Below are 53,236 nucleotides of genomic sequence, written 5' to 3'. Positions count from 1 at the left end.
GGTAAAAGAATATCATTAATTAGCTTGAGAGGAAGATGCAATGAGAGCATTTTCCTCTTTTTTTTAGGCTGTTTTCGTAAAGTTTGTTGCTTTTAATTGCAAACTTAATTTAACCTACCGAGTTGATTGTAGCGGAGGGCACTTGATCCTTGAAAATGCTACCGCATTTCCTTCGTGCGGTGCCAGGTCAGGGAAGCTTATTCAATGTCCTGCGGGAAGTGAGGGAAGTGGGAGACCCCGCAGGCGAAGCCGAGGAGGCTCTCATTCCTCCCCGCTGACAGCTTGAGTGCCCGTAGCGGAAATTAACGGGCAGAATTTATAAGTAAAAACAACAATTTATGAGAAAAGAGCCTTTTTTTTACAAAGGCTGTGTGATGTTAAATATCAGTAGGAGGACGCGAGATCCTTGAAAATACATTCGCATTTCCTTCGTACGGTATTAACTCGGGGAAGCTTAGTTAAGGTACTGCGGGAAAAGGAGACCCACGCTGGCGCGTAAAAGCCGAGGAGCGAGGGGGCCTCCGGAAAGCTTAGTGTCTGCAGCGGAAAAGTTTAACAGAGCCTTAGCAAAAAATATTATTAATTGAAAGCGTTTTCTTTTATTTTGTCAGAAAAGCTTTATTTGGCTATCAGAAGCGGTAAGTGGGAATAAATTTATATATTAGTATAATATTGTGTCTTTTAAAGGTGAACAAATGTCTTTTGTGGAGAGAAAACCCTCTTGATAATTTTCTGGATAGGAGTAAAATAAAGATTAAATTTTCAGAGATTAGGAGATGTCAGGATGAAAGTCGTAAAGTTTGGAGGATCCTCTTTAGCATCCGGAAAGCAAATCGAGAAGGTGTTGAACATAGTAAAGGCTGATCCAGAGCGTAAGGTGATCGTAGTATCGGCTCCAGGAAAGCGATTTTCTGAGGATCACAAGGTTACAGATCTATTAATCGCTTGTGCAGAAAAACGGCTGCAGGGGGAAGAAGCGGGAGAACTGGCCGGAAGCGTGCTGGAAAGGTACGGGCTGATTGCGGACGAATTGGGACTGGACCCTGACATTAAAGACATTATTCAAAGGGATCTTTTCGATAGGCTCGATAGTGAAAAAAGGAATCCTGATGTTTTCATGGATCTTGTGAAAGCCAGTGGCGAGGATAATAACGCGAAGCTTGTAGCGGCGTATTTTCAGCAGCAGGGAGTGGAGGCCAGATATGTGAATCCTAAGGAGGCCGGCCTGCTCGTAAGTCCGGAGCCTGGGAATGCGCAAGTGCTTCCGGAAGCATATGAAAATCTTTATAGATTAAGGGAAAAGGATGGCATTCTTATTTTTCCAGGATTCTTTGGCTACAGCCGGGATGGGGAAGTGTTTACTTTTTCAAGAAGCGGATCGGATGTGACGGGATCCATTTTGGCTGGTGCCACAAAGGCGGACCTGTACGAAAACTTTACGGATGTGGATGCGGTTTATTCCGTTAATCCATTTATTGTCGAGCATCCAAAGGAAATCAAAGAGCTGACATACCGGGAAATGCGGGAGCTTTCCTATGCCGGCTTTACAGTATTGCATGATGAAGCACTTATACCGGCGTTCCGTGCGGGCATTCCGGTGCAGATCAAAAATACAAACAATCCAGCAGCTCCAGGTACGAGAATCGTTAACGAGCGGGATAATACGAACGGACCTGTCATTGGAATTGCCAGTGATCAGGGTTTCTGCAGTATTTACGTCGAAAAATATATGATGAACCGGGAAGTTGGATTCGGGCGCAAGCTGCTGACAATCTTGGAAGAGTATGGCCTCAGCTACGAACATACACCATCTGGAATTGATGACATCTCGATTATCCTCCGGGAAAACCAATTCAAGAACGGTATGGAAGAAGAAATCCTCAGACGGATTGAAACGGAGCTGGATGCTGATGAAGTGAAGGTGCAGCATAGCCTTTCCCTTATTATGGTAGTAGGGGAAGGAATGCGACAGAACATTGGGACGATGGCCCGTGCCTCCAAAGCGCTGGCTAAAGCGAAAGTAAATATGGAAATGATAAACCAGGGATCTTCTGAAGTGAGCATGATGTTCGGAGTGAAGGCGGAGGATGAAAAAAGAGCCGTTCGGGCGCTTTATGATGAGTTTTTTGCTGCGGTGGCGCTGGCTTGAGCGTGGACTTAGCAATCTGTGTAGAAATAATTTATTTTTAATAAAAATTGCTCTGTTTGCCAGTTTTGATGGAGGCGACATATTAATATTAAGGAAAGTTTAGATTGTTTCAAAGCCGCGAATAAAATGGAAAAATTTTTAATAAAACTTTGGGAGTTGCAAATAAGCAGAGCAGTGCCTTTGCCAGATAGAGTTTTTGGCTTAATCAGCCTTCAAATAAGGCTTTTTATTCAAGAATTTAGAGCTTTCTGCAGAAAATCTGATTAAATGCAGCAAAATTTTATTTAAAAGGCAAAATCCGCTCATTTTGGAAAAGTCACCCAGTATGCCGATGGTATAAGTTCATGCGCTGAAAAAATAGATTTTAATCAAACGTTTGATTGAAAAGAAAAGCTTGAGTAGATTTTATGCCACATTAAAGAATGAAAAGTTCCGCGATATCCACAATAGGAAGGAAACTTTCTTATTATGGAGGAGTAAAGTGATGAAGAAATTGATGTTAATAGGGTTATTGCTGCTGCTGCCGCCAAACATGCTGGCATCACCAATCAGTGCTGCTCAAAAGCCTTGCATTAGCCAATCAGAAGTAAAATTTGAGAATGAGTTCCGGAGACTGTGGATTGATCATGTTTTATGGACAAGCAATTATATTACCAGTGCAACAACAGCGGGGGCTGAGGATCAGAAACAGGTGCTTGCACGGCTGCTGAAGAACCAAGAGGATATCGGGAACTCCATAAAGCCTTATTATGGAGAAGCTGCAGGGAATAGGCTGACAGAGCTGCTCAAGGAGCATATCACTATTGCCGGTGATATGGTAGAAGCTGCAAAAAGCGGGAAAGGAGCGAAGGTGAATCAGCTGAACAAGGATTGGCATCGAAATGCGGATGATATCGTGGCGTTTCTCAGCAGTGCCAATCCTCATTTGAAAAATAATGATCTGAAAAAACTGTTTTATATGCATCTGGAATTGGTAACAGACGATTTATCAGCGAGTTTGGTAAAGGATTGGGATGCAAGAATTGTTTCGATTGATGAAGGATTGACTCATATCATCATCATGGCGGATGCCATTTCAGAAGCGATTGTAAAGCAGTTTCCAAATCAATTTAAAAGCTGATTAAATAGGAGCTCCAGCACTATGCTTGGGCTTCTCTAATTTTTCCTTTGACAAAGCGGGCTGTCCCATTATAAGCTTATGAGCGTGCCAAAAAACAAAATGTAAATTTTTCACATATAGAAGGAGGGGTATCCGCTATGTCAGGAGAACAGAAAAAAAGATGATCATCTTAATGATCAATATGTTTATTGCCATCGGAAGCTTTGGGATCATTATTCCGATTTTGCCTGCTTATTTGGAATCCATTAATCAGGGGGGAACGGCAGCTGGCCTGATGATTGCCATTTTTGCGGGTGCCCAGCTGATATTTTCTCCAATTGCGGGAAAATGGGCTGATCAGTACGGCCGCAGAAAGATGATTATATACGGATTAGCTGGATTAACATTATCCATGCTGGTCTTTTATGCAGTAGATTCGATTTGGCTGCTTTATTTTTCGCGCGTAATCGGAGGAATTGGAGCAGCACTGCTGATTCCGGCTATTTTTGCATATATCGCTGATATTACAACCATGGAACAGCGTGCAAAAGGAAATGGCCTTGTCTCGGCTGCGATGTCACTCGGAATTGTAGTTGGGCCAGGAATTGGCGGATTTTTGGCAGACTTCGGCCTGAAAATGCCATTTCTGATTTCGGCGCTGGTTTCCCTCGTTGCTGTTATTTTTTCAGTTGCGCTGCTCGAGGAAAGCAGTACATTGCAGCAGGCTTCCGCAGAAGAAATGCCTGAAGACGACCCAATGGTCAAAAAGCTGGCAATGTCCGTTAAGAAGCCTTATTTTATACCGCTCGTTATTACTTTGGTAATGAGCTTCGGACTGATGGCGTATGAATCGGTTCTTGGGCTTTATCTTGATAACCAGTTCGGCGCCACACCGCAGGCAATCGCCATTATGGTAACGTCAACTGGTATCATAAGTGTTATTGTCCAGCTATTTGTCGTGGATCGGGTTGTCAGGAAATTTGGAGAAGGAAAGGTACTGAATATCTTTTTGGCAGTCGCTGCTACAGGCTTCCTTGTTTCCTTGTTTGCAGGAAGCTATGCCCTTTTCTTCGTCATTTCACTGATCATATTCCTGGCAACATCCATCCTGCGTCCAGTCTTAACGACGCTCATTTCAAAAATGGCCGGCAATGAACAGGGCTTTGCAATGGGGATGAACAATGCATATATGAGCATCGGAAACGTGCTTGGCCCTACGATTGCAGGCGTACTTTATGATGTGCAGATTACGTATCCGTTTGTTTTAGGTTTAGCTTTATTGTTAGTTACATTATTTATTACGGTTGCCTGGCAGAAGCGTTCGCCTAAAACCAAAGCGGCTGTATAGAGTTATAAAAGCTTGTAGACTTTTTGTCTTCAAGCTTTTTGTGTATCAATAGCCTGCTGTTTCTGAAGAATTTTCTAATATATATTAATCTGTAAATGGAAATCCCTGTAATCGTCCAGTTTAGAAGTTTCGTGATAAGAAGTCCTTTATCAAATTCTTCCGCACTGTATTCTTATATCTGCCAAAATATAGGGGGCAAAGGTAATGAGGTTGAGGGCATTATACAGGCTCTGAGGTTGTTTTGAATATGGCTGTACTGCTGTTTTTGAGCGTAAAGGCAAAGGCTATTGCAGGTGAGTATTTTCAAGTCGCTACAATAAATCCTCCAGCAGATAAGGAGGAAACGGAAAGAAAACAGATTAGTTTAATTTGTGGCAATTTTGTGAAATAAATTCCGTTTGGTTGACACTTTTCAAATGACGTAGTATTCTGAAAATAACAAAAATATTGAGCGAATGACGGCTGCGGGAGAGAGCATCGATGAAGCCACCGAAGGAGCAAGCTTTAAAAAGACCCTTGAAGCAAATCTCTCAGGTAGAAGAACCGCAGCAGGACGCATCTCTGGAGAGCGCGCATGTATATTGCGACACCAAAGGGGTTAAACTCTCAGGTAAAAGGACAGAGAAGGGGTGGGAAGATGCTGCCCTTTTCTGTCCTTTTTAAATGGATGGCAGCTTCCAGAAATGCGGATGGAGGAACTCAATATGAATACAAATATCAATGCAAATCGGGCGACATTACTGATATCCTGTCCGGAAAGGCCGGGCATCATTTCGACGGTATCCAATTTCTTGTTGGAGCATAAAGCAAATATTGTCCATTTTGACCAGCATACAACCGATCCGCTCGCAGGCATTTTTTTCATGCGGATTGAGTTTGATATGAATGATTTTGATGAATCATTCCTGAAGCTGAAAAAGGACTTGCCAGAGATGGCAAAGGAATACTCAATGGAGTGGAAGCTGAGCGGCAAAGGCGAGCGCAAGCGGATGGCCATCTTTGTTTCGAAAATGGATCATTGCCTGCTCGAGCTGCTTTGGCGCTGGAAGTCGAAGGAGCTTGATGTGGACATTCCTTTGGTGATCAGCAATCACCCTGATTTGAAGGAAGCGGTAGAGGGATTCGGAATTCCTTATTATCATATTCCGATTACGCCTGATACAAAATCCGAAGCCGAGCAAAAGGCACAAGAGCTGCTGGATGGGAAAGTGGATTTTATTGTACTGGCGAGATATATGCAAATCCTTTCGCCAAGCTTTATTACCAAATATCAAAATAGGATTATCAATATCCATCATAGCTTCCTGCCTGCCTTCGTGGGAGCCAATCCATATGCAAGGGCGTTTAACCGCGGAGTTAAGCTGATTGGGGCAACAGCCCATTATGTCACGAATGATCTGGACGAAGGTCCGATCATTGAGCAGGATGTATTGCGCGTCAACCATCGCCATACGGCACAGGACTTAAAAATTGCCGGCCGCCACGTTGAAAGGCGAGTTCTGGCTCAAGCGGTTGCCTGGCATGTGGAAGACCGGGTCATCGTGCATGGGAATAAGACGATAGTATTTTAATTTATTGGCACCACCCGGCTATTGTCGAAAAATATTAGATTAAGCATCCAGAGTTTTAGAAACATCTTGAGAGAAGGTGAGCAAATATGAAAAAGAAAAAGCTATCATTAGTTGAGATGATTAAAGAAAATAAAGAAGAGCTTTTGAAAGATCGCCGTCAGCTTGAGAAGATTGAAAAAAAGATTGACGATAAATATGCAAAAGCACAGTAAGGAGAGCACCCGGCCTGGGACTGGAACAGGCTGGGTGCTTTTTTATTGGAGAACGTTATTTGTGCGGGAAATGAACAGCTGGGGTTCGTAAATAGTGCCTGCAGGGAGAGGAAAGAGGAGCTGAAGGGAACGAATAGAAGGCCCAATAGCGCCAGCGGGAAGAAGGGGCAGAAAAATGAAACAAAAGGGCACCGAACATGCCCGTAAAATGGAAAAAGAAGAGCAGGGAATCGAAAGAGTATCTAAAGTGCCCGAAAAGGAGCTAAAAATGGCTCTTTTTTAAAAAAATCTGCCCATTTTAAGTGTTTTTTACTCAAATACATAGTTTAGGATGTTGTTTTGTATAGGGAAAGGACTCATTTTCCATGCATATCGTCAACTTGGGCCATTTTATCATCAACTTCGTAAATATATCGTCAAGCTGGCCATTTTATCATCAACTTTTCCGATATATCGTCAACTCTCCTCACTAACTTGTTTATGGAGCATTTAAAAAGCGCCCAGAGGGTTTCCTGGGCGCCTGTAAAAGTTATTTTTGTTTAAAGTATTCCACGAAGGCGTGGTAAATTTCCGTGCCCTGATAGAAAAACAGGCTGGAAGCTGTTAATGAAAACAGGCCGATCATTAAGAAACGCATCCACATCATTTGCTTTTCCTCCTTTAATTGTTGTTATTGGACAATTAAGGAGTATGGATCACGTAGTTCGCCTCGTAGAAGATCGGGGTGAAGAAGATCTTTTTTCTGCGGGCGATGATATGAAGGGCGCTGTATAGAAGCAGGATTATCGCCAGACTGACGAAAGTAAGGGAATTTGGACCCTGAGTGAAAACATATTTTTTAGGATCATCTTTTAAAAGAAAGCTCTCCGCCAGGTCAGATACTGTTATGGCTTTGCTTTCGTCCATAGGGATTCCATTAACATGGACCCCGGGGTATTGTGTGATGAGGAAGGATAAAAATACAGATAGCAGCAATAACGGCATGAATCTTGATTTCATACTCCTCATCCTTTCTTTAAAGATTGTATTTATCATAACCACTATTTTAAGATTAGTAAACTAAAAGATTATGACAATATTCGTTAATATTCTATGAATTTTTTGTAAAAAAAAGCGGGGCAAATGGCCCAAATAAATACAGGTATTTTGGAAGGCAAATAAAAGGAACCGTAAAGTTCAAAAACCAGTTTCTTACAAAAGACCTATTAACTTAGCAGAGGTACAGCTGACTTCCTTTACATATCTTCATATTGTATTAAAAAAACCCTCTTATAATCCAACATGAATTCAGAATGATTAATAGAGGTGAAGGAAATGAGAAATGAGAGGTCAATTGATGAGTTAATCAGGAAATTCAATGAGGAAAGTTTGAAAAAGGACATTGATCGCCGAAGCTTTCTTTCAGGGGCAAGTAAAATTGCCGGGTTTTCGCTTGCGCTTGCTGTAGCACAGTCGCTCGGAGTAGGGAATCTGAAGGTTGATGCGGCCCCTAAGTTCGAGAAATATCCGTTCACACTTGGTGTTGCATCAGGAGATCCTCTTTCTGACAGTGTGGTTTTATGGACAAGGCTTGCGCCAGAACCGCTTAATGGCGGAGGAATGCCAGACCATGCCGTTCCTGTCAACTGGGAGCTTGCTGAAGATGCGCATTTCCGTAAAATCGTGAAGCGCGGAACAGAGATTGCCGTACCTGATTTGGCCCATTCCGTACATGTTGAAGCAGATGGATTAAAGCCAAACACTATCTATTATTATCGTTTTAAAACTGGCAATGAGGTTAGCCCAATCGGCAAAACGAAAACATTGCCGGCCGCTGGGACGGATGTTGCAAGCCTGTCATTTGCATTTGCTTCCTGTCAGCAATATGAGCACGGCTACTTTACTGCCTATCAGCATATGGCGAAGGAAAATCTGGATTTAGTTTTCCACCTGGGCGATTACATATATGAATATGGGCCAAATGAATACATTTCTCCGACTGGAAATGTGCGCGACCATAGCGGCCCTGAAATTATCACATTGGAGGATTATCGGAATCGGTATGGGCAGTACAAATCTGATATTCATCTGAAAGAAGCACATGCGGCATTCCCATGGATTGTTACATGGGATGACCATGAGGTTGAAAATAACTATGCATCTGAAATCCCGGAAAAAGGGCAATCTGTTGAAGAGTTTATCAAGCGCCGTGCAGCGGCTTATCAAGCCTATTATGAACATATGCCGCTCCGTCTATCATCCATGCCGCACGGAGAAGGAATGCAGCTATACAGGGAATTCAGCTATGGCAAGCTTGCGTCTTTCCTTGTACTGGATTCCCGCCAGTATCGCGATGACCAGGCAAATGGGGATGGCAGCAAACCACATACACCTGAGTCACTCGATCCGAACCGTACCCTTCTTGGTAAAGAGCAAGAGCAATGGGTTGAACAGAACCTTGCCAGCTCCAATTCGCATTGGAACGTCCTGGCTCAGCAGGTCTTTTTTTCAGAGAGGAATTTTGGGACAAGCACTAACCCTAGATTCAGCATGGATGCCTGGGATGGCTACCCGGCTGCCCGCCAGCGCCTAACCGATTTTGCAGCGGAAAATGGCATGGACAATCTGATTGTGCTGACAGGGGATGTTCATGCGAGCTGGGCTTCAAATATTCTTACCGATTACAAAGATCAGCAATCAAAACTGATTGGCGCAGAGTTTGTTGGCACTTCAATTACTTCGGGCGGAAATGGTTCGGATGTCAGAGCGGATACAGAGAAGACACTTGCTGAGAATCCGCATATTAAATTTTTCAATAACTATAGGGGTTATGTCCGCTGCCAGGTAACACCAGACCAGTGGCGTGCAGATTTCCGGGTGCTTCCTTTTGTAACAGAGCATGGAGCAGATATATCAACAAGAGCATCCTTTGTTTTTGAAAAAGACCAGCAGGGCTTAAAGCAAATATCTACTTCAGCTGTACCTCAGGGTGTCCAAATGTCTGCTGAGGTGGAAGAAGACCGCCACCGCGCCCATGCCCGTGCACACGAGAAGCAGCTTGAGAAAAAGCGCAAAAAGGTTTTAAATTAAGGCGGTGAGTAGATGATATCCAATATTGGCATTCCGGGTTTAATTCTGGTTCTAGTTATCGCATTAATAATATTTGGGCCATCAAAGCTCCCTGAAATCGGCCGTGCATTTGGGCGGACGTTAACAGAATTTAAGAGTGCAGCAAAGGATCTAGTGGGAGAAGAAGAAAAAAGCGACGAGAAAAAGCCGGTTTTAGCAGCTGTGAAAAAAGAGAAATAGAGAAGAGTATGAGCAGGCGAAGAGTATTCGCCTGCTATTTGTTTATCCTAAGAACGGATAAATAAGGTGCTATGCAATCATTGTGAATTATTTCACATAATGTTCATCTTTAGATACTCCCCAGCATCGAAAAGTATTATATATTAATACTGTACTTATATTGTTTATGCTAATTTCAAATGCCAAAAAGGAGGCAATGACATCATGAGAAAACTATTCCAGCTTCTTTTAATCATCGGACTTATAATGACGCCTTTTTTTACAAGTGCTCATGTGAAATGGTTCACAAGCGTAGTTCCTCAAAAGGAAACGATTGAAAATATATTATCGCCATTATTTATGGTGCTGGCTTTTACCGCTGCAATGGTGTTGGCGCTGCTGACATTAGTGATTCCGAAAACAGCTGAATTGGCGAAGATCAAGAGGCTTGATGAGTGGCTTTCTCGGTTCCGTAAATATAGCAGATACATTCTGAAGTACGGGACAGCTGCAGCTTTAATATTACAGGTGGCAAATGGAGCACTGTTTGCGCCAGAATTCCACCTAAGCAGCACATTGGCCATGATTCTAACCTGGGCTGCTATTGGATTCCTGGTAATCCCTCATCACATCTCTACAAAGATTGCGGCAGTCATATTATTGGGGTTATTTGGTTATGTAACTCTTCATAATGGCATATTCCATATGCTTGACTATGGCTATTATGTAGCGATTATTGGGGTATTGCTGATCGGCGGCACGAAGCTTGAAAAAGTTGGTTTTCCGTTTCTCTATTTAGGTACGGGTTTATCCCTATGCTGGGTAGCTGTTGAAAAATGGGTATATCCAAGTATGTCTCTCGATATCGTAGCCAATCATGGAGTTCCGACATTTGGGTTTGCGCCGGCTGCGTTTGTGGTGATGGCTGCATTCATTGAGTTTGTTGTCGGCTATTTGCTTGTAGTTGGGATTCTGAATCGTGTTGTTGGTTTTGCAGTGACAGTCATTTTTATTACAACAACGATGCTGTTTGGGATGACTGAAGTAATTGGCCATTTTATGATTCATGTGGTGCTGATCATTTTCATTATTGAAGGGGTATCATTCTACAATCCGCCGATTAAGCTGCATAAAACAAAGACAGATCAATTTATATTTGTATTCCTTAACTTTATCTTTGTGCTTGGAGCGTTCATTTTAATTTATTATCGATTTGCATAACGATTGACAGATTTGACTAAGTATAATAAGATTAAATTAATAGTTGAATAGTTTCTCCTAAAGGGGAGTAGCTTTTACAGCAGAGTCGTCATTTCGGAGTTAAGAGCTCCCGGCTTTGTTGGCAACCTTACCGTTGTTAGCAAGACCTTTGCCTGTTTCGGGTAAAGGTCTTTTTGTTTTATTAAAACCTTTACCGCTTGCTGGTAGAGGTTTTTTTATTGCCTCTGAATAAACATAACCGCAAGGAAACAGTGCGAAGCTATCCATACTTAAAGATTAAAGGAAAGGAGACGTGAGAATGAAAAGGCAGAAGCTGTCGTTTACAGAGCTTGTTAAAAAGAACAAAGAAGAGCTCCTTAGAGACCGGGATGAGCTTAGGAAGATTGAAAAACGCCTGGATGAAAAACACGTAAAAGCTAATTAAGGGAGGGTAATTAGATGGAATTATCACTTTTGCTTGAGTACGGATGGGTATTATTGCTGCTGATCGCATTGGAAGGGCTGCTGGCAGCTGACAATGCGCTTGTTTTAGCAATTATGGTGAAGCATCTTCCGGAAAAGCAGAGGAAGAAGGCTTTGTTTTATGGTTTGGCTGGAGCGTTTATTTTCCGCTTTGGATCCTTGTTTGCAATCTCGTTTTTAGTAGACGTTTGGCAGGTGCAGGCAATTGGAGCGCTCTACCTTCTTTTCATCGCAGCTAATCATATTTTGAGAAAAGTAATTGTAAAAAAAGGTGAGGAAGAAGCAAAAATTACGAAAGAAAAGAAAAAATCAGGCTTTTGGATGACCGTTTTAAAAGTCGAGCTTGCTGATATTGCGTTTGCCGTTGATTCGATCCTGGCGGCCGTAGCACTGGCTGTGGCGCTTCCGGATTCAGGGCTCGGGCATATAGGCGGACTTGATGGCGGAAAGTTCCTGGTGATTTTTGCAGGCGGAATGATCGGATTAATCATCATGCGCTTTGCGGCTAACTTCTTCGTGGATCTGCTGCATAAAAGACCAGGGCTTGAGATTGCGGCTTTCGGGATTGTCGGCTGGGTTGGCGTTAAATTGGCAGTCTATACAATGTCCCATCCGGCATTGGCTATTCTGCCTGAAGGATTTGCCAAGTCGCCTGAATGGAAAATCACCTTCTATGCGGTCTTAATTCTGATTGCGCTGGCTGGATGGTTTCTCTCCAAAGAAAAGCAGGATGTTCCGGCTGAGGAGAAAGCTAGCTAGTATAAAAGCAAGGCGGAAGATTCTCTGCCTTGCTTTTGATATTTTGGGTGTTGATGAATCTTTCGGTAAGGGGCTGCTATTGATAATGGGACGTTTTTTCCATCTGGATAGGGTAAAGAGGAATTCATATGATGGACAATAATATGCCGAATAAAAGCTCTGCCATTAAGCCGGCAGAGCTTCTTTTTTCAATCAAACGTTTGATTGATTAGTGCCAATACCAGTCTGGTCAAGCCATTCAGAACGAAGAATTCCCATTTCGATCAAGTTCCAATATTCCCCTGCTACTTTATTCGTTTGCCTAAGCAGCCCTTCTTTTTGGAAACCTGCTTTTTCGTAGATTCTGAATGCTCCCCTATTAAAATCAAACACTCCAAGACTCACTCTATTTAACTTTAGATCTTTGAAGGCCAGGAAGAGTATTTGCTGAATCATTTGGGAGGCATAGCCTTTTCCGCGTGCAGCAGGGCTGACAAACACCTTTCCTACTCGTGCAGTTTCGTTCACGCGGTCAATTCTGCCAAGGGAAATGTGTCCGATCACATCGCCAGTTTCAGCTTCGATTACTTTAAAAATGTATTCAGAGCTGTTTTCTTGATTGGCCGAGCTGATATATGTTTCCAGCTGGCTGTGATCAAGCGGATATTTGAAATGGGCACCGCTCCATTGAACCAATAGTTCTGGCGTGGTTATCCAGCTAATGAGGAGCTTAAAATCTTCTTTTGTAAAGGGTTCTAATTTAATCATCAGTTTTCCTTTCATTTTCCAAATGTGGATATTAATCCTTGATATTATAAATATATATTAAATTAAATAAGTTTTACATAAGGAATAAAAAATCACAGATTCCCATTCAGTCAAACGTTTGATTGAATGAGTAAGGCCGTTGGCGGACAAGGGGTAATGGAAATGTGAAAAGGAGAGTCATGAATGAAAAAGAGAATCATTTGGATAGCCGGCAGTGTGATTATTTTATTATCGGCAGCATTGCTGGGTGCAGGGAATTATTTTTATAATGTGGCAATAAACCGAAGCCATGAACCGGTTGAGTTATACAGCGGGGAAGCACATACTGCCAGCGCTGCATTTGAGGAGGAGCAGCAGGCGAAGCTGGAGGACGTCCTGAAGTGGACGGAGGAGCAGACCTTTGAACAGCTTGAGATTACCTCTGCAGATGGCCTTAAGCTTAAGGCGCTCTTTTTGAAAAATCCGGATTCCGATGGAAAAGCAGTGATTCTGGCTCATGGCTATAAGGGGAATAGCAGGCAGATGCCCGGTATTACTAAGTTTTATTATGAACTGGGATATGATGTACTGAAACCTGATGCCAGAGGGCACGGGGAAAGCGATGGCGATTATATCGGATATGGCTGGCATGAGCGGAAAGATTACCTCCAATGGATTGATTTATTGAAGAAGGAAAAAGGGGGAACCAGCATTTTCCTTCATGGATTTTCAATGGGGGCGGCAACTGTATTGATGGCTAGTGGTGAAGACCTTCCAAGTGAAGTGAAGGGGATTATTGCGGACAGCGGCTATACAACAGTTTATGAAGAGCTGGCCCATCAGCTGAAGCATATGTACCATTTGCCATCTTTCCCTTTGATGCAGATCACAAGCGTGTTTACAAAAATCAGAGCGGGATACTCGTTTAGAGAAGCATCGGCCATTGAGCAGGTGAGGAAAAATAAGCTTCCGCTGTTCATCATCCATGGGGATCGTGACGATCTGGTGCCGACGGATATGGCGTATGAGATTTACGGGAAAGCCGGCGGGAAGAAAGAGCTGTGGATCGTGCCGGGAGCAGGGCATACAGATGGGTATACGGTGGCAGAGCAGGAATACCAGGAGAAGCTGAAAGAATTTCTGGAAGCTGCTCTTGCCCAATAGAAAAAATGGCAGTGGAGGCACTGCATTTTATTATTGCTTTTTCTTTTTCCACGGCCTTAAAACAGAGATTGCAAAGATAAACAGGGTAACGGCTATTTGAAAATAGACAGCGTACTGGCGATTAGTATGATTATCAATAAAAACAGGATTCGTTAACGCCTTGCTGCCTTCTGCCTCAAGCAAAGCCATATTTTCCATCATCAATTCATCGACGATATTAATGCCAACGACAGTTTGGATTATAAAAAGAATCCATTTGACAGTAACCCATCTGTGCTTGAAAAATCCCCAATTGGTAAAGAATCCATAGATGATGCCAACTAATAAAGTACCTACAGCGCCAGTTCGTACAATGTAGTCGCTGATGGTTACCACATTTTTATATAGCTCCAGGGTTTGGCCATAAGCGGCCATTTCCATGGTGAAATGTAAGACAAGTGAACTCATGATGCCGCCGAAAAATAATGAAACGAGGACAATATGAAGAATTTTTAGCCATCTAGTGGCTTTTGTGCCTAGTTTTTTCAACCGTTTCCCTCCTTTTTAAACACTTTATTAGTGTAGCAGGGAGAAAAGATTGTCCATATCAGCCTCCGCCGTAATTTAGGATAGGGCGCGAGTCTTATTTTTAGCTAAAGGGACATGAAATTTTCAGAATTCTTCAGTTCCCAATTTAATACAATGTGCTAGTATTAGTGGCGGAATTTAGTTGAGAATGATGGGGGCGAAAATATGCTAATGAACATAGGCGTACCAGGCTTGATTCTAATTGTGATTTTGGTGCTTATTGGCGGCGGAGTGTTTTTATTGAATAGGCTTTTTAAAAAGTAAGCATTAAAAAAAGCTCGCCGATAATCAGCGAGCTTTATTGCCCCTTATGCACTACGTTGCAGGCACTGAGCAGGTTGCCGTCAGGATCTTTAAAGCCAAATCCGCCAAGGCCATGCTCCTGATTAATGTTGAGCGGCCCAACTTCAACGTTTTTTTTCTGAAGCCATTCGTGAAATTCTTTTAAAGATGGTGTGTAAAAGTCAATAACGCTGTGCTCCACGCCATCATTGGAATTAACGAAGGAAAGAGATTTCTGTTCGTCTGTTTCAACAAGGAAGATCGTTGGAACACCCTTCGCTTGAAAACTGAGCATTGCATTCTTCTCTCCTTTAAATTCCGCCTTCACTCCAAGAACATCTGCATAAAATGCAACTGATCGATTCAAATCGGTTACCGGAATCTCGACTGTGGCAATATGAAAAATAAATGTGGACATGCTAGACCTCCTTTGTAATCAGCTTTCCTTAATGAATTGGCGGAAAAGGCTAAAATCCCTCCATTTTTCATGAAAATAGACGATTTTACACTATATTGCAGAGACAATCCTGACGATACTGGCATAAAATATATCATTAAATTGAGGTATCGGTTAGGAGGTGTAAGAATGGACGAAAATCGGCTTTTTTTTGCCAGGCTAAAAGGTTCTGAAGAAGTGCCGCCAGTCCGTACAGATGCTTTTGGGATGGCAAAATTTAAAGTGAGCCAGGATGAAAAGAAAATGGGCTACCGGCTTGAAGTCAATAATCTTAAAAACTTTACACAAGCCCATATTCATTTAGGAAGAAGGGGTATGAACGGCCCGGTAGTTGCTTTTCTCTTTGGCTTAATTGATCCTGACATAAGTGTTAAAAAGGGAGTAGTTGAAGGAGTTATTACAGCTAAAGATCTTGTAGGCCCATTAGAAGGAAAACCTCTATCTGTTCTGATTGACCTAATGAGGGATGGAAAGACCTATGTTAACGCCCATACAGCCCAATTTCCAGACGGGGAAATCCGGGGGCAAATCGAGCCTTATTGGGACTAATATAGGTTAAACAGGTTGGTTGATTCCCTTAAAAGTGAGCATATTAATGTTAAGAACACTTGAAAGGGGAAATTATATTGAAAAAACAAAATCAGCATAATGAAAAGCCTAAAAATACTCTAACTGAAGAGCAGCAGCTCATCAATGAGTTTGCTAAGCATGAGAGCGGCCAGCCGATTCCTCAGCCAAAGGACTATGATGAGATCGAGTATTAGGAGGTTTTAAAGCAGGGGAGATCAGCCTCTGCTTTTGTTTTTCTAAGCCGCAGGTCTTAGTGAAATTTAATGCTGAAGCATCTTAAGGTTTCCTTGGGCTTTATCTAAACTGAAGTTAAGAAAAGTGTATATGGGGAAATTGTATGAATATAAAAATAGAAGCGGGCTTGCATGTGCTATTGGTTCTAATAGCAGCTTATATCTTGTATTATTGTATGCCGACCATGCTTCCGGTTTATAAAGGTATTTTTATTTATGGCATGGCTGGTGTTTTGCTGATGGACCTCTACTTAATTTCTGCCGGCAAGTTGTCACTGATGAAATTCTGCAGGACAGCACTAATGTATTTACTCGCCTTGCTGCTGATTGTTTTTATAACTTTCTATTTAACTAAGGTGCTTGTTCTGACGGATGCATATGGCCTTGAAAGTGTGCTGCGCGAATATAACAGTGCAGGGAAAATCCTCTTTTTTACCATTTGCTTTCTTCAGCCGATTTTGCTTCCTCTTCCTGAAGCGATTACCATTCCTGCCGGAAGTGCGGTTTTTGGGCCAGCCTCTGCTGCTTTAATTGGATTTGCAGGAACTATTTCAGGAATTACAGCCATGTTTTGGTTTGCGAGAATCAGCGGAATAAAGGTTATATCCAGGTTTATTAAAGAACATCATCTCGAAACATATCAGAAATATGTGGGAAAAAATGAAACCCTGCTCCTGCTGATGCTGTTCGTTATCCCGGTACTTCCAGATGAAATTATTTGTGTCGGAGCTGGAATTGGGGGAGTATCTTTTAGAAAGTTCCTAAGTATTGCAGCGATTTCAAAATTGGCCACTTCTTTGCTTCTAGCCTATTCTGTCTACCTGGCAAAGCTGCTTTCGCTATCTGGTTCACAGGTTATTCTTGTATGCTCTCTGCTGATCGGAGCAGGGCTCTTTATTTCTTTTATCATAAAAAGAAGGGGGAATAAATCAGCGGAAATGTAAAAAGGAGGCCATTTTGGCTTCCTTAGCCGCTTATTCATTGTCATGAAAAATACGTTTATCCAGGTACCCATGGTAGAACCATTCCTGTAACGATGATTAGGGCAGAAACCAATGGCTGCCGATGCAAGTCCGTCTTGTCAGGCAACGATCATCTCCTCTAAAAGCCAGATGGCAAAAAAGGCAAAGCCAATATCGGAAAATGTGGCAAGAGCATTTCTTTTTTCCATGTTCGGTTTTGCCGCCAGCCATTCGGAAGATCATTATGTCACCGAGAACATAGGCTGCAAGCGTCAGAATAAAGCTAATGATCAGTGTTTCGGTAAATCCAATATCAAAAAATCCGGTTAAGACAATTCCCAAAACCGCTGTGATCATTACAAATTTAATGACAATTGCTTTTACATGTTCCATGTTGAAATCCCTCCCCATCGTTGTCTATGAAACTCTGCCCTGAAATCGATAGAATAATCGGGGGTTTTCAGATAATTGGTTATAATTTGCTAGATGGAAGCAAAAATACCAGATGCTTTGGCAACCAGCTGATTCTGGTCATTGTAAATCAGGCAATCCGTATGGTTCAGGGTACGGCCTCTTTTCACCAGGTGGGCATCTGCCATCAGGCATTTGCCGGCTGCTCCCTTTAAAAAGCTGACTTTTAAATCAGCGGTGACAACTGTCTGTATTTGGTTTTCATCGGGCTTAAAAATATTCCCCATAGCCACATCCGCCAGTGTGGAAATAATCCCGCCATGGACAAGGCCAGCGCTGTTGATGAACAGCGGCTGGATGGGTAAAGTAACTTTCAAATTAGTTTCACTGACTCTATCATATTCAAATTTTAAAAATTCATCGAAGGGCTGTTTAATTAGCATTATGGACACTCCAATTCGGTTAAGATATGATGTTTTATTCACGATTTTTTCGTGAAATCCCTGCTTTTTGATGGAAGTTCTGGTTGATCTGGATCCCGGGGGAACTATATATCAGCGAAAATTCTGATATAACCGCAAATTTTTAATTTTATCCGCTAAAAATTGAATATAACCGCGAATTCTTAAATTTATCCGCGAAACGCCAGCCGGTTTCCTTAAATCAAAAAAAGTGATATTATTTTCAATAAATTCTAAATATTATTAGAGAGGCAGGCTGGAAAGATGGCAAAGGTAGAGAATATAAGCTTTGCAGAGAATTTCCCAATTTCTTTTGCAGGGCTGGAGAAAGAAGCAGAGAAGGTAATGGGGGCTGGAGGATTTGGATATGTCCAATCAGGTGCAGGCGGGGAAGAAACGCTGAGAAAAAATACAGAATCCTTCGCAAAGTATTCGATTGTACCCAGAATGCTGAGGGACGTTTCTGTTCCTGATACGAGTGTAACTCTTTTCGGAAAGACATATCCTTATCCGGTTTTTTTGGCGCCAATCGGAATGCAGCGCCTTGAACATAAGGAGGGAGAAATTGCTTCTGCCAGAGCGGCGGCTACTTATGGAATTCCTTTTATCCAAAGTACAGTATCCAGCTATTCTATAGAAGAAGTCGCTGCAGCGACCGGCAACAGCTCAAAGTGGTTCCAGCTTTATTGGTCCAATCATGAAGAGGCTGCTTTCAATATGGTGAGCCGTGCGGAGGAAGCAGGATATGAAGCGATCGTTTTAACGGTTGATACAGTCATGATGGGGTGGAGGGAAGCGGATCTCAGGAATAATTTTTCCCCTTTAAAGCTCGGCTATGGAAAAGCAAACTATGAATCTGACCCGGTATTCATGAGCTCTCTAAAAGATGGGGACGTGGTTCAAGGGATTCTTGATAATATTCACCACCCGACATTAAGCTGGGAGCATGTTGCGAGATTAAAAGAAAGAACGAATTTGCCGATTCTATTAAAAGGCATCCTCCATCCGGAGGATGCAAAGCTTGCTGTTGAAAAGGGGATAGATGGCATCATTGTTTCCAATCATGGCGGCAGGCAGCTGGATGGCGTGACGGCGGCGATTGATGCCCTTGGACCAATTTCAAAAGAAGTCAATGGACGGATACCCGTGTTATTTGACAGTGGGATTCGCCGAGGCTCTGATGTGGTTAAGGCGCTGGCTCTGGGAGCGGATGCCATTTGCCTGGGAAGGCCATATGTGTATGGCTTGGCCATTGGGGGGCAGGCTGGCGTGGAAAAAGTACTTGCCAATTTTATAGAAGAAACAAAAGTCTCCCTTTCCTTGGCTGGGGTTTGCAGCTTGAAGTATATAGACGGTTTGCAGCTATTGAGATAGTGTAAGAGAAGAAGCTCCCAAGGGTATTTTGCAGACAGAAGAATCCATCTTTAATAATAGTCTATAAAGGTACGGCCAAAGCGAAAATGGCAGACTTAAGCCGAAAAGCATGGCTGAACTTATCAAAGGCGAATCCGTTCAAAGTATTGTCAGAAATTAAAGGGCCTCACATCGGCTGCATTGATAAAAGCATCTAAGCAAAAAGAATGATGACAGTGCCAGGATAATTTGATAAGCTTGAAATAGCTTATCAAATTGAATATCTATGAACTACTAGGGGTGCCCCGAATGTGCGGGCTGAGAGGAGAGCGCGGTAAAGCTTTCCGACTCTTATGGACCTGATCTGGTTAGTGCCAGCGGAGGGAAGTAGGCTTTGGCGGTATGTCGAATCATTAATACTTGAAACCAAGCCAGGTCCTTTCGCGGATCTGGCTTTTTTGATACATACTTTTCTCCATGATAAGCAATCAGGCTGCCCTTTAGGAAGGAGGCTAATATGAACAAAACCCGTTTATTGACCACCATGGCTTTATTTGTAGCGATTGGAACGCTTGGCTCTCATTTACTTTGGTTTCCTGCAGGTATCGCAAAAGCATATCCAGTCCAGCATGCGGTAAATGTTTTGGCTGCAGTTACGCTTGGACCGCTGCCAGCCGTGGGAGTGGCATTTATGATCGGCCTTCTGAGGAATCTGCTTGGATTTGGTACGCTGCTTGCGTTTCCAGGCGGAATGATTGGTGCGTTTTTGGCAGGCGTGCTTTATTTAAAATTTGGCCGGAAAATCTGGGCTGCAGTTGGTGAAGTGGTGGGAACAGGCATAATTGGAGCGCTGTTTGCAGTCCCGTATGCAAAGATTTTGATGGGAAGCGCAGCTGGTGCGTTTTTCTTTGTTCCGCCCTTTCTTGTCAGCAGTTTTACCGGTGCGGCTATTGGGTGGATCATTCTCGCCAAAGTGAAGGAGAGGAATTTGGTGCAGAATATGTGAGCTTCTGATAGTGTGGCCGCTGTTGTTCCAGAAAAAGTGGATCTGGAATGAAGCAGCTGCTCCGGGTCTAGTGAGAAAAAGCGGCATCAAAGGAAGCAGCATTTTTGGCCAGATCTAAAAAAGGCAGTGCAAAAGCGGGCGAATACCCCCGCAGCAAGCGAAAGAATCAGTATCAAAGTGTTATAAACGACAGGAAAACTGCTAGGGGCGCTACGGCTGAGATAAGGATTTTTCCTTTGTCCCTTGGAACCTGATCTGGGTAATGCCAGCGCAGGGAAGCGGTGAGGACTTCTATTTTATCCTCATGCTTTTCCCCGGCAGCTTCTGAATTATAAGGAGGCTATTTTTTATGACTTTTACAGAAATTCTTCGCAAGGAAAATGATGATTTATTCCAGTTGATTTTTCAGCATCCATTTGTACAGGGCATTGGGAGAGGGGATGTGCCGAAAGAGGCGCTTGCCCATTATATTAAAGCGGATTACGAGTACCTGAATGCGTTCATGCACATTTATGGTATTGCAATCTCGAAGTCGACCGAGCGGAAAGATATTGCTTATTTTAACCAGCAAATTGAATTTGTGCTGAATTCTGAAATTCACCCTCACCATAATTTTTGCCAGCAGATTGGCGTGGATTATGAAGTATTGCAGGGCTACCCGCTTCCTCCAACAGCTGATCATTATGTGAAGCATATGATGTATCATGCCCATACTGGCGGGATGGGTGAAATCCTTTCTGCGCTATTGCCATGTCCTTGGACTTATTGGGAAATTGGGCTGGAGCTGATGAAGCAATACGAGCCTGATGAGGACCATCCGTTTTATCCATGGATTTCTTTCTATGCAAATTTAAGGGTAGAGGCCGTTACGATGAATATGAGAAACCGGTTGGATGAGCTTGCGCAAAAGGCTTCTCCTGAAGAAAGGCAGCGAATGAAGGACGCTTTCCGCAAAAGCTGCCAGCTGGAACTTGGATTCTGGGAGATGGCGTATACTTGTGAGGAATGGCCAGCAGGGAACGCAATTGTCACCCCATAATACATGGAAAACGCCTGTTTCTGCTTTACGGCAGGGCAGGCGTTTTTTTCAAAAATCCCATCTATAGTGTGCGGTAATGGGTGTTTTAAAGGAAGACAATTTCACTTCGGCAGCAAAAGGTGCAGAGTTGTGGATAACGTATGGAATGCCATCTTTTGTCCGTTTGTCCGATATAATCGCCACATGGTCAAATTTAGGTGAAAGGAAAATAACGATATCTCCTGGCTGCCATTCCTGGAGGTTTTCGATCTCTCCTGGAATAAGCTCAGTTGTTAAAGATTTAGCGTAACGGCTGAAATATACATCTTGATTAGGGACACGCCTGAAATCGATGTTTGGATCAGGGTTTCCCTGTACTCGGGGGTATAGATCTGTATTCTCTGCGATATCCTTGTCTATCAGATCCTTGATAGTGACTCCTGCCCCCTTGAATCCCCGCCAAATCAAATCTGTACATACGCCTTCACCATTAGGAGGATATCCCCCGGCGTAATAGGTGCTTTTATAAGGCGTTCGCTGTTCTACTTCTTTTCTCGCTGCCTGAACTACATCAATAGGATCTGAAATCCCGTTTTGATTGCGGTCAGCCTGTGAAAAATCTGCAGGAACTTCAACTTTTTTTCCAAAGGGTTTTTCGATATGCAGGCCGAGTGAATCCAGTATGATTCCATTTCGAAATAAAAATAAGAATAACAGCAGGACTCCCAGTATGGCAGCGAAAAGTCTTTTTAGCATGATGTTTCTCCTTTTGCGTTTTAAGGATTAGACGCTCTCTTTTCCAAAAAGTTACATGTTCTATGTTATGATAAAGCCAAAGAACCCATTAGAGAGGCGATATCATGGCACACCGATTAGGAATATCCGGAAGCGTTATTTTGTCTGACAGCGAAAAGTTTTCACAGCTGTTTAAAGACAACCTGCAGCATATTGAGATTGGTGAATTTGCTGATAAGGACTCATTTCGTTCCTTTTTTAATTCGCTGCAGAAAACAGGTATGAGCTTTGGGCTGCATTCGCCGCTTTTGCGGGGGCACAGCAAATATGACCTTATCGAAAAAGTGAATATTGATCCGAAAGAGGCATGGAGCCAATTTGAATCTGAAGTTGCGGAAATGTCCCGGCATGGCGCTGAGTACATCTTGGTACACTTTCCTTATTTTAAAAAAGAGACAACAGAAGATCCGGCAGAGATGATTGAAGCGGGGCTTCAAAAGCTGAGTGCCCTTCAGAAAAAATACGGAATTCAGATTGTGTGCGAACCGAAGTTGGGGCTTCAGCGTTCTCCCGCGGGGATTAACTACCTGGACCATTTTTCCCTGGAGACCTGGACGAAGTATGGCCTCAAAATATGTATTGATATCGGTGATTATATGATGGCTGCAGGGGATAAGGCCCTTTCATATATTAGAAAATGGGCGGAATTTGTTCGTGTGGTCCACCTGCATAATGTTGAATACCATGGTGAAAAGTACATTTGGGTGCCCGTTCATCCTTCTCATGAACATGATGGCCAGCATTTTAAAATAAAGGAAATACTGCAATTTTTAACGAAGGAGTGCCAGGATGTAATTTTCGTACTGGAGCATACTCCGCATACAAATCCTGAAGTGAAAGTGGTGGATGAAGGGATTGAATGGGTGAGAAAGATCATTGGAAAAGGGCCTGTCCGTTAAGGAAGCAGGCCTTTCTTTATAAAGGATATTCTTTGCTCTTATAACAGATGGCGGAATGGGAAGTTGAGCATAAATCTGAAAAGTTGCGCATAAATGGGAGAGATTGAGACATAAATTGAAAAAGTCAGGCGCAAATCATTGAAAGTGGGGCATAAATTTTGAAATGGGACAGACATCGCCGTCGTTAAAAGGAATTTGAAACAGACGAGTAGAGATAGATATGTTTGGAAAATGCCAGAACCTGCAAGCACTCGGATAAATTTCTATGGTGTATATAGGAATAACCTCCTTTTCATGTTATATTATATGTGAAGTTATTCACAAACAATATAAAAGGGGGAGTGATTAACTAATGCTGGCATCAAAATTGAAAACGGCTTTGCATACATCCGTTATTTTCACTTTTGGATTTTGGCTGCTTTTACTTTTTACAGAAGGGGAAATGTTTTCTTTCGTACTGGTCATCATTTTCCTCTATTGTCTGTTTGGGAATCTGATTTATGGGATCCCGGTTTCGCTGCTGTCCGAGTATCTCACAAAGAGGATGGTCAAATGGCGGTTTGCCGCGGCAGCTTTTATACATACAATTTTAGGGGCTTTGAGCTATTTTGCAGTAAAAGATTTTGTTTTTTTTGTTCTTCTGTCGGCAGTGCTTTTCTTTTTGGTGGATGAATGGCGGAAATGGGATCGGGAAATGCCAGCTGGTAAAATAGCTGCATGGAATGCCGCGGGGTTTTTATTGGCTGTTCTGCTGCCAATAGGTCTTGTTTGGATGCTTCAAAAAGCCGAATTAGAACCAAGGACGAATGATCTTTACTTAATTCCTAAAGGATATGTTGGCCAGGTGACAATTCTGCATGAGTACGAGAATGCGCCTGAGCCGGAGACAGAGGGAAAGTATGATGTTATTCGGGTGAATGACAGAGGGTATGCCGTTACCGCTTTGCCGCAAAGTGAAGGCTATATAGAAAACCTATACTATCATGTTGATGAAAATGGAGATCACGAAGAAATTCCTGAAGGCTGTATTTCCCTTGGAGGGGCTGGTGCAGTTCAAGCTGAAGGAAACGAATATTCTTATACTCATTTCTCGGTTGCCTGCAATGAACATGGTGATATGATTGAGCTTGGAGACAGGCCATTTATAGAGGATATCCTTTATGAAGAAGGTGTGTTTGATATGGAGGAGAATAAGTAGTTCCGAAAATCAATCAAACGTTTGACTGAACAAAAAAAGCTGGATATTCCAGCTTTTTTTGTTATTTTACAGTTAATTGGCTAAGCTGATGCTCATGAATCTGATCTTTGGTTACGTGGACTTTAATATTGTAAGAACCTGATTTCGAAAAGGATTTGCTTGCTTGATATTCACCTGAGCTGCTTTCTGAAGCATCTATATACTCGGACTCCTCCTGGTCATCCTGCCAAATTTCAAAACTGACATTTGCCTCGGTTAAAGGCTGGCCTTCCTGCAGGATTGTAGCGGTCAATTCAGCTTCTTCATTCTCTTTGAGGACTCCGCCTGTTTCCAGATTTATTGAAACATGGCTATGTGGATGTTCTTCTTCCTGAAAGACAGCTGTATTTTCAGGTGTACCGGCAATGACTTGCTTTGTCGGCATCTGGTGCATATTTCTTGCAGTTACGTGAGCTACTACAAAGTATTGTCCATCTTCAGAAAAGCTCTTTTTGGCGGAATAGATGCCATCGCCCTGATGTTCAGCACTTAGCATCTCCCGGTCATTTTGCCCGGATTGCCATACTTCAAAAACAACATCATTTGCATCGGTTACTTTTTCGTCCCCCTGTGTGACAAGTGCCTTCAGGTTTACTTCCTCATGCGAATGGATCGTTTCAGGCGTCTGAATCGTAACCTCCAGCGGAAGTTTGTTTTCGTTCTTCCCGCTTTCTTTTTCCATGGAACAGGCAGCGAGAAGGAGAATACTAAATAATATAACGGTATACTTTTTCATCTTTACTCCTCTTTCTATGCATTTTCCTTATAAAGTATGGACAATGGAGGCTGTTTTTATAACTAAATGTATTATGGTGCCCAGAGCTGAAAAAAATATGCAAAAAAACAGCCTGGAAATTCCAGGCTGTTAAATTTAATTTCTTTCCGGTTGCTTTCCTGCATTAAAGCACCCTATGATAAAATATCCTGATTAATTTAACATGGATCCAACATGTTTTGTTGGATACTATTCATCCATAGGCAATGTGTTATGAAGATTTGGGGGTGCAGGCTTTAGCATTGGTTTGCCGCCTTCCGGTTTAGGATTGCTTACATATTTATATTCTCCCTGGCCATCGAGGGCAGGGCCTTGTGCCCATCTGCCTGTGCTGCTTTCTTCACCTGCTGATAGGTTGTAGAGTGTGTAAGAGATATCTGTGCGTTCTTTTTCACGAGGGAATGTGCTAGGTACGAGCAGGCCTTCCTTTTCCTCCAGCTCGGCAATAGCTGCAGCCCATTGGTTTTGATGGTAAGCGTCACGTGCGATCAGAACCGAAAGCAGATCCTTGACACCTTTATCATCTGTCATTTCATACAGCCTTGATGCCTGAAGCCGGCCTTGTGACTCTGCATTCAGGTTCGAACGGAAATCAGCCAGCAAGTTTCCGCTTGCAGTAATATAGGTTCCCATCCAAGGGTTGCCTGCACTATCTGCCGGACGTGCACCCAATCCGGAGACAATGGCATGCTGAGGGTTCATTCCTCCCATAATGGCTCCAACGACTGGATCCTTTGCTGCTTCTTCCTGCTGGTTTACAGGGGCATCGTCGAGCAGCCTGGCAACCATTGTTGCCAGCATTTCCACATGCCCAATTTCCTCAGTTCCAATATCCAATAGAAGATCACGATACTTTTCATTTCCCCGAGCTGCCCATCCCTGGAACATGTACTGCATCGCAACAGTCATTTCACCATATTGGCCGCCAATCAATTCCTGCAGCTTCTTGGCAAATACGGGATCCGGGCGTTCGGGCTTAGCTTCAAATTGCAGTTCTTTTACATGAAAAAACATCCTGGTTCCTCCTATTCTCTTTGACTGTTAAACCTACACTGTATCTATTGCCCTGAAAGTATAGGAAGAAACCTGAAATCTATAAATTAGTATATTAATATTTTGTTTCAAAAAGAAAATGACGTGCGAGATTCACACGTCATCATATAGAAGATTTTATTTTTTCAACAGCAAATAGATAAAATAAGGGGCCCCAATCAGTGCGACCATGATGCCTGCAGGGAGGCCGTCAGGGTCGACAAGGTTGCGGCCGACCGTGTCGGCAAATAGCAAGAGCCAGCCGCCAATAAGAATGGCGATTGGAATAAACAGCTGATTTCGCGGCCCGACAAGCGCTTTGGCCATATGTGGCGCGATCAGGCCAATAAAAGCAATACCGCCAGTTACCGATACGGCTGACGCTGCCAGTGCAACAGCCGTAAGCAGAAGGATAATCCGTTCCTTTTCAATCGATACGCCAATTCCGATGGCGACAGGTTCACTTAGACTTAAGAGATTCAACCGGTTTGCTTTATATAAAGTAAATGGAATAAGGAGGAGAAGCCATGGAAGAATCGCCCAAATGAATGGCCAATCCGTCCCCCAGACATTCCCTGAAAGCCATTTTGCAATGAAATCAACCTTTTCTCTTTCAGCGGAAGAGATCAGGACAATCATGGCACCGGATAGAGCCATGGAAAACCCAACCCCGACAAGGACCATTTTTACAGGCTGAAGCCCTTCGCGTTTGCTGTAGGAAAAAGCATAAATTAAGATGGCTGTAAGTAAAGCACCGAAAAACGCACATAGCGGCAGCATATAGATGAAAGAGCCTGCTTCAATAGGGAAGAACAGAAAGAAAACAGCGATAGCAACCCCAGCTCCAGAGTTGATGCCTATGATTCCCGGATCTGCCAGGTCATTCCGGGTAATCCCCTGTAAAATGGCACCGGACAATGCAAGTGCCATGCCGGCTAATACCGTGATAAACACACGCGGCAGCCGAATGGAGAATAAGACGAATTCTTCTTTAAAAGTCCCCTGTCCCATAAGGGTCGGAATCAGGCGATCATATGAAAGGGAGGCATAGCCTAACCCCATTCCAATAATAATTGTAATCATAATAAGTGCCAGTAAAATTCCTAATAACATTCTTTGTTTTTTGATTAGCTCTGGCTGGATCATGAGAACGCCTTACCTCCTTTATGTACGATAAATAGGAAGAAGGGCAGCCCCATTATCGCAATGATAGCCGCTACAGGAGTCTCATATGGAGCATTGATTGTTCTGCCCAGTGTATCGGCCAGGAGCATGAAAGAAGCACCTGTTAGGGCTGACATAGGAAGAATAAAGCGATAATCAGTTCCGACAATAGCCCGCACAATATGAGGCACCATCAGCCCGATAAATGCCATATTGCCGACCAGTGCAACCGATGCACCTGCCAGAAGGGTAACGAGAATGAATAGAATGGTTTTAATTTGAGTTGTATTTTGGCCTAAGCCTACAGCTACCTCCTCATTTAAACTTAGGATAGTGAGCTGTTTTGACAGAAAGAGAGAAACAAGGATTCCGATTGAGATAACCGGTACAATCACTTGAAGCTGGCTCCAGGACGTGCCAACGATGCCTCCGGCTGTCCACATGCTGATGTCTTTTGAGATCTTAAAGTAAATGCCGATTCCTTCGGCAATGGCATAAAGGAAGGCGGAAACAGCCGCACCGGCCAATACAATCCGTATAGGGGAAAAGCCGCCTTTTTTCATAGCACCAATGCCGAAAACCATTAAGGCTCCGACGGAAGCACCGATAAAACAGGCAAATAATATCCCTAAATAATTTGCTGAAGGAATAAGAACGAGAGTTAAGGCAAGGGCAGCATTTGCCCCAGCCGTTAACCCAAGCAGGCCCGGATCAGCAAGTGGATTTCTCGTCATTCCCTGCATAATGGCCCCGGAAATACTAAGAGCTGCTCCAACGAAAATGGCTGCAATTTCCCGGGGCAGGCGTATTTCACGAATAATAGAAATTTTTTCTCCAGAGGCATTTGAACTAATCGCCAGCCAAACATCTCTGACAGTCACATCTGCGGCTCCAAAAACACAAGCAGCCACAAACATGCCGGCAAAAATAATGAATCCTGCAGCCAGTTTATATATAAATGGGGTGAAGCGCTGAGTATCTTTTGTCATTGTACTCTCATCTTTCTTCATAGAATAGGAAAGAGGAATTCCTAATTATAAGAATCCCTCCCTCAGTATTAGTTTCCTAAAAATGATTCCTTAAAAAATTCCAGCTGTGCATCAAGTGTGATTGGGTCACTGAAGGATGCACCATTGCCTTCCATTTCAAAGACGCGATTATTTTTTACGGCAGGGATATTTTTGTACGTTTCGGTTTCCTGGAACGAATGATCAGCATCAGAGTATTTGCTGAGGACAATATAATCTCCTGCATACTCTGGAAGCACTTCAGTCGAAATGGCATAATAGCCATCTTTCAACGCCATTTCCTTTACTTTTTCCGGCATCTTTAAATCCATTGCCTGGTACAGGATTTCAGTTCCGCGTGCCCAGTTATCGCCAAATACATAAAGCTGTTTATCAAAGATTTCGAATACAGATACGGTTGCATCTTCGCCTATTTTGGCACGGATTTCTTCACCTGCTGCTTGAGCTCGCTGTTCGAAGTCTTCCACCCATTTTTTTGCTTCCTCTTCTTTATTCAGAAGCTTGCCGATTTCCACATGCTGTGACAGATAATCTAATTTTCCCCATGTATAAGTTACAGTAGGGGCAATTTCCTTAAGCTTATCGTAATTTTTAACAGTAGATAAAGCAATGATTAAGTCTGGCTCCAATTCAATGATCTTTTCCAGGTTGTCTTCGGATACTTCTTCAGCATCTTTCAGCTCTTCTTCAAAACGAGGGTTATTTTTTGACCATGTATCCACTCCGACAATATTTACGCCTAACTGCATAACATTTCCTGTAAAGCCGGAAAGGAGGACAACTCGCTTAGGATCAGAAGGGACTTCAACCGGTCCGTTTTCAGATTCATAAGTAAAGGTGCCTGATTTTTTGTCTTCTTTTGGTTCTGCATCACTGGATTCTTTCTGCTCTGTATTGCCGCAGGCACTAATAAGCAGAAGCAGCAAGATCATAAACGGGATCAGTAGTTTCTTCATGTTGATTTTCTCCTTTTAGTAGATTATAAGTAATGCACAATGGCTTGTTCGTACGCGGGTCGCGTCCAATGACAGCATCAATATTGAACACTTTTCTCAGGACGTCATGTGTGATGACTTCTTCATAGCTTCCTGATTTGATAATTTCACCGTCTTTTAATGCAACAATATGGTCTGCGAAACGGGCTGCCTGATTTAAATCATGAAGGACCATCACAATGGTTCGTTCTTGTTCCTGGTTCAGTTTTTGAAGAAGTTCGAGAACCTCAAGCTGGTGTGCCATATCCAAATAGGTGGTTGGCTCATCAAGGAAAATAATATCAGTTTCCTGTGCCAGGGCCATTGCAATCCACACTCTTTGGCGCTGTCCGCCGGAGAGCGCATCCACTGGCCTGTACTTGAAATCGGCGGTGCCAGTTACTTCAAGCGCCCAGTCAATAACTTCATAGTCTTTTTTAGTTAGTCTTCCAAAGCCTTTTTGATAGGGAAAGCGGCCGTAAGAGACCAGTTCGCCAACCGTTAAACCGCTTGCACTTTCGGGTGTTTGCGGGAGAATCGCCATTTTCTTGGCAAGGACCTTCGTATTTTCCTTTGAGATGTTCTCGCCATCCAAAATCACAGTGCCCGATTGGTGAGCGATGATACGGGTAATGGCTTTTAAAAGGGTCGATTTTCCGCAGCCATTCGGACCGATAATGGTAGTGATCTTCTTATCAGGGATCTGGACACTAAGGTCTTTTACAATCAACCGTTCACTATACCCAATGTTCAAGCCATCTGTATAAAGACGGACCATTATGTAACCTCCGTTTTTTTAGAATTATATTTTCAATGATAATGATTATCAATGTCGGTTCCTTTCTACTATAAGTCTATCTGTTTTTTCTGTCAACATAATTTTATTAGGGAAAAGTTTTCAAATAAATTTTCATTGTAAAAGGAGAAGAAAGGTCGTATAGTTGAAGTGAGAATGATAATCAATAGTAATTGATTATAGGAGTGAACGGGAATGAAGCAGATGGATATCTATGATGTAACCGTAATTGGAGGAGGGCCTGCAGGGCTTTACAGCACTTTTTACAGCGGGTTAAGGGAAATGAAAACGAAATTGATCGAATTTCAGCCGCAGCTGGGCGGAAAGATACATGTGTATCCTGAGAAAATGATTTGGGATGTCGGCGGCCTGACGCCAACTCCAGGTGCAAAGCTGATCGAACAGCTGGTGGAGCAGGGGCTAACCTTTAATCCTGCGGTTATCCTTAATGAGAAAGTGGAATCCATCAGCAAGACGGAAGATGGAATATTTGTTTTAAAAGGGTCTTCTGGAGAGGAGCATTTTTCAAAAACGGTCATTGTCGCGGTTGGAAGCGGAATTTTAAAGCCGCAAAAGCTGCAGATCGAAGGAGCAGAACGATTTGAGGTTTCCAATCTGAATTATACGGTGAAGTCACTGGCACATTTCAAGGATAAAACGGTCATCGTTTCAGGTGGAGGCAATTCGGCAGTAGACTGGGCGAATGAATTGGAGCCGGTTGCGAAGCAGGTATATATCACTTGCAGGAGAGACGCTTTGACTGGCCATGAATCACAGGTTTCGCAGCTGATGAATAGCTCTGTCATTTGCATTTCCAATACGTCAATTACAAAATTGATTGCCGGTGCGAATCAGGAAGAAATTGATCAAGTGGAGCTTACTAATCACCAAACGGGCGAGATTTCTTATTTGCCGATTGATGAAGTGGTCATTAATCATGGATATGAACAGGATACCGAACTTTTAAAAAATAGCGATTTGAACATTGAAATGCTGGAAGATTTCTATATTGCCGGGAATGCAAACAGCGAGACTTCTGTTGAAGGGCTATATGCTGCCGGAGATATTCTAAAGCATGACGGCAAGCTTCATTTAATTGCCGGGGCATTTCAGGATGCGGCCAATGCTGTGAACAAAGCGAAGCAGTATATTGAGCCGGAAGCTGCCGGAGCAGCGATGGTTTCATCCCATAACGATGTCTTTAAAAAGCGGAATCGGGAGCTGGTCAAGCAGCTGGTGCGTTAAGGTGAAAATGGTAATATGCAAGTAACTATCCACATATAACATAGTTTTTCAGATTGAATCTCAGAAGATTAGCAGAAAAAGGGGCGCGGGGTTCCCGGAACATACCCTTGCTGTGAGTATAGGGCTCCGTATGTTTTTTAATAATTGATTATAGGAAATGACGTGTGAATTAGCACACGTCATTTTCTTTGTTTATCATGCTTTTTATATGCCAGGCAGCTATATCAAAACGGCTATCACTAAGTTTAAGAATTCCATAAAAGCACTTCAAAACAGAACCCTTTACATTAAGTGCAGCCGGTTTTTTACATGCTTGGCTTTTCATTAACCTGTATTTCTGTCCGAAGCTGGCGAGACTTTACAAAGAACACTGCTGTCATGACCAGGGACAGTATTCCAAAAATAACAACCATCAGCTGCAGTCCGACTGCATCCAATAGGAATCCTGTCAGCAGGAGCACAGCCTGGAAAGTGACACGGTCTAGCATGTTTCGGAAGGAGAAGAATCTCCCGTGAAACTCTTTAGGCACTCTTGTTTGAAAAATGGTGGCTGCGGTCGGGAAGAAACAGCCGACGGCAAATCCGAAAATAAAGAAGGCCGCAATGGACAGAACAGGTACATCAGCGAAATAAAGGAGAAGCTGGGAAACACCTATGACAAATGAAAAGAAAAATAGAATTGCATAAGGCGACCGTTTTTGGCTGATTTGTTTGACGATAAAAGCGCCAAGCATAAAGCCGATTCCCTCTGCCGTATAGATTATTCCTTTAATGGATGAGCTGTCCTGAATTTCGCTGATGTTGATGACCATCAAATTGAAGCCGCCAAGGAACAGCAAGGGGACCAGGGTTAGAATCAATGTCATAAACACGATTGGAAGGTTTTTAATAATCGGGAAAACTTCTTTAAAGCCTCCACTGCTTTTTCCTGTGCCTTTGGCTGTGCTTTGTTCCTTGTTTGATTCTTCAAAGTCCATAAACCACGTAAGAATGAAAAGAAGGAAGTAGGCGACCAGCGATCCGATGTAAAGCATGGATAATGGCAGGATTACCAATAGAACACCTGCTAAGGCTGTACCCAATATCCGTGAAAGGGTGGAAACATTCATATGAACTCCATTCAGCTGCAGCAAATCTTTTTCAGCCACCACAAGGGGGATTGCTGCCTGCAGTGCCGGAAAATAAAAGGCGGCAGATAATTGAATGACCACCAAAAACAAGACCATCCACCAGACTGATCCGGTCTGTATAGCGATGAGCATGAATATAACACTAATGGACCTGACAAAGCCGGCCCCGAGCATAACCGTCTTTTTGTTCAGCTGGTCAGTAATTCTCCCGGCAAGAGGGCCAACTGCTATTCCAGCCAGCAGTCCGGATGCAAGAATAATCGATTTCAAAAAGTCGGAAGGAACTTTCTCCTGCATAAATTCCAAGTTTCCAATGATGCCTAGCCACAGGCCTAATCCGGCTACAAATTCACCAATCAATAAAATCCAAACATTTTTATTCTTCCACATATTTGTGCCTCTCGTTCTTATTAATTCGATAATCTAAAGATACTATAAACTTACAAAATATTGAATCTAATTTTTAAAATAGTTGAAAATGAAAATCGTTATCAATTATAATAACAGAAAAGAAGCAGAGGAGGAAATAGGAATGTTTATTCAATTAAAGACAATTACAGTCAAAGAGGGCCATGCGGAAAAAATGGTGGAGCGTTTTGCAGGAGAAGGGATGATCGAAGAACAGCCGGGATTCCTTGATCTGAATGTATTAAAGAAAAAGCAGCGCAGCGGTGATGAAGAAGTGATTATTATGATTCGCTGGGAATCAGAAGAAGCCTGGAAGGCATGGGAAACAAGCGATGTACATATTGCAGGCCACCGTGCGAACCGCGGCAAGCCAAAGCCTGAATTTATTATTGAAAGCCGCCAGGATGTATATCATGTTGTGGGCCGAAAGCAATACCGGGAGCTTGCAGAAATCAAATAAGCTGAAATGCCCATTCATAAAGGGATTTTTGAATGGGCATTTTTTTGCTTTCAATGGTTCTTTGTGATTTTCCTGTACCTATCAAACTTTCATTCCGGCCCCTTTTCGGGTGAGGAGCATGAAAATTAGGTAGGGAGCGCCGATGACCGAGATGACAATTCCGACCGGGATATCGGCAGGGGCCAGGAGGTTTTTCCCGATCATGTCTGCGATGAGCAGGAGTGCTGCCCCGATTAGCGCTGACAATGGCAGGCTGCTGAAATAATTGGGACCGCACAGACGCCGTGCCAGATGGGGAGCAAGCAGGCCAATAAAAGCAATTCCGCCTCCTACAGCAACACAGGCCCCAGCGAGTGCTGCGGAAAGACAAAGGAGCAAGCGGCGTTCGGACTCAACCTTTAAGCCAAGTGCCACTGGGACTTCCTGTTTGAATTGCAGAAGATTCATTGTTCTGGCTTTAAAAAAGGCAGCCGGGATAAGAACTATAATCCATGGCAGCAATGCCCATACATATGGCCATTGAGTTCCCCAGATGCTTCCTGTCAGCCAAATGGCCGCCTGCTGAAAGTCTTTTGGATCCATCTTAAGCTGCAGGATCATCAGCAAAGCACCGCATAATGCATTAAATCCAAGGCCGACGAGCAGAAGCCGTTCCGGATCGATTCCTTCCTTCCATGAAAATCGGTAGATCAGCGCCGCGATGGCAAGAGCACCAATAAAAGCAAAGACAGGAAGGAAAAAAGGTTTTGAGAGCAGGCTTCCGCTGGATTGTCCAAAAAGGTAGATGGAAAAGACAACTGCCAATCCAGCACCAGCGTTAATACCAAGAATGCCTGGGTCAGCAAGGGAATTTCTTGATAGCCCCTGAAGAATGCTGCCGGAGAGAGCGAGTCCACCACCGATTAGCATGGCAATGACCATTCTGGGCAGTCTTAGCTGAAAAAGAACAAGCTCTTGCTTTGGGGTGCCGCTGCCTGAAAGAGTATGTATTAATTCCGTGAATCCGATTGGCATCACGCCCGTTGACAGGCTTAATATAAAAGTTGCCATGATGAGAAGCGTAAAGGCTGCAAGCCAGGGTTTGGAACGGAGCAACGCTTGTTTCCAATCCATTACAAATACCCCCTTTTTCTTCGGGACAGATATAAGAAAAAGGGAACACCGATTAGGGCTGTTACGGCACTGACCGGAGTTTCAAATGGCGGATTAATCATTCGTGCCCCGATATCCGCGATAACCAGGAGGAGGGCACCCGCAATGGCGCTTAACGGAATAAGCCGGCGGTAGTCCGATCCGATTAGAAGCCTGACCATATGAGGAACGACGAGGCCAACAAATCCGATAGCACCGGCAATGGAGACGGCTGCCCCGGATAATAGAACAACCGCGATGAGCCCGATCCAGCGGACTTTTTGCTGAGATTGCCCCAGTCCTGCAGCCACTTCCTCACCCAAAGCCAGTATGGTCAGGGAGCGGCTGATCCAAAGGGACAGCATCAGGCCAGCTATAACAGCAGGAAGCAGTATAAAGACATGCCGCCACTTTGTCCCTGATAATCCGCCTGCAAACCAGAAGCTTAAATCCTGGGCCACCTGGAAATAAAGGGCAATGCCAGTTGAAAGCGCACTGAACAGGGTGCTTAATGCTGCACCTGCCAGTGTTAAAGTTACAGGTGAAATCCGCTCTTTAGAAAGCATTGAAAAAGAGAGTACGAGGATTGCGCCAACAGCAGAACCTGCAAATGACCAAGCAAGAAGAACCCAGTAGGATCCGCTTGAAATAAAGGCAAGCGCAATAGCGATGGCAAGCCCGGCCCCATGTGTTATTCCGATGATGGAGGGATCGGCAAGCGGGTTGCGTGTGATTCCCTGCATTATGGTGCCTGCTACTGCGAGGGCGGCACCAATAAGCGCCCCTGTCAATGCACGCGGGAGCCGGACTTCCCTGATGAGCTGATGTTCAATTTGCCCTTCCTGAAAGGAGACAAAAGACTCCAGGACAACGGAGGGGGAAATCCATATTGCCCCAAGCCCAATAGATACGAGCAATCCGAAAAGTACCATCACTATGCCGGCCAGTCCCCATTTGATTGATTTTTGGCGGACGGGAGGCAATGGTTCGGTTATGTCAGCAGCAGTTTTAGCCATGATAATCATTCCTTTTCTATGTTTTTAAATGAAAATGAGAATCGTTATCGTTATAAATAATCGATATTAATCTACTATCCTTTCACAGCTTTTGTCAATTCATATTTAGGAAAAAGAAGGGAGTACCTACCCGTATATGTTGAGAGATCATCCTATTGAATCCTATAAAATTGCCATATCAAACCTGCGAAAAGGCTTATCCATAGCTATCAATGAAGAGTGCAGCTGTTTTTATTTGCTTTATATTTCATCCGGGAGAGGCACGCTTATTACCCAGGGCAGACAGCTCAAGGCAAAAGGGGGAAAAAGCTATTTTCTCCCGGGTGCCGGCTTGCTCACCTCGGCCTCTTCAGACCTTTTATCTGTGCATATACTTTCATGGCCAAAGGAGAATGATGTACTGTCCAGGTTCCTTTCCGGCGAGCTTGCTGACCAAGCGCCGGCAAAAATGGTGCCCTTGTGGGAGGAATTGAGGAAATGGAATAAAGAAAAATCCATATCAGCAAAGTGCCGATTCCAGGCTCATCTCTGGAATATGCTGTCTTACCTGACAGATGAGGGAGAAGTAGACAGAATTGAAGAAGCGGTGGAGCTGATCCGGAACAGTCTATCCCGTCCTCTCACTGTGGCAGAGTTAGCTTCAAAAGCAAACATGAGCCCGGCTGCGTTTTCAAGAGCTTTTCGAAAAAGAACCGGAATGACTCCGAAAGAATTTCTGAATAAAGAACGGATGAAGGCCGCTAAAAAGCTGATGCTTCAAAAAAAGGGAATCACCACAAAGGATGTAGCAATGCAGGTAGGATTGCAGGATGAGTTTTATTTCAGCCGACTTTTTAAAAGCAAAGAAGGCTTGCCGCCATCTGTTTTTATGCAAAGGGCCAAGGAGCGAATTGCTGTTGTCAGCCAGCTGTTTTTACAGGACCATCTCCTCTCGATGGGAATCCAGCCGGTTGCAGCGCCATCCTATCCAACCGTCTATCCTGCAAGCGGCGGTGTGCCGAGCTACCTTCAAAAAGAACTGGAAGGCACCATGCTGCTAAATGCTGAAAAGCCTTTTCAGCCGGAGGATATTTTAATGACCCAGCCGGATCGCATCATCAAAACTCCTTTACATAACCACCGGCTCCAAAACGTGCTGCTCTCACAGCAGGGGAACGTTCATCATATGCCCTTGAAACTGAACTGGCGCCATTATCTGTACGAAATAGCGTCGATGTTAGGCTGTGAGAGCCGGGCCGAATGCATAGATAAAGATATTCACTGCTTGGAATGCAAAGTGCGTGATGAGCTGTGTCCATTTACGAAAAAAGGAAGATGGGCAGTTATTTGGATCCGCCAGGGAGAAATCCGCCTTTATGGACAGGGGGGACACGCCTTACTTGATCTGCTTTTTCAAAGTCTCGGATTCCAGCCACATCCTGATCTGCATGCTGAGGGCTATCGGAGTGTGAGCCTGAAAGAAGTAGCTGAGTTGAATCCTGACAAGCTTCTCATTTTATGGAGCCATGAAAGGGATGTGTGGAGGGCTGCCCATACTCCTGAATGGAATAGGATTCGGGCTGTCCAAACGGGAGAAGTCTATTATCCTGAAAGCCATGAGTGGGATCCGTGGGGGCCTATTGGGAGGAAGAAATTGCTTGAGGAGTTTAAGGGAAATCTGCTTGATGCGAAACTAAAAGCTTAATAGATAGCGGAAATTAGATAGTAAAATATGAATGTATGTTACTAGATAGTGGAATTATTCATGATAGGAGCCCATTTTGAGGAAATAACAGAAGAAAGAACGAAGTGGAAGATTAGCAGAGAAAGCCAGCTGTATAGTATGCAGCTGGCTTCTTTTATCTATTAGCACTATGTCATTGTCAAAAAGCTGGTGCAATGCGGAGTGACCGATATATTAAAGAATTGACCGATATCTTAGAGAAAGTGACCGATAAAATTTAATTCTTACCGATTATATCGGAAAAATTGACCGATATCCCGAATAAACCTAAAAAATGTAAAAGGAAAAATTAAACTACTGGCAGCTCATGACAGATATAGTAGCTTTTTTAACTTGCTGAATTTCCAAAAAGTTTCTAAAGATGTTAAATAATAGTTGTTTTTGTCCATGGAAGAAGTTAAAAAAGTCCATGTTCAATTATCGTGATAACGATTATCATTGAGAATGAATATCATTATTGTTTAGGAGGAACAATCCATGAAGAATATCTTTGCTCCTTTGAGCATTGTTTTCATGTTATTTTTACTTATTTTAACAGGCTGCGGAAAAGGGGAAGAAGCCTCTACAGAAGCAGCTGAAAAGGAGGAGAAGGGGGTATCGGAGGAAACAAGGACTGTTGAGCATCTGTACGGGAAAGCAGAAGTGCCTGCAGAACCGAAGAAAGTTGTTTTGCTGTCCCATGTTTCCTGGGAAGGCTCACTTGTATCTGTCGGGGTAAAGCCTTACGCGGTGATGGCGTATGACAACGAGTTTCCACCGCACTTAACGAAAGAGCTGGAAGGTGTGAAGGCGCTGCCTTATGCCGATGAAATCAATTCAGAAGAAATTGTGAAGCTGGATCCCGATTTGCTTATCATCAGTGATCGTTATAAGCCTCTTTATGAACAGCTGTCCGAAACGATTCCAACTGTTGTTGTAGAAGTGGGCGGAGATTGGAAGGAAGACCATCTGAAAGTAGCGGAAGCTGTAGGTAAGCTTGAAGAAGGAAAGAAAGTCATTGAAGACCTTGAGAAGGAAGCTGAAGATATAGGAAACCGCGTCCGTGAAAAAATGGGTGATGAAACATTCATGGCAGTAGCGATTAATAAAAAAGATATTCGCGTTTACGGACGTACAAACCATGCAACTAATTCTTTATTATTTGATGATTTGAAGCTAACCCCGGCAGAGAATCTGCCTGAGGATTTTGGCGAAAACATATCAATTGAAGGATTAGCGAAGTATAATCCCGACCATATCCTTGATGTATCTTATTTTAACAGTGGAGAGTTCTATGATTCTGTTACACAGGGTGAGGTTTGGAAAAGCCTGAAAGCTGTTCAGAATGACAACGTACATACGCTTACTACCACTTGGGGATACTGGGATCCAATTGAGCGCCAAAAAGGATTGAAGGAGATTGAGTCCTTGCTATTAAGCGAATAAATTTCTTGAGGAGAGACTGGGATCTGCATGCAGCCCTGTCTCTTCTATTAAAACTGGTTCCTTTCCTGGAAAGGAATCAAATCTTTTAACTATCATTGAGAATGGTTATCAATTACTAGGTCTAAAGACTCGGTGAAAGGATGGAATTATGCATCATTCAGCCAAACAAATTGCAGAAAATGCAACGTTTCAAGCTTTTATAAATAGTTACTTAAGAGAAGTTGACTGCGGACATTGGATGGATAAGGAGGAATGGATTCGAGAGCAGCAGCCGTCAATGCCTCTTTCCGGCGAGTCAGTTGTGGAGGTTGAACTTCCAGGGCAGTCCGTTAAGTTTGCTGTTGAAGTGACTTACCGATCACAAACTGGCAGGCATGTGATCGGCAGCGCCCTTAAATATTGTTCTAAAAGGCGGGAATGGATTCTTCAGGACAGGCTGCCGATGATGATTTCGCTGATCCAAGAGCTGCACCTAATGGCCAAATCAAATGGGTGCCATGAGCTTGCATCCCATTTTGATGAGCTGGTTCTTAGGCTGATTGAAAGCTATCAGACAATGGCGTCGTATATTGAAGAAAGAATGGATGATAAAGACAGCCTATATTCCGAAGAAAGTACTTTCATTGAAGCAGAACAATCGCTTTTGTTTGGCCACTGGCTCCATCCTACACCGAAAAGCAGGCAAGGGATGGCAGGCTGGCAGCATCCAAACTTTGCACCTGAGTTGAAGGGACGCTTTCAGCTTCACTATTTCCAAATTAACCGGGAGCTGCTGAGAGAAGAATCAAATAACCAGAAAAGTGCCAGCGAAATTATTTTCCATTCATTAAAGAAGTCGCTGCCTCAGCTTACTGTCCCGCAAAAAGACTGTCTCATTCCAATGCACCCTCTTCAGGCTCAATGGCTGCTCCAGCAGGATCATGTCAGAGAGGCAATAGAAAAGAACCTAATAAAGGACCTTGGACCAATAGGAGCTTCCTATGCAGCAACCTCTTCAATCAGGACCGTATATAATCCGGAAGAAGAATGGATGTACAAATTTTCCGTTCCGGTGAAAATCACGAATTCGTTAAGAACGAATCGGTTCCATGAACTGAAGGCAGGTTCAGCTATGGCGAAATTAATGGAAAAACTCCGCTTTACAGAAAAATATCCGGCATTCCGGATGATTGATGATCCCGCCTATATAACAGCTGAATTTCCCGGACAGAAAGAATCGGGATTCGAAGTCATTATTCGAACTAATCCATTTCCGGGAGGAGAGGATAAAGGGATTAGCTCCATCGCTGCATTGGTGCAGGATCCTCTGCCGGGAGAACGCTCAAGGCTGCAGCGGACTATTGAAAGACTGGCATTATCGGAGCGGCGGGAAACCCAGGATGTATGCCTGGATTGGTTCCAAAAGTATTGGAAATGTTCGATTGAGCCTCTTATCCGTTTATATGATGAACATGGACTTGCGCTTGAGGCCCATCAGCAAAATAGCGTTCTGGATCTTTCATCCGGATATCCGGAAGCATATTATTATCGCGATAATCAAGGATATTATCTATCAAATTTTCATAGAGAGGCTTTATGCGAACTGCTGCCGTCTCTGGAAGGGTGCCCGGAGTTATTTTATGAGGATGCCCTTATTCAGGAACGGTTTACGTATTATCTGTTTATGAATCAGCTCTTTTCGGTGATTTGCAGGTTGGGGCAGGATGGTCTTATCAGTGAAGACTGTTTGATGGAATGGTGCTGGGCCCAGCTTTGCCAGCTTGAAAGGGAGCTGTCCGGACAGGGGAAAGCATTTATCCGCCATATCCTCCAATCAGAGAAATTGGCCTATAAAGCGAACCTGTTAACCCGTTTTCATGATGTTGATGAGCTGATGGCGAAGAATGAACAAGCGGTTTATACCTATATCCCAAATCCTTTTGCCAATGTGATGAAGGAGGAGAACTATGCAGAAGCTGCATCCGCTGTCGTCTAAGAAAGTTGAAAGAAGAGTGATCAGACAGCTAATGGAAGCCGTTCTTTTTGAAGGGTTGATGGATTATGAAAAAACGGCTGCCCGGCCAGATGATCCGTTATTAAACTTTACTATTTTCGGATACCATCGGACTTACTGCTGTGAGGGAAGAATAGCTGCGTTTGACCGTGTGCGCTTAAAAGAAGGAAGCATACGCTCAGTGCACCACGATGGCTTGTGGGCAGAAACCAATATCAAGGAATTGGCGGAAGACCTTGCTCCTGACCCGGAGAAAAGAAGCTTGCTTATTCGCGAGCTTGAGCAAACCATTCAGCTGAGTGAATGGAATGAAACTCATCTCATGCCGTCCCTTTCCAGGAGAACATTCAGCTATGAGGAACTGGAGTCTGAAGTTTGGGAAGGGCATCCTTACCATCCATCCTTTAAGGCAAGGACTGGATTTACGCTTGGAGACCATGCTGCATTTGGCCCAGAGGCAAGGCAGTCTTTTACACTGCAATGGGCGGCTGTTAGACGGGAGCTTAGCCAAATCGCACTCCTGGAGGATGAGAAAAGTTTCTGGGAGAGGGAGATTGGGCCTTCTATGCTTGGGAAGCTGCTGGCTGAGCTGCATGAAAGCGGCAAAACCTTTGAAGAATACACCCTTCTGCCGATCCATCCCTGGCAGGTGCAAAATGCAAAAGCTGAGCTGGACAAAGGAGATATTGTTCTTTTGAAAAACAGCGGGGATTCTTATCGGGCAACCCAGTCGGTCCGAACACTTTGGAACGTGACAAATCCTGAAAAGGCTCATTTAAAACTATCAATGAATATGGTGAATACCTCATCGCTAAGAACTTTGGATACACATGCCATTTGTGCTGCACCGCATATCTCCAAATGGATTTCGGATACGGTAAAGGGAGACCCGTTTTTAAAGGAGGAAGCCTCTTTGATTGTTCTGAAGGAATACGCAGGAATTGCCTATCAGCCTCAAGAGGAGGAAACCCGCTGCAAGCTTGGAGCTAATTGGAGAGAAAGTATCCGGCTGTATATGGAAGATGGAGAGGAAGCTGTACCTTTTACTGCCCTGCCTTTAATGGAGCGGGATGGTTCACCGTTTATAGATGATTGGCTGAAGCGCTATGGTACTGAAAACTGGCTGAAAAGGCTAATAGAGGTTAGTGTGGTGCCGGTCTGGCATTTGCTTGCAGCCCATGGCATTGCAGTGGAGGCGCATGCACAGAATATGATTCTTCTCCATAAAAATGGCTGGCCTACCCGTGTGGCTCTTAGAGATTTTCATGACAGTATGGAATATCATTATGACTTTTTGGCAGATCCCAGCCAGGTTCCTGATTTTGCAAGTATTCATGAGCAGTTTAAAAAGGGCAGGAATGACCAGTATTATTGGATGTCTTCCATTGAAGCGCTTAGAGAGCTTGTGATGGATACCTTATTTGTTTTTCACTTATCTGAACTGTCTTTCGTACTCGAAGAGCAGTATGGCTACAGCGAGAGGAAGTTTTGGGCGCTTACAGGTGAAGAAATAGCTGATCACTTAAGCTGCTATCCGGAACTGATATTCCGAAATTATCTGCTTCAGCCTGCAGCACCTATGATCTATGCCGAGTCGCTCGTAAAAAGGAAAATCAGAAAAGAAGAGCCTGGCGGGTTTCGCCATCTTGTCACAAATTCTTTAGCTAATGACCAAAAGGAGAATTGAGATGTTTTTTGTAAATGATCAGTACTACACACTGGATGATCTTGAAAGACAGTACACTGAATTTGAAAATATTCCAAATTTAAAAGATTGCCGGAATAGGAGATTGGCCGTTTGCATGCCGGATGTATTTCAATGGCTGGCACTATGTTTGTTTGTGCGTAGAAAAGGGGGATCTATCGTTCCAATCCATCCTTCTGTACCAAAAGAAGGGGCAATCCGGATGGCTAATACGGCTGGAAGCCATGTATTGCTCTACGGGAATATCGACTCGCCGATCCATCTTTCAGAGCAAACAAATGCACAGGAGGGTGTACTCGTGCAAATGAGTTCAGGCACGACCGGAGAACCTAAATGTATTGAACGTTCCTGGGATTCAATCGAGCTTGAGCTTGAAAGCTATGTTTCTGTCTTGCCGGTGGATCATCATACTGCCTCAGTCGTTGCCTGTCCGGTTACCCACTCCTATGGCCTGATTTGCGGGGTGTTTGCATGCTTAAGGCGTGGAGCAGAACCGGTTATTCTGACGAACATGAACCCTAAATACGTGCTGAAAAAACTGAAAGAGCGCCCCAAACATATTCTCTACGGAGCTCCTGCCCTTTTACATACCCTAACGCGCCTAATCCGTGATGACCAGCGGCTTGACGCTGTGATGACATCAGGTACGCTCATGCCTTCTGGCTGGCTGGAATCATTAAAGAAGGTTTCAAACCGCGTGCTTCAGCAATATGGCTGTTCTGAAGCAGGATGTGTGGCCATTCACCCGGATGTGAGCGACGCACGTGAAATGGGCTATCCGCTTCCACACGTAAAAATTGAGGCTGGAAGTAAACAGCAGCCCCGTGAAATCATCATTCGCGCTTCCGAGAAAACGATAAACACAAAGGACCTTGGATATTTAGAAGACGGTGTCCTGTCATTTCTGGCAAGAATGGATGACACCATTAATGTTGCGGGTTTGAACGTGTATCCGCAAGAGGTGGAAGACGTCCTGATGGGAGAACCAAGAATAATAGAGGCGGCTGTCTATAAAAAGGTTCATCCGCTTTCAGGGGAAAGGGTATGTGCACAGTACGTCTGTTCCGAACCTATTGAAGAGCAGGAACTGAGGGAATGGTGCGGGGATTATCTCGCTCCATATCAAGTACCAATGGAATTTATGCAGGTGGAAGAAATCGAAAAGCTGCCGAACGGCAAGATCAGCCGAAAAAGGCTGGGAGAAGGAGCGCTGGCATGACAAGACAAGAAATCTTACAGATCATCTACGATATTCTGCAGCATCAATTAGAGCTGCCTTCGATGGCGGCTTTTCATGAAGATGCAAGATTAAATGAAGATTTATATATGGATTCCATCATGATCCTGCAGCTGATCCTTCACCTGGAAGTGGATCTTGGCTTCGATATTCCGGATGAAATGCTTGTGCCAAAGGATTTCCGGACGGTAGGAAGTTTGGCAGATTTTCTGGAACGCCAGCAGAAGCCAGCTGTAACGGAGGGATTCCATGATTAAAGTTCATTGCTTTGTAAGCTGTGTGTGCGAGGCAGTAAAAAAATCAGATAATGCCGATCACAGACCTTATTATTTTGGTGTATGGGATGCCGATTTCGATGTGCTGGAGAATGGGGTTTTGACCTATCACTCCAAGCGGATCGACCACGATTTTTTTCATAAATGGTATGAAATGCTTTATGGCATCAAGCTTCATAAATGGTATGACGAAAAGCAAAGCAAGCAGGAAAACATGAAAAAAATGCTGAGATTGCTGGAAAGCAAGAAGCCCCATCAATATGTAATGGTCATGCTGGACTTATCAAAGCTTCCTGAGCGGGAGAATAAATTTCATCAAACCCCATTTCCGCATTATGTCATGCTGGAAATGACGGAGAATGAAGGGGAATGGTTTATGTATGACCCGGACTTTCGCTGGGAAGGGGTACTTCCAAAAGAGCGTATACTGGCTGCCATTGAGGATCCCTCTGCAGAAGGAGGCTATTTCTTTGATGCATCGACTATCATTCCGCCATCTGCAGAAACAGTTGAAGCCTATTTTAACACATGCATCAAGCTTGATTGCAACCCAATGACAGATGCTGTTAAAAAGATTATCAATCTCCATACTTCCGGAGAAGAGAAGTATCCATTGTCAGGGCTGACACGGGCTTTGAGAGAGCTTCCAGTTCTCGCCATCCGGAAATATGCATATGAACATGCTTTTGCTTTTTTCTGGGAGGCGCTTGGATATGATGAGGATGGGTTTGAAGCCTGGTGTGATGATATCGAGCGGCTTGTGAAAGGCTATACGGCAATCCAATACCGGGCCATGAAGCTTGCCATGACTGGAAACATGCATTTAAAGGAAGAAATCGCTGCAAAACTGGAAGAACAGAATATCCTTGAGTTTAAAATCAAGCGGGGACTGCAGAAAAGCTTTGAGGCTTGGTCCAAACTGCAGCAATCCCAAAACATAAAGGAGGCAATTCTATGAAGCTATCTCTCTGTACGATCTCATTCCGGCATCATCTGCAGTCAATTGACCAAATCGCCCACTTTGCACAAACACACGGGTTCCAGGGGATTGAACTATGGGGAGTTCATGCGAAAAATCTTGCCGAAGACATCCATTATGGCAGTGAATGGCTGAGTTCATACAATTTGGAAACGAGCATGCTGAGCGACTATTTGCCGTTGGATGCGCCTATCCCTGTTTTAATGACAGAGATGCAAAGATTATGTGCTCTGGCACATCGCTGGGGAACGAAGAAAATCAGAACTTTTGCCGGGAGCAAAGGAAGTGCGGACATCAGCAGATTAGAGAGAATTGAGCTTGTCTCCCGTATGAAGATGCTCTGCAAAATAGCAGAAGCGGAGGGGCAAACGCTGCTTGTGGAGACGCACCCGAATACATTAACAGACAACCCGTCTTCCACTCTTCAGCTTCTTGAAGAAACGGATCACCCAGCACTCCGTGTCAATTTTGATGTCCTTCATATATGGGAATCAGGAGTGGATCCCATTTATGCGCTAAAACAGCTGCGGCCATATGTTTCGCATTTTCATTTTAAAAATATTGAATCACGCTCCCAGCTTGGAGTGTTTGCCCCTAATAATGTGTATGCAGCAGCTGGAAGCCGGGAAGGGATGATTTCACTGTTCGAAGGCGCGGTGGACTACCGGACGTTTTTGAGGGAATCTGCCGATATGATCGAGATGGAGGCTTCACTGGAGTGGTTTGGGCCAAACGTGAAAGACATTCTGGCAAAGGACAGCAGGGAAATCAAGAAAGTGCTTCAGCTTGAAAAAGCTGTACAGTAGAATGTAATAAAAGAAACAGTTAATCAAACGTTTGATTGAAAAAGAATTGGCCAGCTTTGGTTAGATATTTCAGGTACAGTAAAGGATAATAAAGGCTGACTCAAAAGGTCGTTGAATGAAGGCTCTTTTGAGTCAGATTTTATTTGCTGGATATATTTTCATAATTCTAGGGTTTTTACCAAAATAAAAGATATTTTTTCTTTATTCCTTAACTGCTTCTACTTCGTTTTGTTTAAGTTCATCCCACTTTTTCAATTGTGGGCAACACAAATAAGACTTCGATTATAAATATACTTTCTAAAGTGATATTTTTTCAGTTTCGTAAATTCTCTTTTCTTTGACAATGGGATTACAAATCATTTTCTAGTGAAAAGGCAATTATCTTTGGAGCATGTTGGGGAACCTTCTGTGAAAAGTATCCAGTTATTAATAATTCTAACATCGCCCTCTTTTGTGAAGACATGAAATCATCACCAATTAATTGCTTAATTTTCTCCAGCCGATGGTACAAGGTTTGGCGAACAATAAATAATGCTTGAGCAGTTTCTTTTTTATTTCCTTGATAAGTAAAATAAGCTGCAAGTGTTTCCATTAATTTAGACTCATGCTTTTGATCATGCTGTATAAGCGGAGACAAATATTCGTTCATCCATTCTCTCAATTCCCCTTGTTTAATTATAGAAGCAAGAATTTTCTCTTTGTGTAAATCCGTGTAAAAAACAGGACTTGCTACATTCAAGTATTGCGTAATTTCATATGCTTTTTTTAATGTAGAGATAGAATGAGGAAGTTGTGAAGATTCTTTATAAAAGCTGCCAAAAAGTATATTAGTTGCTTCGGTTTGGTGATTGTTAATTAATGAAGTAATTCGTGTTTTAAAGCTGTCCATCTGGTGTTTTTGGTCAAAAAAGAAAATGAAATAACAAGACATTTTTTCAATGTAGGTGAACAATACACTTATTGAAAACTTCCAGGCTTCTTTTTTAATTGCTGATAGGACGGTGAGTTGATTATGACCCTCGATAAGCGATGGAACTCCCGGTAAATAGGCATAGTCAGGAATCCATTCATATAATGTTTGCTTATTTTCCATCTCTAGTAAAGTGTGGTTCCAAAGTTTATCAAACAGAACCTTTAGTTGCTGTTTCAAATCAGGAAAGTGAAGAATTTCATATACTTCTCTTGTTAGATCGATAAAGCGAACTTGGCTTTCAAAAATAATGATAGGAAAATGAAAACGATGTGCTAGTTCTACCATTTCTGCAGGTACCTCTCGTAAATATGTATGTAATTCAATACATAATGCTGCAGCATTTTGCTCAATTAATTGCGAAAGCATGTGAACCCCTTTTTCAGGGCAATCCGCCCATGCTATACCAGTTGTTAAAATAAGCTCTCCGCCATTAATGAGCTCTCCAACCTCTGTAACCTCCATAATATGTGCCCACTTTATTTTTCGATCAATACTATTTAGACCAGTTATAATTTTTGCTCCTTGAAACTTTGACCGATTAAGAAGTTCGCGTAATGTCACACTATCTTTAAACGGCATGTTGATCCCTCCTAGACATTATGTCCAATTGAATCGATGAAAAATTCATAGCATGTCTAATGAAATAATAGCGGTTTTATTATACTATATATTTAAAATATTCTGTAATTATTGTACCGTATACATGGGGAAGGAGGACATAATTGATAAATTCTTATATACATAACCTTATAAATCTAACAACTTTATATTTCTCTCCCGTGTAGATTGTGCAGACCAACATTTAAATTAGGAAGCATCTATTCAATCTTCTATTTTAAGAATTAAACTTTTTATGGTTTTAAATAGCACATGCTATTCATAAAACAGCTGATAGCAAAAAGAAGGGGGAACTACATTGAAATCGAAAATACAAAACACTGATGCTCGCTATAAAATTGCAAATAAAGAAGCACTCATTGGTGTTGGGTTAGTTTTGATTAATTTTATTTGGTGGTACGGATTTGCGTACGGTATGGGTTCTAATCCAGTTGAGCAGTACGGATATGTTTTTGGATTACCAGCTTGGTTTTTTTATAGCTGTGTTGTAGGGTTGTTTCTAATGATTGTATTAGTTGTTGCAGCTGTAAAGCTATTGTTTAAGGAAGTCCCTTTTGAGGACGAAGCAGAAGGGGGACAGTCTGAATGAGCTGGGAAGTCATTATTCCCCTTTGTATCTTTCTGATTATCATTTTCTTTATTGGATTTTGGGCGAGTAAAAAAATTCAGTCATCTAACTCTTTTTTACAGGAATATTTTTTAGGCGGACGTGAATTAGGCGGGTTCATATTAGCGATGACGATGATTGCTACATATGGCAGTGCAAGCAGTTTTATCGGCGGTCCAGGTGTTGCCTACACAAAGGGGTTAGGCTGGGTTTTGCTTGCAATGGCTCAAGTAGCAACAGGTTATTTTGTTTTAATGGTACTAGGAAAGAAGTTTGCGATTATGGCGAGGAAATATCAAGCGATTACTTTGATTGATTTCTTAAAATCTCGCTATAACAGCAAATGGGTTGTCTTATTTTCAGCCTTTAGTATTATTATTTTTTTATTTTCGGCAATGGCTGCGCAATGGGTTGGCGGTGCACGGCTTATTGAATCCTTAACAGGGTTAAACTATACGACCGCTCTTGTCATTTTTGCCGTATCTGTATTAATCTATGTTGTTATCGGCGGGTTTCGTGCTGTAGCGTTAACGGATGCTGTTCAAGGAGTTGTGATGTTTTTCGGAACGCTCATTTTATTAATTGCGACCATTATTGCCGGCGGTGGAGTTGGGAATATAATTACAGATTTAGCGAAGGAAAACCCAAATTTGATTACCCCTTATGGAGAAGATGGGGGATTAACGCCATTATATGTATCCTCTTTTTGGATTTTAGTTGGTGTCGGGGTTGTTGCTTTACCGCAAGTAACGGTCCGCGCAATGGCTTATAAAAACTCAAAGGCGATGCATCGTGCGATTATTATTGGAACAGTTGTAGTCGGCTTCATCATGCTGGGAATGCATTTAATTGGAGTATTTGCACGGCCGATTATTCCTGGTATTGAAGTTGGGGATAAAGTTATGCCAATGATTGCGATGGAGGTGCTCCCGGCTTGGGCAGCTGGAATTGTTCTTGCTGCACCAATGGCAGCTATTATGTCAACTGTTGATTCCCTCTTATTACTTGTAAGTTCTGCAGTCGTAAAGGATGTATACTTAAACTATATGAAACCGGATGCATCAGAACAGCGGGTAAAGTCGATGAGCTTTTCAGTCACAACGATACTCGGAATTCTTGTTTTCCTAATGGCGTTAAGCCCTCCTGATTTATTAATTTGGTTAAATTTATTCTCCTTTGGAGGTCTTGAAGCAGCCTTCATTTGGCCTGTTATTATGGGACTTTATTGGGAAAAAGGGAATAAGCATGGTGCTTTATCCTCGATGGTTATCGGTGTTATTTCCTTTATTTTGTTCCACACATTCAAACCGGATGCATTTGGAATGCATACGGTCGTCTTGCCAATTGTCCTATCCTTTATCACCTATATTGGGGTTAGCTCCCTCACAAATAAAAGCGTTATGGGTCAATTAAATTCTAATCTTTCCGAGCAAACAAAAAGAATATGACGTCATTATGAAAATAGACTTTTTTCAACTTGCCCGTTGATTTCCGTTCAAAAAGTTCGCCTTTTACCGGGGGGAGATGGGAGTCCCCTCGGCCTAGTGCGCCTGTGGGATCTCCTTTTGACCCGTTTTTCCCAGAGAAGTCTCACGTCTTCCGCTTCAATCAAATAGTGGAAAACCAACAGTATAGCTACAAGGATAACTTGTAGCTTAGTACTTTCTATTCCAATTCGAAGGGAGAATGATTATATGAGTCGTGTTATTTCTATTAAAGAACGAAAAGCCCGTGATAGAGAAGCCGTCATTTCATTAACTCAACAATTAGTTCGAATTCCAAGTGTGTATCGTCCTGGTGAAAAAGGTGGTAACGAAGAAAAAGTAGCACTTTTTGTAGCTGATTATTTAAAAAAGCTTGGAATTGAGGTTCATGTGGAAGAAGTAGAGCCTGGCAGACCAAATGTAATCGGGATTATCGATTCAGGTAAGCAGGGAAAAACTCTCTTGTTTGAAGGACATACAGATGTTGTAACAGAAGGGGATCGAAGTGCATGGAAATACGATCCCTTCGATGCGGAGATTGTAAATGGAAGAATGTATGGAAGAGGGACAAATGATACGAAGGGAAATTTATCCTGTATGATTACGGCTGTCCACTCCTTGTTACAAGATAAGGAGGATTTTTCCGGGAAAATTATCCTGTGCATTCCGTGTGACGAAGAAGGAATGATGATTGGTATTAAGCACTTTATTCAAAGAGGCTGGGCAGATGGGGTGGATGGAGCAATCATTTGTGAGCCAGAGGAAAATCAAGTTTGCATTACGCAGAAAGGGGCAATGAGGGTTGTCATTCATGTGCATGGGAAAATGGCACATGGGGCGATCCCATTAAGTGGAATAAACCCAAATACTAGAATGGCTAAATTAATTTGTGAGCTTGAACGCCTAGAAGCTCGTGAAAAGGAGCGCCTTGGCAATCACCCAATGTTAGGGTGGCCAAGTATTACACCGACCATCATAAAATCACCTGTCCACGGTGATGCACAAATAAATGTAGTTCCAGACCAATGTATGACAACATTGGATATTCGAACCGTTCCAGGTCAGGATCATCAGCAGTTACGGGAAGAAATTCAAGAAATCTTTAATCGGCTGGAAAAAGAGGATCCTTTTTTTAAAGCAGATTTTGAAGTGATTAAAGATAGGCCTTGGACATTAACAGATAAAGAAAACCCATTAGTGCAATCTGTTGCAAAAGCTGTCAAGGACGTATTAGGAAAAGAGCCTATCTATAACGGTGTTCCAGGTGCAACTGATGGAACGTTTCTCCATCTAGCGGGGATACCAATTGTTACGATTGGAGCTGGGGATCGGGAAATACCGCACCATATTAATGAATATGTCGATGTAGAAGAGCTCGCAGAAACGACAGAAATTTATCGGACAGCAGCCTTGAACTTTTTAAGAGATGAGTAATGAAAGAGTTTAAGATTGCTGTTTTACCAGGAGACGAAATGGGACCTGAGGTGATGAATGTAGCGTTGAAGTTGCTGCAGTACTGAAATAGTATGGTGAAACGTTTTCTTTTCAAGCTTTCCGCGGAACTCCGAATTTTATTTGAAACAGGTGAAGATGATGCCTGATAAAAAAGATTAAATGGAGCTGATGTTTGTGCAAACGACCGAACAAACAAAAGAACTGCAAAAAAAAGATGAAAAGTATATTTGGCATGCGATGAGGGGATCTGCCCCAAGCTCCTCGAATTTAGTTATAAAAAAAGCTCAAGGTGCCTGGTTAACAGATATTGATGGAAATCGATATTTAGACGGTATGTCCGGCCTCTGGTGTGTAAATGTTGGGTACGGCCGGACAGAGCTTGCGGAAGCAGCATTTGAACAACTAAAAGAGATGCCGTATTATCCTTTAACACAAAGTCATATTTCGGCAATAAAATTAGCGGAAAAATTAAATGAATGGCTTGGTGATGATTACGTCATTTTCTTCTCTAACAGCGGGTCGGAAGCGAATGAAACGGCGTTTAAAATTGCCCGTCAATATCACCAGCAAACTGGGAGTCACGGACGCTATAAATTTATTTCCCGTTATCGAGCTTATCACGGCAATTCAATGGGAGCTCTTGCGGCAACTGGTCAAGCTGAACGAAAATATAAATATGAACCATTAGGCCAAGGATTTATTCATGTTGCACCACCTGATATTTATCGAAATCCCAATGATATTCATACACTCGAAAGCGCTCTAGAGATTGACCGTGTTATGACATGGGAGCTTAGTGAAACCATTGCCGGTGTGATTATGGAGCCGATTATTACAGGAGGAGGATGTTTAATACCTCCAGATGGATATATGAAAAAAGTGAAAGAGATTTGTGAAAAGCATGGTGCGTTACTTATTTGTGATGAAGTGATATGCGGATTCGGCAGGACTGGAAAGCCGTTCGGATTTATGAATTATGGCGTGAAACCCGACATTATTACAATGGCGAAAGGGATTACAAGCGCATATCTCCCACTATCAGCAACAGCCGTTAAAAGAGAGATTTTTGAGGCGTACTCAGGAAACGATGCGTATAATCGTTTCCGCCATGTAAATACGTTCGGAGGAAATCCTGCAGCTTGTGCTCTTGCCTTGAAGAATTTAGAAATTATAGAAAACGACAACTTAATTGAACGCTCAAAACAATTGGGAGAAAGACTTTTACGTGAACTTGAAGATGTAAAAGAGCACCCAAATGTTGGTGATGTTCGCGGGAAAGGTTTACTAATAGGTATCGAGCTGGTTGAAGATAAGGAAACGAAAGAACCAGCAGCAATTGAAAAGGTGAACAAAGTAATTAATGCTTGTAAAGAAAAAGGACTCATTATTGGAAAAAACGGTGATACCGTTGCAGGATTTACTAATGTATTACAGCTTGCACCTCCATTAAGCATTACAGAGAGTGACTTTTCTTTCATTGTCAGCACTATTAAGGAAAGCTTGGTTAGCATTTAAACTTAATTTCCTAAAACGGCAGAGCTTTGTTCATAGGGCGGCAAAACAAGAGGGCTTTAGGAATATTAATCTAGTTAGAGTAAAACGGATAAGGGATGGTTTCACTGTTCGAAGCGAGGTGGACTACCGGATGTTTTGAGGGAATCTGCCGATATGATCGAGATGGAGGCTTCACTGGTGTTGTTTGGTCCAAACGTGAAAGACATTCTGGCAAAAGACAGCAGGGAAATCAAGAAAGTGCTTCAGGTTGAAAAAGCTGTACAGTAGTTTTTAATAAGAGAAACATTTAATCAAACGTTTGATTAAATGAGTATGGACGCAGTTATGCTGCGTCTTTTTGTACAGGGATAAAAGATGAAGAAATTAAGGGGAAAAAGTGAGGTCAATGATTTCTAATTGCTTCCTCAATCGCAGCTGCAGCTGAATCAATAGTAGAATAGGTTTCAGTCATTAAAGTTTCTTTATAAGTAATCTCAAATAAGCGAGACTCTTTCATATAACAGACAGACAAAATTTGTGTCTGGTTTTTAGAAAACGTTTGGGTTATTTCGCTGTCGCAATAATACTTTAACGTTTCAAGCATGTTTTTTGTATGGTCTATTGGCATCGTTCGCAGCTCCCTTCTTTGGGTGGGCATAACCAATGAAAAATCTTAATACCATTATAAGGATTTCAGCAGTTCTTTTATATGGATAATTTGTCATATTTTATCACAAGATTTCGATTTAGATAGATGGATGGCGGGCGGTTTATCTTTATATCATGTATTATAGGCCGTCACAATAAGGATGTGTTAGTCTGCCCGGAAACCGCAAAAATTGGCGAATGAAATGCTGATCTATAAATGTCAGAAAGCGAAATATAATAATATCGTAGAATTTTAAGAGAAAGGCTCTTTTCTCATAAATTGTTGTCTTACTTATAAATTCTGCCCGTTGATTTCCGCTACGGGCACTCAAGCTGTCAGCGGGGAGGAATGAGAGCCTCCTCGGCTTCGCCTGCGGGGTCTCCCACTTCCCTCACTTCCCGCAGGACATTGAATAAGCTTCCCTG

The 53,236-nt window shown here is 42.9% G+C and carries 52 protein-coding genes and 4 riboswitches; of the genes, 34 read left to right on the top strand and 18 right to left on the bottom strand.

Annotated elements, in window-relative coordinates:
• Nucleotides 1-784 precede the first annotated feature (784 nt).
• The 6 genes from L634_RS0111735 to L634_RS33375 all read left to right on the top strand — a co-directional run bounded on the left by L634_RS0111735 (nt 785) and on the right by L634_RS33375 (nt 6,379).
• Entirely contained in the window at nt 785-2,149 is a 1,365-nt protein-coding gene (locus L634_RS0111735; protein WP_026582615.1) for an aspartate kinase, read from the top strand.
• Between the two features lie 484 nt (nt 2,150-2,633).
• Entirely contained in the window at nt 2,634-3,269 is a 636-nt protein-coding gene (locus tag L634_RS0111725) for a hypothetical protein (protein WP_026582614.1), read from the top strand.
• A gap of 160 nt (nt 3,270-3,429) precedes the next feature.
• Nucleotides 3,430-4,596, top strand: a complete 1,167-nt coding sequence (locus L634_RS0111720) for an MFS transporter (RefSeq protein ID WP_034262565.1) — start codon at nt 3,430-3,432, stop codon at nt 4,594-4,596.
• A 247-nt stretch (nt 4,597-4,843) separates the two neighbouring features.
• Nucleotides 4,844-4,987 carry a hypothetical protein gene (locus L634_RS33380; RefSeq protein WP_157452391.1) on the top strand — a complete coding sequence of 48 codons (144 nt, stop codon included), beginning with the start codon at nt 4,844-4,846 and terminating at the stop codon, nt 4,985-4,987.
• A gap of 64 nt (nt 4,988-5,051) precedes the next feature.
• Nucleotides 5,052-5,152: riboswitch (glycine riboswitch) on the top strand.
• A riboswitch (glycine riboswitch) is annotated at nt 5,153-5,228 on the top strand. It begins immediately after the preceding riboswitch.
• Nucleotides 5,229-5,300: 72 nt separating this feature from the next.
• Nucleotides 5,301-6,167 (top strand): formyltetrahydrofolate deformylase, encoded by an 867-nt coding sequence (purU, locus tag L634_RS0111705; protein ID WP_026582611.1) that lies wholly within the window; start codon nt 5,301-5,303, stop codon nt 6,165-6,167.
• Nucleotides 6,168-6,253: 86 nt separating this feature from the next.
• Nucleotides 6,254-6,379: an FbpB family small basic protein gene (locus tag L634_RS33375; protein WP_157452390.1), complete on the top strand. Its 126-nt coding sequence runs from the start codon at nt 6,254-6,256 to the stop codon at nt 6,377-6,379.
• Nucleotides 6,380-7,060: 681 nt separating this feature from the next.
• Here the strand turns inward: L634_RS33375 and L634_RS0111685 are convergent.
• Nucleotides 7,061-7,378, bottom strand: a complete 318-nt coding sequence (locus L634_RS0111685; RefSeq protein WP_232233757.1) for a hypothetical protein — start codon at nt 7,376-7,378, stop codon at nt 7,061-7,063.
• 315 nt (nt 7,379-7,693) lie between these two features.
• On the opposite strand from L634_RS0111685, the gene L634_RS0111680 reads away from it, so the two are divergent.
• The 5 genes from L634_RS0111680 to L634_RS0111660 all read left to right on the top strand — a co-directional run bounded on the left by L634_RS0111680 (nt 7,694) and on the right by L634_RS0111660 (nt 12,088).
• A complete protein-coding gene (locus tag L634_RS0111680; RefSeq protein ID WP_026582609.1) occupies nt 7,694-9,448 on the top strand; it encodes an alkaline phosphatase D family protein in 1,755 nt (584 codons plus the stop codon).
• 12 nt (nt 9,449-9,460) lie between these two features.
• Nucleotides 9,461-9,667 carry a twin-arginine translocase TatA/TatE family subunit gene (locus L634_RS0111675; protein ID WP_026582608.1) on the top strand — a complete coding sequence of 69 codons (207 nt, stop codon included), beginning with the start codon at nt 9,461-9,463 and terminating at the stop codon, nt 9,665-9,667.
• 204 nt (nt 9,668-9,871) lie between these two features.
• Nucleotides 9,872-10,867 carry a hypothetical protein gene (locus L634_RS0111670; protein WP_026582607.1) on the top strand — a complete coding sequence of 332 codons (996 nt, stop codon included), beginning with the start codon at nt 9,872-9,874 and terminating at the stop codon, nt 10,865-10,867.
• Nucleotides 10,868-11,165: 298 nt separating this feature from the next.
• Nucleotides 11,166-11,291: an FbpB family small basic protein gene (locus tag L634_RS32655; RefSeq protein WP_084028888.1), complete on the top strand. Its 126-nt coding sequence runs from the start codon at nt 11,166-11,168 to the stop codon at nt 11,289-11,291.
• Between the two features lie 14 nt (nt 11,292-11,305).
• Nucleotides 11,306-12,088 (top strand): TerC family protein, encoded by a 783-nt coding sequence (locus L634_RS0111660; RefSeq protein ID WP_026582606.1) that lies wholly within the window; start codon nt 11,306-11,308, stop codon nt 12,086-12,088.
• Between the two features lie 192 nt (nt 12,089-12,280).
• On the opposite strand, the gene L634_RS0111650 is transcribed toward L634_RS0111660, so the two are convergent.
• Nucleotides 12,281-12,835, bottom strand: coding sequence for a GNAT family N-acetyltransferase (locus tag L634_RS0111650; protein ID WP_026582605.1), 555 nt, complete (start codon nt 12,833-12,835; stop codon nt 12,281-12,283).
• A 183-nt stretch (nt 12,836-13,018) separates the two neighbouring features.
• On the opposite strand from L634_RS0111650, the gene L634_RS0111645 reads away from it, so the two are divergent.
• Nucleotides 13,019-13,978, top strand: a complete 960-nt coding sequence (locus L634_RS0111645) for an alpha/beta hydrolase (RefSeq protein ID WP_026582604.1) — start codon at nt 13,019-13,021, stop codon at nt 13,976-13,978.
• 30 nt (nt 13,979-14,008) lie between these two features.
• On the opposite strand, the gene L634_RS0111640 is transcribed toward L634_RS0111645, so the two are convergent.
• Together L634_RS0111640 and L634_RS0111630 are read right to left on the bottom strand one after the other, a co-directional pair.
• Nucleotides 14,009-14,506 carry a DUF2269 family protein gene (locus L634_RS0111640; protein ID WP_026582603.1) on the bottom strand — a complete coding sequence of 166 codons (498 nt, stop codon included), beginning with the start codon at nt 14,504-14,506 and terminating at the stop codon, nt 14,009-14,011.
• A 337-nt stretch (nt 14,507-14,843) separates the two neighbouring features.
• Nucleotides 14,844-15,245, bottom strand: coding sequence for a VOC family protein (locus L634_RS0111630; protein WP_026582602.1), 402 nt, complete (start codon nt 15,243-15,245; stop codon nt 14,844-14,846).
• A gap of 168 nt (nt 15,246-15,413) precedes the next feature.
• Here L634_RS0111630 and L634_RS0111625 point away from each other — a divergent pair, with 168 nt between their 5' ends.
• The 3 genes from L634_RS0111625 to L634_RS0111615 all read left to right on the top strand — a co-directional run bounded on the left by L634_RS0111625 (nt 15,414) and on the right by L634_RS0111615 (nt 17,031).
• Nucleotides 15,414-15,833 carry a CHRD domain-containing protein gene (locus L634_RS0111625; RefSeq protein WP_026582601.1) on the top strand — a complete coding sequence of 140 codons (420 nt, stop codon included), beginning with the start codon at nt 15,414-15,416 and terminating at the stop codon, nt 15,831-15,833.
• Between the two features lie 77 nt (nt 15,834-15,910).
• Nucleotides 15,911-16,048, top strand: a complete 138-nt coding sequence (locus L634_RS33370; protein WP_157452389.1) for a hypothetical protein — start codon at nt 15,911-15,913, stop codon at nt 16,046-16,048.
• Nucleotides 16,049-16,191: 143 nt separating this feature from the next.
• Nucleotides 16,192-17,031, top strand: a complete 840-nt coding sequence (locus L634_RS0111615) for a TVP38/TMEM64 family protein (RefSeq protein WP_026582600.1) — start codon at nt 16,192-16,194, stop codon at nt 17,029-17,031.
• Between the two features lie 96 nt (nt 17,032-17,127).
• On the opposite strand, the gene L634_RS31030 is transcribed toward L634_RS0111615, so the two are convergent.
• Together L634_RS31030 and L634_RS0111605 are read right to left on the bottom strand one after the other, a co-directional pair.
• Nucleotides 17,128-17,442 (bottom strand): DUF2512 family protein, encoded by a 315-nt coding sequence (locus L634_RS31030; protein WP_051428312.1) that lies wholly within the window; start codon nt 17,440-17,442, stop codon nt 17,128-17,130.
• 89 nt (nt 17,443-17,531) lie between these two features.
• Nucleotides 17,532-17,903: a PaaI family thioesterase gene (locus L634_RS0111605; RefSeq protein ID WP_034262561.1), complete on the bottom strand. Its 372-nt coding sequence runs from the start codon at nt 17,901-17,903 to the stop codon at nt 17,532-17,534.
• 282 nt (nt 17,904-18,185) lie between these two features.
• Here L634_RS0111605 and L634_RS0111600 point away from each other — a divergent pair, with 282 nt between their 5' ends.
• From L634_RS0111600 to tenA, 3 genes are all read left to right on the top strand, one after another.
• Nucleotides 18,186-19,295, top strand: coding sequence for an alpha-hydroxy-acid oxidizing protein (locus L634_RS0111600; protein ID WP_026582598.1), 1,110 nt, complete (start codon nt 18,186-18,188; stop codon nt 19,293-19,295).
• Nucleotides 19,296-19,560: 265 nt separating this feature from the next.
• Nucleotides 19,561-19,677, top strand: a riboswitch (TPP riboswitch).
• 114 nt (nt 19,678-19,791) lie between these two features.
• Nucleotides 19,792-20,280 (top strand): energy coupling factor transporter S component ThiW, encoded by a 489-nt coding sequence (thiW, locus tag L634_RS0111590; RefSeq protein WP_026582597.1) that lies wholly within the window; start codon nt 19,792-19,794, stop codon nt 20,278-20,280.
• A gap of 193 nt (nt 20,281-20,473) precedes the next feature.
• A riboswitch (TPP riboswitch) is annotated at nt 20,474-20,574 on the top strand.
• Between the two features lie 55 nt (nt 20,575-20,629).
• Nucleotides 20,630-21,319: a thiaminase II gene (tenA, locus tag L634_RS0111575; protein ID WP_026582596.1), complete on the top strand. Its 690-nt coding sequence runs from the start codon at nt 20,630-20,632 to the stop codon at nt 21,317-21,319.
• Between the two features lie 48 nt (nt 21,320-21,367).
• On the opposite strand, the gene L634_RS0111570 is transcribed toward tenA, so the two are convergent.
• The gene (locus L634_RS0111570; RefSeq protein WP_034262558.1) at nt 21,368-22,054 is read right to left on the bottom strand and encodes a DUF1287 domain-containing protein; all 687 of its coding nucleotides are present in this window, start codon (nt 22,052-22,054) and stop codon (nt 21,368-21,370) included.
• 104 nt (nt 22,055-22,158) lie between these two features.
• Between L634_RS0111570 and L634_RS0111565 the strand changes: the two genes are divergently transcribed.
• Entirely contained in the window at nt 22,159-22,992 is an 834-nt protein-coding gene (locus L634_RS0111565) for a sugar phosphate isomerase/epimerase family protein (RefSeq protein ID WP_026582594.1), read from the top strand.
• Between the two features lie 352 nt (nt 22,993-23,344).
• The gene (locus tag L634_RS0111560) at nt 23,345-24,190 is read left to right on the top strand and encodes a DUF6843 domain-containing protein (protein ID WP_026582593.1); all 846 of its coding nucleotides are present in this window, start codon (nt 23,345-23,347) and stop codon (nt 24,188-24,190) included.
• A gap of 61 nt (nt 24,191-24,251) precedes the next feature.
• On the opposite strand, the gene L634_RS0111555 is transcribed toward L634_RS0111560, so the two are convergent.
• The 6 genes from L634_RS0111555 to L634_RS0111525 all read right to left on the bottom strand — a co-directional run bounded on the left by L634_RS0111555 (nt 24,252) and on the right by L634_RS0111525 (nt 29,980).
• Nucleotides 24,252-24,965: a FixH family protein gene (locus tag L634_RS0111555; protein ID WP_026582592.1), complete on the bottom strand. Its 714-nt coding sequence runs from the start codon at nt 24,963-24,965 to the stop codon at nt 24,252-24,254.
• Between the two features lie 228 nt (nt 24,966-25,193).
• Nucleotides 25,194-26,018 carry a manganese catalase family protein gene (locus L634_RS0111545; RefSeq protein WP_026582591.1) on the bottom strand — a complete coding sequence of 275 codons (825 nt, stop codon included), beginning with the start codon at nt 26,016-26,018 and terminating at the stop codon, nt 25,194-25,196.
• Nucleotides 26,019-26,174: 156 nt separating this feature from the next.
• On the bottom strand, nt 26,175-27,182 hold the full coding sequence (locus L634_RS0111540; RefSeq protein ID WP_026582590.1) for a FecCD family ABC transporter permease: 1,008 nt from the start codon (nt 27,180-27,182) through the stop codon (nt 26,175-26,177).
• Nucleotides 27,179-28,189: a FecCD family ABC transporter permease gene (locus tag L634_RS0111535; RefSeq protein ID WP_026582589.1), complete on the bottom strand. Its 1,011-nt coding sequence runs from the start codon at nt 28,187-28,189 to the stop codon at nt 27,179-27,181. Before L634_RS0111535 ends, L634_RS0111540 begins: the two co-directional genes overlap by 4 nt.
• 68 nt (nt 28,190-28,257) lie before the next feature.
• Nucleotides 28,258-29,184, bottom strand: coding sequence for an iron-hydroxamate ABC transporter substrate-binding protein (locus L634_RS0111530; RefSeq protein ID WP_026582588.1), 927 nt, complete (start codon nt 29,182-29,184; stop codon nt 28,258-28,260).
• A complete protein-coding gene (locus L634_RS0111525; RefSeq protein WP_026582587.1) occupies nt 29,135-29,980 on the bottom strand; it encodes an ABC transporter ATP-binding protein in 846 nt (281 codons plus the stop codon). The genes L634_RS0111530 and L634_RS0111525 overlap by 50 nt, the downstream gene beginning before the upstream one ends.
• A 213-nt stretch (nt 29,981-30,193) precedes the next feature.
• On the opposite strand from L634_RS0111525, the gene L634_RS0111520 reads away from it, so the two are divergent.
• Nucleotides 30,194-31,243 (top strand): NAD(P)/FAD-dependent oxidoreductase, encoded by a 1,050-nt coding sequence (locus L634_RS0111520; RefSeq protein WP_026582586.1) that lies wholly within the window; start codon nt 30,194-30,196, stop codon nt 31,241-31,243.
• A gap of 305 nt (nt 31,244-31,548) precedes the next feature.
• Here L634_RS0111520 and L634_RS0111515 read toward each other — a convergent pair whose 3' ends face one another.
• Nucleotides 31,549-32,763: an MFS transporter gene (locus L634_RS0111515; protein ID WP_026582585.1), complete on the bottom strand. Its 1,215-nt coding sequence runs from the start codon at nt 32,761-32,763 to the stop codon at nt 31,549-31,551.
• 142 nt (nt 32,764-32,905) lie between these two features.
• Here L634_RS0111515 and L634_RS0111510 point away from each other — a divergent pair, with 142 nt between their 5' ends.
• On the top strand, nt 32,906-33,241 hold the full coding sequence (locus L634_RS0111510; protein WP_026582584.1) for an antibiotic biosynthesis monooxygenase family protein: 336 nt from the start codon (nt 32,906-32,908) through the stop codon (nt 33,239-33,241).
• A gap of 81 nt (nt 33,242-33,322) precedes the next feature.
• Here L634_RS0111510 and L634_RS0111500 read toward each other — a convergent pair whose 3' ends face one another.
• Nucleotides 33,323-34,354: a FecCD family ABC transporter permease gene (locus tag L634_RS0111500; protein ID WP_026582583.1), complete on the bottom strand. Its 1,032-nt coding sequence runs from the start codon at nt 34,352-34,354 to the stop codon at nt 33,323-33,325.
• On the bottom strand, nt 34,354-35,388 hold the full coding sequence (locus L634_RS0111495) for a FecCD family ABC transporter permease (protein WP_026582582.1): 1,035 nt from the start codon (nt 35,386-35,388) through the stop codon (nt 34,354-34,356). Before L634_RS0111495 ends, L634_RS0111500 begins: the two co-directional genes overlap by 1 nt.
• 136 nt (nt 35,389-35,524) lie before the next feature.
• Between L634_RS0111495 and L634_RS31025 the strand changes: the two genes are divergently transcribed.
• The 8 genes from L634_RS31025 (at nt 35,525) to L634_RS0111450 (ending at nt 45,531) form a co-directional block, all read left to right on the top strand.
• Entirely contained in the window at nt 35,525-37,072 is a 1,548-nt protein-coding gene (locus L634_RS31025; protein WP_026582581.1) for a helix-turn-helix domain-containing protein, read from the top strand.
• Nucleotides 37,073-37,588: 516 nt separating this feature from the next.
• Complete coding sequence (locus L634_RS0111480) at nt 37,589-38,536, top strand: ABC transporter substrate-binding protein (RefSeq protein WP_026582580.1); 948 nt, start codon at nt 37,589-37,591, stop codon at nt 38,534-38,536.
• Between the two features lie 148 nt (nt 38,537-38,684).
• Nucleotides 38,685-40,511: an IucA/IucC family protein gene (locus tag L634_RS0111475; RefSeq protein ID WP_026582579.1), complete on the top strand. Its 1,827-nt coding sequence runs from the start codon at nt 38,685-38,687 to the stop codon at nt 40,509-40,511.
• Nucleotides 40,483-42,216, top strand: coding sequence for an IucA/IucC family protein (locus tag L634_RS0111470; protein WP_026582578.1), 1,734 nt, complete (start codon nt 40,483-40,485; stop codon nt 42,214-42,216). The genes L634_RS0111475 and L634_RS0111470 overlap by 29 nt, the downstream gene beginning before the upstream one ends.
• Nucleotide 42,217: 1 nt before the next feature.
• Complete coding sequence (locus L634_RS0111465; protein ID WP_026582577.1) at nt 42,218-43,453, top strand: AMP-binding protein; 1,236 nt, start codon at nt 42,218-42,220, stop codon at nt 43,451-43,453.
• On the top strand, nt 43,450-43,728 hold the full coding sequence (gene asbD / locus L634_RS0111460; RefSeq protein ID WP_026582576.1) for a petrobactin biosynthesis protein AsbD: 279 nt from the start codon (nt 43,450-43,452) through the stop codon (nt 43,726-43,728). The genes L634_RS0111465 and asbD overlap by 4 nt, the downstream gene beginning before the upstream one ends.
• Nucleotides 43,721-44,704, top strand: a complete 984-nt coding sequence (locus L634_RS0111455) for a DUF6005 family protein (RefSeq protein ID WP_026582575.1) — start codon at nt 43,721-43,723, stop codon at nt 44,702-44,704. Before asbD ends, L634_RS0111455 begins: the two co-directional genes overlap by 8 nt.
• On the top strand, nt 44,701-45,531 hold the full coding sequence (locus L634_RS0111450) for a sugar phosphate isomerase/epimerase family protein (protein ID WP_026582574.1): 831 nt from the start codon (nt 44,701-44,703) through the stop codon (nt 45,529-45,531). Before L634_RS0111455 ends, L634_RS0111450 begins: the two co-directional genes overlap by 4 nt.
• A gap of 349 nt (nt 45,532-45,880) precedes the next feature.
• On the opposite strand, the gene L634_RS0111445 is transcribed toward L634_RS0111450, so the two are convergent.
• A complete protein-coding gene (locus tag L634_RS0111445) occupies nt 45,881-47,083 on the bottom strand; it encodes a PucR family transcriptional regulator (protein WP_026582573.1) in 1,203 nt (400 codons plus the stop codon).
• A gap of 337 nt (nt 47,084-47,420) precedes the next feature.
• On the opposite strand from L634_RS0111445, the gene L634_RS0111440 reads away from it, so the two are divergent.
• The 4 genes from L634_RS0111440 to L634_RS0111420 all read left to right on the top strand — a co-directional run bounded on the left by L634_RS0111440 (nt 47,421) and on the right by L634_RS0111420 (nt 52,183).
• Nucleotides 47,421-47,711: a YhdT family protein gene (locus tag L634_RS0111440; RefSeq protein WP_026582572.1), complete on the top strand. Its 291-nt coding sequence runs from the start codon at nt 47,421-47,423 to the stop codon at nt 47,709-47,711.
• Entirely contained in the window at nt 47,708-49,177 is a 1,470-nt protein-coding gene (gene panF / locus L634_RS0111435; RefSeq protein ID WP_026582571.1) for a sodium/pantothenate symporter, read from the top strand. Before L634_RS0111440 ends, panF begins: the two co-directional genes overlap by 4 nt.
• 246 nt (nt 49,178-49,423) lie before the next feature.
• Nucleotides 49,424-50,647 (top strand): M20 family metallopeptidase, encoded by a 1,224-nt coding sequence (locus tag L634_RS0111430; protein ID WP_034262555.1) that lies wholly within the window; start codon nt 49,424-49,426, stop codon nt 50,645-50,647.
• A gap of 180 nt (nt 50,648-50,827) precedes the next feature.
• Nucleotides 50,828-52,183, top strand: coding sequence for an aspartate aminotransferase family protein (locus L634_RS0111420; RefSeq protein ID WP_198029752.1), 1,356 nt, complete (start codon nt 50,828-50,830; stop codon nt 52,181-52,183).
• A gap of 382 nt (nt 52,184-52,565) precedes the next feature.
• On the opposite strand, the gene L634_RS0111410 is transcribed toward L634_RS0111420, so the two are convergent.
• Nucleotides 52,566-52,790: a hypothetical protein gene (locus tag L634_RS0111410; protein ID WP_026582568.1), complete on the bottom strand. Its 225-nt coding sequence runs from the start codon at nt 52,788-52,790 to the stop codon at nt 52,566-52,568.
• Nucleotides 52,791-53,236: the final 446 nt, after the last annotated feature.

The sequence above is a fragment of the Bacillus sp. J33 genome, assembly GCF_000518885.1.
Lineage (GTDB): Bacteria > Bacillota > Bacilli > Bacillales > Cytobacillaceae > Cytobacillus.
The sequence above is the reverse complement of the archived record's forward strand: the minus strand, read 5'-3'. Positions and strand labels throughout refer to the sequence as shown.

Coding starts and splice junctions, on each gene's coding strand:
- L634_RS0111735 (WP_026582615.1), top strand. CDS start 785: ATGAAAGTCGTAAAGTTTGGAGGATCCTCTTTAGCATCCGGAAAGCAA.
- L634_RS0111725 (WP_026582614.1), top strand. CDS start 2,634: ATGAAGAAATTGATGTTAATAGGGTTATTGCTGCTGCTGCCGCCAAAC.
- L634_RS0111720 (WP_034262565.1), top strand. CDS start 3,430: ATGATCATCTTAATGATCAATATGTTTATTGCCATCGGAAGCTTTGGG.
- L634_RS33380 (WP_157452391.1), top strand. CDS start 4,844: ATGGCTGTACTGCTGTTTTTGAGCGTAAAGGCAAAGGCTATTGCAGGT.
- purU (WP_026582611.1), top strand. CDS start 5,301: ATGAATACAAATATCAATGCAAATCGGGCGACATTACTGATATCCTGT.
- L634_RS33375 (WP_157452390.1), top strand. CDS start 6,254: ATGAAAAAGAAAAAGCTATCATTAGTTGAGATGATTAAAGAAAATAAA.
- L634_RS0111685 (WP_232233757.1), bottom strand. CDS start 7,378: ATGAAATCAAGATTCATGCCGTTATTGCTGCTATCTGTATTTTTATCC.
- L634_RS0111680 (WP_026582609.1), top strand. CDS start 7,694: ATGAGAAATGAGAGGTCAATTGATGAGTTAATCAGGAAATTCAATGAG.
- L634_RS0111675 (WP_026582608.1), top strand. CDS start 9,461: ATGATATCCAATATTGGCATTCCGGGTTTAATTCTGGTTCTAGTTATC.
- L634_RS0111670 (WP_026582607.1), top strand. CDS start 9,872: ATGAGAAAACTATTCCAGCTTCTTTTAATCATCGGACTTATAATGACG.
- L634_RS32655 (WP_084028888.1), top strand. CDS start 11,166: ATGAAAAGGCAGAAGCTGTCGTTTACAGAGCTTGTTAAAAAGAACAAA.
- L634_RS0111660 (WP_026582606.1), top strand. CDS start 11,306: ATGGAATTATCACTTTTGCTTGAGTACGGATGGGTATTATTGCTGCTG.
- L634_RS0111650 (WP_026582605.1), bottom strand. CDS start 12,835: ATGATTAAATTAGAACCCTTTACAAAAGAAGATTTTAAGCTCCTCATT.
- L634_RS0111645 (WP_026582604.1), top strand. CDS start 13,019: ATGAAAAAGAGAATCATTTGGATAGCCGGCAGTGTGATTATTTTATTA.
- L634_RS0111630 (WP_026582602.1), bottom strand. CDS start 15,245: ATGTCCACATTTATTTTTCATATTGCCACAGTCGAGATTCCGGTAACC.
- L634_RS0111625 (WP_026582601.1), top strand. CDS start 15,414: ATGGACGAAAATCGGCTTTTTTTTGCCAGGCTAAAAGGTTCTGAAGAA.
- L634_RS0111615 (WP_026582600.1), top strand. CDS start 16,192: ATGAATATAAAAATAGAAGCGGGCTTGCATGTGCTATTGGTTCTAATA.
- L634_RS31030 (WP_051428312.1), bottom strand. CDS start 17,442: ATGGAACATGTAAAAGCAATTGTCATTAAATTTGTAATGATCACAGCG.
- L634_RS0111605 (WP_034262561.1), bottom strand. CDS start 17,903: ATGCTAATTAAACAGCCCTTCGATGAATTTTTAAAATTTGAATATGAT.
- L634_RS0111600 (WP_026582598.1), top strand. CDS start 18,186: ATGGCAAAGGTAGAGAATATAAGCTTTGCAGAGAATTTCCCAATTTCT.
- thiW (WP_026582597.1), top strand. CDS start 19,792: ATGAACAAAACCCGTTTATTGACCACCATGGCTTTATTTGTAGCGATT.
- tenA (WP_026582596.1), top strand. CDS start 20,630: ATGACTTTTACAGAAATTCTTCGCAAGGAAAATGATGATTTATTCCAG.
- L634_RS0111570 (WP_034262558.1), bottom strand. CDS start 22,054: ATGCTAAAAAGACTTTTCGCTGCCATACTGGGAGTCCTGCTGTTATTC.
- L634_RS0111565 (WP_026582594.1), top strand. CDS start 22,159: ATGGCACACCGATTAGGAATATCCGGAAGCGTTATTTTGTCTGACAGC.
- L634_RS0111560 (WP_026582593.1), top strand. CDS start 23,345: ATGCTGGCATCAAAATTGAAAACGGCTTTGCATACATCCGTTATTTTC.
- L634_RS0111555 (WP_026582592.1), bottom strand. CDS start 24,965: ATGAAAAAGTATACCGTTATATTATTTAGTATTCTCCTTCTCGCTGCC.
- L634_RS0111545 (WP_026582591.1), bottom strand. CDS start 26,018: ATGTTTTTTCATGTAAAAGAACTGCAATTTGAAGCTAAGCCCGAACGC.
- L634_RS0111540 (WP_026582590.1), bottom strand. CDS start 27,182: ATGATCCAGCCAGAGCTAATCAAAAAACAAAGAATGTTATTAGGAATT.
- L634_RS0111535 (WP_026582589.1), bottom strand. CDS start 28,189: ATGACAAAAGATACTCAGCGCTTCACCCCATTTATATATAAACTGGCT.
- L634_RS0111530 (WP_026582588.1), bottom strand. CDS start 29,184: ATGAAGAAACTACTGATCCCGTTTATGATCTTGCTGCTTCTGCTTATT.
- L634_RS0111525 (WP_026582587.1), bottom strand. CDS start 29,980: ATGGTCCGTCTTTATACAGATGGCTTGAACATTGGGTATAGTGAACGG.
- L634_RS0111520 (WP_026582586.1), top strand. CDS start 30,194: ATGAAGCAGATGGATATCTATGATGTAACCGTAATTGGAGGAGGGCCT.
- L634_RS0111515 (WP_026582585.1), bottom strand. CDS start 32,763: ATGTGGAAGAATAAAAATGTTTGGATTTTATTGATTGGTGAATTTGTA.
- L634_RS0111510 (WP_026582584.1), top strand. CDS start 32,906: ATGTTTATTCAATTAAAGACAATTACAGTCAAAGAGGGCCATGCGGAA.
- L634_RS0111500 (WP_026582583.1), bottom strand. CDS start 34,354: ATGGATTGGAAACAAGCGTTGCTCCGTTCCAAACCCTGGCTTGCAGCC.
- L634_RS0111495 (WP_026582582.1), bottom strand. CDS start 35,388: ATGGCTAAAACTGCTGCTGACATAACCGAACCATTGCCTCCCGTCCGC.
- L634_RS31025 (WP_026582581.1), top strand. CDS start 35,525: ATGTTGAGAGATCATCCTATTGAATCCTATAAAATTGCCATATCAAAC.
- L634_RS0111480 (WP_026582580.1), top strand. CDS start 37,589: ATGAAGAATATCTTTGCTCCTTTGAGCATTGTTTTCATGTTATTTTTA.
- L634_RS0111475 (WP_026582579.1), top strand. CDS start 38,685: ATGCATCATTCAGCCAAACAAATTGCAGAAAATGCAACGTTTCAAGCT.
- L634_RS0111470 (WP_026582578.1), top strand. CDS start 40,483: ATGCAGAAGCTGCATCCGCTGTCGTCTAAGAAAGTTGAAAGAAGAGTG.
- L634_RS0111465 (WP_026582577.1), top strand. CDS start 42,218: ATGTTTTTTGTAAATGATCAGTACTACACACTGGATGATCTTGAAAGA.
- asbD (WP_026582576.1), top strand. CDS start 43,450: ATGACAAGACAAGAAATCTTACAGATCATCTACGATATTCTGCAGCAT.
- L634_RS0111455 (WP_026582575.1), top strand. CDS start 43,721: ATGATTAAAGTTCATTGCTTTGTAAGCTGTGTGTGCGAGGCAGTAAAA.
- L634_RS0111450 (WP_026582574.1), top strand. CDS start 44,701: ATGAAGCTATCTCTCTGTACGATCTCATTCCGGCATCATCTGCAGTCA.
- L634_RS0111445 (WP_026582573.1), bottom strand. CDS start 47,083: ATGCCGTTTAAAGATAGTGTGACATTACGCGAACTTCTTAATCGGTCA.
- panF (WP_026582571.1), top strand. CDS start 47,708: ATGAGCTGGGAAGTCATTATTCCCCTTTGTATCTTTCTGATTATCATT.
- L634_RS0111430 (WP_034262555.1), top strand. CDS start 49,424: ATGAGTCGTGTTATTTCTATTAAAGAACGAAAAGCCCGTGATAGAGAA.
- L634_RS0111420 (WP_198029752.1), top strand. CDS start 50,828: ATGGAGCTGATGTTTGTGCAAACGACCGAACAAACAAAAGAACTGCAA.
- L634_RS0111410 (WP_026582568.1), bottom strand. CDS start 52,790: ATGCCAATAGACCATACAAAAAACATGCTTGAAACGTTAAAGTATTAT.